This is a genomic window from Oribacterium sp. oral taxon 102 (assembly GCF_013394775.1).
Classification (GTDB): domain Bacteria; phylum Bacillota; class Clostridia; order Lachnospirales; family Lachnospiraceae; genus Oribacterium.
This window is the reverse complement of the sequence record NZ_JABXYT010000001.1, coordinates 2,235,344-2,293,014: the sequence shown is the minus strand read 5'-3', so window position 1 is coordinate 2,293,014 and position 57,671 is coordinate 2,235,344. Positions and strand designations below refer to the sequence as shown.

Here is a 57,671-nt window from a genome sequence, read left to right as displayed (position 1 = left end):
AGGGACGCTCCGTGAGATCTCGCGGGAAAATGCAGACTTCAGTTCTTTATATACCAAGGAGAATGCGGAGAACCGCTGGTGCTTCGTCGTCATATCCGGAGACCGCGGCATGGCAGGCGGCTACAATGCGAACCTGTTCCGCTATCTGGAGGAGCAGGCATCAGGCAAGGAGATCCGCATTCTCCCGATCGGCAAGAAGAGCGTCGAATATGGGAGGCACAGAGGGATCGATTTCGTGACGGAATGCTATGCCGTGGCTGCCGAGGTGTCAATATCCGACTGCTATGAGATCGCAGAGCTGCTCTGCCAATTGTACCGGGAGAAGCAGTTCGGGCATATCGCACTCTGCTATACCGAGTTCCTGTCTATGATGAATCAGAAGCCGGAGGTATCCTCGCTGCTGCCGCTCTCGGATTTCAGCACAGAGAAGCGAAGCGGAGAGTTCCGGAACCTGATTCTCTACGAGCCAAGTGCAGAGGAGGTCTTCGACGCCATCGTCCCGGAGTATCTGACAGGGCTTCTGTACAGCGCTGTCTGCGAGTCGGTGGCGAGCGAGCTCGCCGCCCGCCGGACTGCGATGGAGGCGGCGACGGACAATGCCGGAGAAATGATAGATAAATTAAGTCTTAACTACAACAGGGCGCGTCAGGCGAGCATTACGCAGGAGATCACGGAGATCGTTGCCGGCGCGGAGGAGCTGTAGTGGGAGCATAGGAGAACGATAAATGAGCAAACATATGGGAAAGGTAATACAGGTCATGGGCGCCGTTCTGGATATCCGCTTCCAGGAGGGAGAGCTGCCCGCCCTGCTGAGTGCCGTCGAGATCGAGCTGAACGGCTCGACGCTGGTCGCGGAGGTGGCGCAGCAGATCGGTGATGAGGTGGTTCGCTGTATTGCCATGAGCTCCACGGACGGGCTCGTCAGAGGCATGGACGCCGTGGACACCGGTTCGCCGATTACCGTTCCGGTCGGAGAGGACTGCCTCGGCAGGATCTTCAACGTGCTGGGACAGCCGGTGGACGAGAAGGAAGCGCCGAAGGACGCGGAGAGATGGGCGATTCACAGACCGGCACCGTCCTTTGAGGAGCAGACGCCGGCGACAGAGATCCTCGAGACCGGCATCAAGGTCGTCGATCTGATCTGTCCCTATGCGAAGGGCGGCAAGATCGGACTCTTCGGCGGCGCAGGCGTCGGCAAGACAGTGCTGATTCAGGAGCTGATTCACAATGTCGCGACCGAGCACGGCGGCTATTCTATCTTCACCGGTGTGGGAGAGCGGACGCGTGAGGGAAATGATCTCTACGGCGAGATGGCGGAGAGCGGCGTGCTGGACAAGACGGCGCTGGTCTATGGGCAGATGAACGAGCCGCCCGGGGCGAGGATGAGAGTCGGCCTCGCCGGGCTTACGATGGCGGAGTATTTCCGGGATGTGAAGAAGCAGGACGTGCTGCTCTTTATTGACAATATCTTCCGTTTCACGCAGGCAGGCTCCGAGGTTTCTGCCCTGCTGGGACGTATGCCGTCTGCTGTGGGCTATCAGCCGACGCTGGCGACCGATATGGGCGCGCTGCAGGAGCGGATCACCTCGACGAAGAAGGGCTCTATCACCTCTGTCCAGGCAGTCTATGTGCCGGCAGATGACCTGACGGATCCTGCTCCGGCGACGACCTTCACGCACCTCGACGCGACGACGGTGCTTTCCCGTGATATCGCGAGCAAGGGCATCTACCCGGCGGTGGATCCGCTGGATTCCACCAGCCGTATCCTGACCCCGGAGATCGTCGGGGAGGAGCATTATGAGATCGCGCGCCGCGTACAGCAGGTGCTGCAGCGCTACAAGGAGCTGCAGGATATCATTGCGATCATGGGAATGGACGAGCTCTCCGACGAGGACAAGATCACTGTCTTTCGGGCACGGAAGATCCAGAACTTCCTCTCACAGAGCTTCTCTGTGGCAGAGCAGTTCACGGGACTCGAGGGCAAGTACGTCCCGCTCAAGGAAACGCTCCGCGGCTTCCGCATGATTCTGGACGGGGACTGCGACGAGCTTCCGGAGAGTGTGTTCCTCCTGATCGGCTCCATCGACGAAGCGTTTGCGAAGGCGAAGGCATAAGAGAAAGGCAGGAAAAGCATGACCTTTCAATTAGAGATCGTATCCATAGACGGGCAGAAATTTTCGGGGGAAGCGGAGAAGCTGAGTCTCCGGAGCCAGAGCGGAGAGCTCGCGATCATGGCGCGGCATACCAACTATTGCAGCGGCGTGGGAATGGGAACCGCGAGCGTCACGCTTCCGGACGGCACCGTCCGGCGCGCCTCCTGCATCGGCGGCATGCTCAGCATGCTTCATAACCGCTGCCGTCTGCTCCCGACGAGCTGGGAATGGAGCGGGGACATTGACCGCGCGCGCGCAGAGGCATCGAAGCGGAGAGCGGAGGAGGCGCTCCGGAATCCGGAGCTCTCCAAGGCGGACAGAGCGCGGGAGGAATCCCGTCTCTACAGAGCCATGGTGCGGCTGCAGACCGCGGAAGCAGGGGAATAAGGGAGGAGCAGAAAGGCAGGGCGGGACGCTCTGCCTTTTTCAGTGAGGATGCGCCTTGGCGGTGCACAGCGCTAGGCGGTAAGTCCGGAATCCGCCTGGCAGCGGGAAGGATATCGCCGAAGGCAAGGGTGTCCGTCGTGAGGTGGGATTTGAAGGAAAGACGGATACGCTGGGGCTTTTATGATTTGCCCGCAGCATACCGGTCAATGCATGCATGGCAATCGCTTTTGTTTCTGCAAACGGTGGATGGCTTAGCTGAACGGTCAGGGATATGACGCGGAATTCATTACGATTTCCGAAAGGGGCTGGGATTCCGCACCGCAGTCTGCTATACTCGGCTGTGTCTGTGGATCGGCTGAGCCTTATGAAACAGGCAGATCACATACATCAATAAAAGGATAGGGAAAGCAGCAGAATGAGCGTAGAGAACAGAAGCAGACGCCTTGCGCGGACAGAGTCCCGTCTGGTACGGCGCACCAGACCGTCTGAGCGGCGGATGGAGAGCTACAGGAGAGAGCGGGAGGAGATGGGAGCGGCATACGAGCCGGACTATGATGAGGAGGAATATGCGCTTCGCGCCACCAGAAACCCGATACGAAGCAATGGCGGGCAGGCGGAGGAGCGCCGCGTGCGGGAGGATATGCGGGGGAGAGCGCGTACGCGGCAGAATGGGCAAAGCTCCCGTGCAGCAGGAGGAGGAAGGAGACGGGGGCGCTTCGGCAGGAGAGTTCTGCGTCTCTGCCTGCTCCTCCTGCTCGGCTTCGGGCTCTGGAGCTTCGCGAGTCCCTATCTCGGCGCGAAATACTGGACGGTAGCGGTCTTCGGCGTAGATTCCCGCGACGGCAATCTCGAGGCGGGGGCGCTCTCCGATGTCATCATGCTTGCCAGCATTAACCGGCGGGACGGCTCGGTGAAGCTTACCTCGGTTTATCGCGATACCTACAGCAGGGTAGACAGCGAGGGGAAGTACCACAAGCTGAACGAGGCATATTTCCTCGGCGGTCATAAACAGGCAGTTGCGGCGCTGGAGAGCAATTTCGATCTGAAAATTGACGACTATGTGAGCTTCAACTGGGCGGCAGTTGCGAAGGGGATCACGGCGCTGGGCGGCGTCGATCTCGAGATTTCGGACAGTGAGTTCAAATACATCAATGCCTTCATTACCGAAACGGTAAACTCTACGGGGCTTGGCTCGGTGCAGCTTGCGCACGCCGGGATGAATCATCTGGACGGGGTGCAGGCGGTGGCGTACGGTCGTCTCCGGCTGATGGATACCGATTTCAACCGTACCGCCCGGCAGCGGAAGGTGCTGGGGCTCGCCATGGAAAAGGCGAAGCAGGCGAATGCGAGAACGCTCGCGGAGGTAGCGCGTTATGTCTTCCCGGAGATTTCTACCAGCATGGGGATAGACGATGCGGTTTCGCTCGCCCGGAATGTGAAAAAATATGAGATCGTGGATTCGCAGGGCTTTCCGTTTTCCAGAACGACGAAGAAGATTCGCAAGATGGATTGCGTGATTCCCGCGACGCTCGCCTCCAATGTCGTGCAGCTGCATCAGTACCTCTATGGGACGGAGGACTACAAGGTCTCCGGGACGGTGCAGAAGATCAGCGAGCATATCGCGGAGGTCTCCGGCGTGGGCGTCATGGAGAACGCGGAGCCGGTTCACGTCGGCACGGGCGGCGCTTCCGCGGGCGGCGGTGCGCCGAAGGAGAAGCCTGCACCGGAGAAGGCGGCTAAGGAATCGGAATCTGAGGCGCAGCCGGAGACGAAGGAGACAGAGAGCACGATGTCTTCGGAAGGCAGAGAGGAAGCAGAGAGCCTTGTGGAGCGGCTGCCCTCAGACAGCACGGAGGAGAGCCTGCGGCGGGCAGAAGCGCCCGGCGGAGAGACAAAAGCCGAGGCAGCGCCTACGGAGCAGGAGAGCAGGGAGAGACCGACGGCGCCCGGTGGAGAAACCGTCCTGCCCGGGGAAGAGGACAGTGCCCATGGCCCGGGCATGGCAGAGCATAGCTTATAGAACGCATGAACTTGAACTCTGCCTTGCCATACAGCTTTTCGTGCCAGTTTTGCTCCTGTTACTTTCCGGAACATTCGCAGTGGACTATTTCCTGTGGAGAAAAGAGAAGAAGAGTAGCTGAACCATTCGAAATTTGGCTACAGTTCAGGTAAATCATTTGCGATTCTCTGAAGCAGAAATGCAAGCTTTCCATTGTCATAGCAGTTCTGAAGACCTGCTTGCCTGACGTTACGAAGATTGACAAGGCGGGGCATTTAGAGTAGAATGTTTCCGTTGCAGAGATGCAGCGGTTTGCCGGCATGGCGGAACAGGCAGACGCACAGGACTTAAAATCCTGCGGGACTTAAATCCCATACCGGTTCGATCCCGGTTGCCGGCAGAGAGGAAGAGGAGTTCGCGGTGGCGGGCTCCTCTTCCTTTATCAGAGCGAGTCTCGTCCCTTCACTGCGCGTAATGGCAAGGAAGCTCTGCATCCGATTCAGGAAGCTATGTGTCAGCGGCATGCCCCTGCACGGCGCACGGGAGACTTGCCATTTCGCGGGCTTTGCGTTATGAAGGGGAAGATATAGGAAAAGGGAAGATAAACGGAATGACAGGAGGAGAGATGGAATACAGAATTTCAGAGAATAAAATCGAATTGCTGGCGGAGGACGGCAGCACTCTGGCGGAGCTGGACTTCCCGGACTATGACCGTACAGGGAAGACCGTGGAGGTCGTCCATACTTATGTGGATGAGCGTCTGCGAGGACAGGGCGTCGCCGGTATGCTGATGGAGAAGCTGGTAAGGGAGCTCCGACGCACAGACCGCAGGGCGAAGCTCTCGTGCAGCTATGCAATGCAGTGGTTTGAGAGGCATAGAGAGGAAGGGGAGCTGCTTTCGGATGAGTAAGCTGGGGAAAAAGGCGCTTCCGGCACTGCTGCTCCCGCTTCTGCTGCTTCTCGCGGTGGTTTTTTTTCGGCAGCACGGCGCGGCGCAGAAGACGGGCGAGCGATATTCCGCGCAGTTTCTGGATGTGTTCGATACGGTATCCAATGTCATCGGCTATGATACGGATGAGGCGGCGTTCCGGCAGAAATCTGAGGCGGTGCATGCGCTGCTTTTGGAATATCATCGGCTCTTCGATATTTACAATGACTACGAGGGGCTGCATAATCTGAAAACGGTCAACGACAATGCGGGCAGACAGCCGGTGAGGGTGGATCGGAAGCTGATCGATCTGCTTCTCTTCGGAAAGGAGGCCTACCGTTTCACCGGCGGCAGGGTGAATATCGCCGAGGGCGCGGTGCTGCGGCTCTGGCATGATGAGCGGGAGGCAGGGATCATAGACCCGCAGCACGCGGCGCTTCCGGATACAGACGCGCTTGAGCGTGCGGCGGCGCATACCGATATCGAGAATATCGTCATTGACGAAGAGAACTCGACTGTCTACCTCAGCGATCCGGAGCTGCGTATAGATGTGGGCGGCATCGCGAAGGGCTATGCGGTGGAGCAGGCAGGGAAGGAGGTAGAGGCGCTCGGCGGCACGAGCTATCTCTTGAATATCGGCGGCAATCTGAAGGCAATCGGACGGCGCGCAGATGGGACGGACTGGGTCTGCCCGGTGGAGAATCCGGCGTATAGGGACGGGAAGAGCACGGAGGCATATGCGGTCGTGACCGGACTCTGTGACCGTTCTCTCGTGACGAGCGGAGATTATGAGCGCTATTATACTGTGGACAATGTGCGCTACCACCACATCATTGATCCGGAAACGTGTGAACCGGGGCGCTTCCACCGCAGTGTCACGATCCTGATGAAGGATTCGGGGGAGGCGGATGCGCTGTCGACGGGGCTTTTCCTGATGGATACGGAGACGGGAAGGAAGTGCATCGAGGAGCGGAACCGGGGACGCGGGGAGGCGGAGCGGATCGAAGCGATGTGGATCGACGCGGACGGGACACGGAGCTATACGGACGGCTTCCTCCGCTATGTGAAGGATACAAAGTGAGCGGGGCGCTTCGGAGAAGAGAATGACGGAGAAATCAAAAAACAGACGGAAATGTTACGGCGGCGCGCGGCGTAGAGGATACGGCGGCAGAGGCTTCCGGCTGACACCGAAGACCCTGCCGATTTACCTCCTGCTGCTCCTTCTTTTGTGGAGTGCCGATAAACTTGCTCCTGCGTATTTTTCGTCGGCACCTTCTGATGCAGGGGAGCCTGCCGCTATGCTGTCCGAGGCGGAGAGCGATGCAGCGGCGAAGGGCGGCGGAGAGGAGCAAGCGGCATCGGACAGAGGGACGGCGATTGATCCTGCGGCGCTTCCCGAATACAGCGGCAGCGCTTACATTATTCTGGAGAACAATGTCCCGCGTTTTCCGGAGGAGGATAAGGGCGCGCGGTACAGCTTCGAGGAATATGCGGAGCTGGATGCGCTCGGGCGCTGCGGACCCGCCTATGCCAATATCGGACGCGATCTCATGCCGACAGCGCGCCGGGGGGAGATCGGGGGAATTCGCCCGAGCGGCTGGAAAAATGTGAAGTACGAGGGACTGGTGGAGGGGAATTACCTCTATAACCGCTGTCATCTGATCGCCTACCAGCTCAGCGGAGAGAATGCGAACGCGGAGAATCTGATTACCGGGACGCGTGCGATGAACACGGAGATGATCCCTTTTGAAAATGAGGTCGCGGACTATGTGAGGACAACGGGAAATCATGTGCTGTACCGTGTCAGCCCGCTCTTTCAGGGGGACAATCTGCTGGCATCCGGCGTGACGATGGAGGCATGGTCCGTAGAGGATCAGGGAGAGGGGGTCTGCTACTTCGTCTATCTCTACAATGTACAGCCGGGAATCGAGATCGACTATGCGACAGGGGAGAGCCGGCGCGCGGCATAGTGCGCCGGCTCTTTTCTGTCCTTGGTCCTATATTGTGTATCGGGCCGAGCTTCAAACGTCCCTCATTGACCGCCTTACTCCATCCGTAAAGCGTATCTGCGTTGATGCCAGGTTTTTTAAAAAAATCCTTGAAGGAGAAGTGTTAAGTTTTATGATACAACACCATATAAAAACCCGCGTAAATCCTTGATCTACGCGGGATTGCTTCTGGCGGAGACGGTGGGATTCGAACCCACGAGCCCGTGAAGGCTAACGCATTTCGAGTGCGCCCCGTTATGACCGCTTCGATACGTCTCCATTTCCTGTATAAGTCCCCTGTCAGGTATGAGCACGAGGCGATGTGTAAACATCGCGAAAGTGCGGATAGCTGTTAGTGATGCGGGAGCTTCGAAGAAGCGGAGCAGCGCGCAGGACTTATGTGATTGGTGGTGCCGAAGTTTTCGGCATGCGCGTTTAATAAATGCAGTATTGGAACACAGCTGCATGGCTTCGAGTGCAACCTCTTCTGCCATTTGAGCAGCCTTCCCTGCAGCAGATTCCGAAGCAGGCTGTACTGCGTTCGGAGCCCTGTTCCAAAGAATAACAGAAAAAGGAATGAAAATCAAGTCCAATACTCCTTTACGAGGCGGATAAAATCCTTCGCCGCCTTGCTGAGGTAAGCGCCCTTCTGATAGCTGACGCAGACATTCCAGCTGGGACGGAAGGGCAGGCGGTAGAAGCGGATGCCCTCCGGCTTCTGCCGGACGTAGTGGTAGGGCAGCATCCCGCAGGCGAGCTTCGCCCGGATGATGGAAAGGATGGTCTGGTTGCTGGAGGTCTCGAAGAGGATCGTCGGGGAGAAGCCGGCCTCCCGGAAGATCTGATCCAGCGTCTGGCGGATCGTGGATTCCTTGTACATCAGGATGAAGGGCTCGTAGCGAAGCTCCGTGAGCGGGAGCGTAGGATAGGGATCTTCCGTATGCAGATATTTCTCATTAACGGGATACCTCTCCGGCAGCGCGATCAGGATCTCCTCCCGGAAGAGTGTGATATATTCGTCGATCGTCTTCTGGTTGTCCGTGAGCGTCACGAAGCCGATGTCCAGATCGCCCCGCCGGATCTGTGCCTGCTGCGCGCGGACACTCAGTTCCCGGGGCTCGACGGTCATCTCCGGGTAGAGCTCGTGGAAGCGGGGATAGACATAGGAGAACATATCCGAGCCTCGCCCCGGCGTCATCCCCACAGAGAGGTAGCCGCTGCGCCGGTTCGCCATATCCGCGATCAGTGTGTAGGTTTTCTGCTTGATGCGGAGCATCTCGCGGGCATTTTCGAGGTAGACCTGTCCCTCCGGCGTGGGGGTCCAGTCGGACTTGCTCCGGCGGAAAAGCGGCGCGCCGAGCTCGGCCTCCAGCTTCTGCAGCTGCTGCGAGAGTGCAGACTGAGAGATGAACAGGCGGGCGGCAGCGCGGGTAATCGAGCCCTCGTCCGCGATCTTAATCATATATTCCAGCTGTTTTGTTTCCATGCTTCCTCATTTACATTTCGTTCCGATTTCGTCCCTTAAGTATCAGCGTTCCTTCCGTACGGCTTTTGTAATATCACGCCCGTAGGCACATAAGCTTTCCCGATTTACTCCGCACTTCCGAATCATCTGATTTTCTTATGAATACTTCAATTTAATTAAATTTACTAATATATCATAACGGAATATAATGTTTTTGACAAGAAAAACAGACTGCCTGCCGGACAGCGGCACCGGAACGAGTGGAATGGAGGGACGGAGTTGGCTGAAAAAAAGTGTATCCGCATCACGGAGCGGGATAATGTCGCGATCGCGATTCATGATATTCCGCAGGGGACGGAGGTGATGCCGGGGATCTTAGCGGCAGAGGATATCCCGCAGGCACACAAGATCGCGCTGGAGCCGATGCCGAAGGGTACAGAGGTCATCCGCTACGGCGTTTGTCTGGGCTATGCCAACCGGGATATCCCGCAGGGCGGCTGGGTCAATGAGAAGAATCTGGAGATGGCAGCGGCGCCTGAGCTCGATCGGATGGAATTCGCGGTCAATATTCGTACAGACCTGCCGATGCCGAAGCGGCGAAGCTGGATGGGCTATCGCAATCCGGACGGCGGCTATGCCGGAACCCGGAACATTTTGGGCATCAATACGACCGTGCAGTGCGTGGCAGGCGTGCTCAATGTGGCGATCCACCGTATAAAGAGTGAGATCCTGCCGAAGTATCCGAATGTGGACGACGTGGTGGCGATCAATCATCCCTACGGCTGCGGTGTGGCGATCGACGCAAGGGATGCCTATATTCCGCAGAAGATCCTCCGGAATATTGCGATGCATCCGAACTTCGGCGGCGTGTTTATGCTGCTGTCTCTGGGCTGCGAGAAGTTCACGCCGGAGCGCTTCTGCGAATGGTGGCCGGAGCGGAATACGCCGGAGAATGTCATTATCCTGCAGGAGCACAGGGGCTATCAGCCGATGATGGACGCGATCTGTGAGATGGCGGAGCGGAAGCTCCGGATCCTGAATGAGCGGAGACGCGAGGAGCTCCCGCTCTCGGAGCTTCTGGTCGGGATGCAGTGCGGCGGTTCGGATGCCTTCTCCGGCATCACGGCGAACCCGACGGCAGGCTATGCGGCGGATCTTCTGGTGGCGGGCGGCGGCACCGCGATGTTCTCCGAGGTGACGGAGGTCAGGGACGGTGTACAGTTCATCGCGCAGCGTTGCATCGATGAAACGGTCGGGAAGCGGCTCGTGGAGGAGATGAAGTGGTATGATGACTATCTCCGGAAGGGCGGGGTAGACCGCGGCGCGAATACGACGCCGGGCAATAAGAAGGGCGGACTCTCCAATATCATCGAAAAGTCCATGGGTTCCATCGCGAAGTCCGGCAGCTCACCGATCGTGGAGGTACTCTCGCCGGGCGACCGTCCGACGAAGCATGGCGAAATCTTCGCTGCGACACCTGCCTCGGATCTGGTCTGCGGGCCCTCACAGCTCGCCTCCGGCATGGGGCTGGAGGTCTTCATGACCGGCAGAGGGACGCCGTACGGGCTGGCAGCGGCGCCGGTGATCAAGCTCTGCTCCCGGAATGAGATGAAGGAACAGTGGCCGGATATCATTGATTTCAATGCAGGTCCTGCGGCTGTGGGGGAGAAGACGATCGCCGAGCAGGGGGAGGAGCTCTTCGAGTTCATCCTGGATGTCGCCTCCGGCATCCGGAAGCCCTTCACCGAGCAGTACGGCTTCGCGAATGACCTCTGTATCTTCAACCCGGCGCCGATCACCTGATGTAACGCGGGAGAGCAGTACTGTGAAGGCGCGGGACAGCGCGGCAGTCCGCGGGGAGGACAGTACAGGACGCCGGTATTTCCGGTACGGGCTTCACAGAACGGATAAAGGGGGGATTCTATGTTCCTGAAAAAGTATGGAGATTTTATTATTGGTGTTTTTTACGCACTGCTGGGGATCGCGCTGATCGCAGCCTCCCGGGCGCTGCCGAAGTCGAAGGTCATGGAAATCGGCCCGGATTTCATGCCGACGCTGATCGGGATCATCATCCTGATCCTTGCCGTCATTCTGCTGATACAGACGAGCCTCAAGCAGAAAAAGAAGCTTGCGGAGCTGGCGGCATCCGACGAGAAGGATGAGGCGGACTACAAGCGAGTGCTGGGGAGCCTCGCGGCGGCGCTGCTCTATGTGAATCTGCTGAAGCCGGTCGGCTTCCTCGTGACGACGCTGGTTTATCTCTTCGTGCAGATCTTCATTCTTGCACCGGATCAGAACCGGACGAAGAAGGATCTGCTCCGCTACCTGATCATCGACGTGATCTTCACCTTCGTGGTTTATATGCTGTTCCGCTTTGGCTTCAAGATCGTATTGCCGGCGGGCATCTTCGCAATCTAAGAGGGAGGGCTGAAATATGAATGCACTTGTACAGCTGGGCTCCGCGTTTGCCGCGGTATGCCGGCCCCTTTCACTGCTTCTGATGGTGGCAGGCGTGGCGATCGGCATCGTCTTCGGTTCAATCCCGGGGCTCTCTGCTTCCATGGCGGTGGCGCTGATGCTCCCGCTGACCTTCAGCATGGAGTCCTCCCTCGGCATGAATGTGCTGGTGGCGGTTTACATCGGCGGCATCTCCGGCGGCTTGATCTCCGCGATCCTGCTGAATATGCCGGGAACGGCCTCCTCGATCGCGACCTGCTTCGACGGGCATCCGATGGCGAAGAACGGAGAGGCAATGAAGGCGCTGGGTGTCGGCATCGTCTTTTCCTTCCTCGGCTCGCTGTTCTCCTTTTTCATTCTGTCCTTCTTTGCGCCGCGGCTTGCGGACATCGCGCTGAAGTTCACGCCGGTGGAGAACTTCGGCATCTGCTTCTTTGCGTTGACGATGGTGGCGATCCTCTCTTCCGGCAACATGGTGAAGGGGCTGCTCGCAGGTCTCTTCGGCTTGGTCTTCTGCTTCATCGGCATGGCACCGATCGACGGCACGCCGCGATTCACCTTCGGGAATCCGGATCTGATGGCAGGCTTTAATCAGCTCACGACGCTGATCGGTATTTTCGCAGTAGCGGATATCCTCGTCTCCGCGGAGGAAATGAACGCAAAGGGCGCGCAGACAATCCCTGTTTCCAAGGTGAAGGGCTTCGGCTTCACGATGAAGGAGTTTGTCTCGTGGCTCCCGGGTGCACTGCGTGCCGCACTGATTGGCACCAGCATCGGCATTCTGCCGGGGATCGGCGGCTCGACCTCCGGGATGCTCGCCTATGTCACGGCGAAGAATATGAGTAAGCATCCGGAGACCTTCGGAACCGGAAATCCGGAGGGGATCGTCGCGACAGAGACGGCGAACAATGCGACGATCGGCGGCGCGCTGATCCCGCTCCTCGTGCTGGGCATCCCCGGAGACGGCGTGACGGCGATGATGCTGGGCGGCTTCCTGATCCACGGGCTTTCCGCCGGACCGCTGCTTTTCATCAAGAATGCGGACGTGGTCTACGGCATCTTCGCAGCCTGTATGGTCTGCGATCTGATTATGCTGATCGTGGAGTGGACCTGTATCAAGGCGTTCGTGCAGGTTCTGAAGGTTCCGAAGCACATCCTGATGCCGCTGATCCTCGTGCTTTGCGCAGTCGGAGCCTATGCGACCAACAACCGTGTCTTCGACGTACAATCCATCATTGTCTTCGGTATCGTCGGCTACCTCTATCACAAGCTGAAGCTGCCGACTACGCCGTTTGTGCTCTGTTTTCTCGTCGGCTCCATGACGGAGACCTATCTCCGGCGCGGCATTATGAGCTACAAGAGCTTCGGCGCGTTCTTCACGCATCCGATCTTCGACTTCTTTTTCTTCGTGGCATGCGCAGTGCTGCTCTGGTCTTTGGTGAAAGAGCTGCGCGGACAGAGGAAGGATGAGGCTGCCGGCTAGGGAAGCAGGGATGAAATCGGAAACAATACGTGCCGGCGGGCGCACTTAAGGAACACGGAAGTGAAGTATTTCCAACAAATAAAATCTACAAAACAGGCTGACCCTCCCGGGAAAGCGGGAGAAGCATATATACGACGGAAATCGTCAGAGGTGGGGCAGATCCCCAAAGGAGGAATCATGAAAAAGAGAGTATTATCAACAATGCTTGCCGGTGCGATGGCGCTGGGACTGATGGCGTGCGGCTCCGGCGCGGCACCTGCGGGGACGGCAGCCGATACGAGTGCAGCGGATACGAGTGCGGCAGATGATGCTTCCGCTCCGGCAGAGACTGCCGTGACGGACTGGAAGCCGAGCGGCGCAGTCTCTCTGGTGCTCCCGGCAGGTGCGGGCGGAGATACGGATCTCTCCGCGAGAATCTTCGCGCAGTATGCCAAGGAGGCGACCGGTGTGGATTTCGTCGTTGTGAACGCAAATGGCGCATCCGGCTCGGTAGCAGCGAATCAGGTGCTTTCCGCGGCAAATGACGGCATGACCGTGCTCTACGGGCATAACCTCGTCAATGTGGCAAGGGTTGCCGGAATCACGGACTATGACTATACGGCATTTACTCTCGGACCGACCTTCGCGAAGAATGATGCGCAGGGACTCTATGTCAGCCCGGAGAAGTACAAGAGCCTCGACGATTTCATCAAGGCGGCGAAGGAGAACCCGGGCAAGCTGAAGGCCTGCACCGAGGTGGGTGCGTATACCTACTATGAGCTTCTGAAGTTCGAGAAGGTGGCGGACATCGATCTCGATCTCGTGGATGTCGGCTCCAATTCGGACAAGGTGACTGCGATGCTCTCCGGACAGGTAGACATGATGCCGGGCGCATTTGTCAACACCAAGGATTATATCGATGCCGGACAGTTCCTCTGCGTAGGGATTCCGACGGCGGAGAGGTCTGCGCTGATGCCGGACATCCCGACGCTGAAGGAGCAGGGAATCGACCTCGTATTCCCGGATCTGGACTATTCCTTCTACTTCCCGAAGGACACCGATGCGTCTGTCATCACATGGTACGAGAATACGGTACAGGCTGTGCTTGCAAACAAGAAGTGCGTAGAGGATCTCGAGAATATGGAGATCAAGCCGTATTATCTTTCTGCGGCGGATTCCGAGGCAAATGACAAGGCGTACCTCGCGACCTTTGAGGAGGTTGCCGCTTCTGTAGAGAAATAAGCGTTGAGGAGCAGAAATCGGGAGCGGGCGCAGCGCCCGTTCCCGTAATATTTAAGGGGGAAAATGTGGGCGGAGAGAGAAAAACGGCGGACAGCTATGTGACGGAGCTGCAGGCCGCATATCGAAGAGTGCGATATGCGGCGTACGGGATGATCGGACTACTGGGACTGTCCCTCGTGCTCAGCTTCCTTCGGAGCTATATGCTGATGCTGCTTTCTCTCGTACTGGTACTGCTCTTCCGCTTCCTCCTCTTCCGAAAAGTGCAGAAGCGGTACATCCGGCGCTGTGAGGAGGCAAATCTCGATCTGACGCTGTATCGGGAGCTCTCCGACCTTGGGGAGGCTATGCATGGGGGGCTCAGCGCGGCAGAGCTCGAAGCGGTCTCGCTGCTCCCGTCGATCGAAGGGGCGGGGACTCTCTATCGCGGCTTCTCCGGCAGGAAGGGAAGTCTATATGTGCAGCTCAGCGACTGCTCCTTCGCGGAACGGAAGGCGGAGGAGGGGATTGCGGCGGAGATCAATACCGGCTGCTGGGTCAGAGTGGAGGGCTTCGGCGCGACAGGGCTGTCGCTCCGTGCGGCAGAGGAGGGACTGTTTCCGGAGGCGCTTCGGGAACGTTTTTTCCGGGAGCAGGGCTTCCGGGAGCTCTCTCTCCCGCCGGGCTATCCGAAGCGGCTTCCTGTCTATGGGAGGGACGGGACGGAGGGGGACAGACTTCCGGCAGCCTTTCTGTCGGCGCTCAGCGCACTCTCCGCCTATACGCCGGGAAAGCTGGGGCTCAGTCTCCGGGACAGCGTGCTGGATGTCTATATCCGCGATCGCTTCCTGTCCGCGCCGTTTTCGGCGAAGCAGTGCGTGAGCCGGGAGCAGCTTCTCCGGAACCCGTTTCCGGAGCTCCTGCATATTATAGCGCTTGCGGAAACGCTTCAGAGCGCGTCACCAACAGGTATTTGCAATTCACTGAAATAGAAACGATTGCTATGAATTTGAAATAGAATTTCAGCGAAAGAGATGAGTAGTATAGAAGAAAGAAGAGGAGAAAAGGATGATTCCGGTAATTACGAAGATGGAGGTTTTCCCGGTAGCGGGACATGACTGCATGGAGCTGAATCTTTCCGGCGCGCATGCGCCGTACTTCACGAGGAATATCGTGATTCTGACGGATTCCAATGGGGTCGAGGGCGTCGGAGAGGTGCCGGGCGGACAGAAGATCACCGCAGCGCTCGAGGCAGTGAAGGAGCTGGTGCTCGGTACGAGGCTCTCCGACTATAAAAATACGCTGAACCGTGTCCGGGAATGGCTGGAGAAGAACATCAAGGATGATGTGCGGGGCTTACAGACCTTCGACCTCCGCACCGGCGTGCATGTCGTGACGGCGATCGAGGCACCGCTTCTGGATCTTCTGGGGAAGTTTCTGGAGGTTCCGGCGGCATCTCTTATGGGGGACGGATTGCAGAGGAGCTCGGTGCGCTTCCTCTCCTACCTCTTCTATGTGGGAGACCGTAAGAAGACCGACCTCCCGTATGAAGAGGAGCCGGATGCGGACTGCGACTGGTACCGTCTCCGTCACGAGGAGGCGATGGATCCGGAGCATATCGTCGCGCTGGCAAGGGCGACGGCAGAGAAGTATGGCTTTGAGGACTTCAAGCTGAAGGGCGGCGTGCTGACACCGGACGAGGAGGTCAGAGCCGTGACAGCGATCAAGGAGGCATTTCCGAACGCCCGCGTGGATCTGGATCCGAACGGCTGCTGGAGCCTCGCGGAGGCGATTCGTGTCGCGCCGGCGCTGAAGAAGGTGCTCGCTTATGTCGAGGATCCCTGCGGTGCGGAGAACGGCTTCTCCGGCAGAGAGATCATGGCGGAGTTCAAGCAGGAGACGGGGATGCCGACCGCGACCAATATGATCGACACCGACTGGCGGCAGATGCGGCACTGCATTACGCTGAAGAGTGTGGATATCCCGCTCGCCGACCCGCATTTCTGGACGATGGAGGGCTCTGTCCGGGTAGGACAGCTCTGCAGCGATTTCGGGCTCATGTGGGGCTGTCACTCCAATAACCATTTCGACATTTCCCTCGCCATGGTCGCACAGTGCGCGGCAGCCGTGCCGGGGAAGCTGAACGGTATCGATACCCACTGGATCTGGCAGGAGGGTAGGGAACGTCTGACGAAGAAGCCGATGGAGATCGTCGGCGGCTGCATTCATGATCTGGACAGGACGGTCGGGCTCGGTGTCGAGGCAGACCGCGCACAGGTGGAGAAGGCGCACAAGCTGTATATCGAGAACTGCCTCGGCGCGAGAGACGATGCGAAGGGGATGCAGTACCTGATCCCGGGCTGGACGTTCGACAACAAGCGTCCCTGCATGGTGCGCTGATGCCCGGTATGCCGGGAGAAAGGATAGTATGACGGAATCTCCGATTATCAAAACAATGCAGGTCATCCCGGTGGCAGGCTATGACAGTATGCTGATGACCCTCTCCGGCTGTCATGCGCCTGCCTTCACCAGAAATCTGGTGGTGCTGACCGACAGCGCCGGACATCAGGGGATCGGCGAGATCCACGGCGGGGACTATACCTGCGACTGTCTGAATGCCGTGCGCCCGCTGGTGGAGGGACAGCCGGTCTCCAGGTATCGGCATATCCTGCAGACGATTCATCGGCTCTCCGCCCCCGATGCGGGAAATGACGGCGAGGGCATACAGACGCTGGACATCTCGAAGCTGAAATTCGTCGTGAAGAGCGAGTGGGCGATCGAGTGTGCGATGCTGGACCTCCTGGGGCAATTCCTCGGTGTGCCGATGTGCGAGTTGCTGGGCGAGGGACAGCAGCGCACAGAGGTCGAGATGCTCGGCTATCTCTTCTATGTCTCGGACAAGAGCCGGGTACCGGCGGGAGAGATGCCTTATCTCGACGAGCGGGACAGCGACGACCCGTGGTTCCGGCTGCGGCGGGAGGAGATCCTGAGCCCGGAACGGATTACGGAGGAGGCGGAGGCGCTGCACGAGAAGTACGGCTTCCGGAGCTTCAAGCTGAAGGGCGGCGTGCTTCGCGGCAGCGAGGAAATGGAGGCGCTCCGTGCCCTGAAGAAGCGTTTCCCGCAGGCACGGATCAACATTGACCCAAACGGGGCGTGGAGCCTCGCAGAGGCGATCGAGCTCTGCCGGGATATGCATGATGTCATCACCTATATGGAGGATCCCTGCGGTCCGGAGGCGGGCTATTCCGGCAGAGAAATCATGCGGGAGTTCAAGAATGCGACCCAATTCCAGGTGGCGACCAATATGATCGCGACCGACTGGCGGCAGTTCTATCACACCGTAAGCCTGAACGCCTGCGACATCATCCTCGCGGATCCGCACTTCTGGGGCTTTGAGGGAGCGATCCGGATGTCCCAGCTCCTGCATTCCTGGGGGCTGACATGGGGGGTACATTCCAATAACCACTTCGATATCACGCTTGCCGCCTTCGCACAGGTCGGCGCAGCCGCGGTGGGAGAGCCTGCGCCGCTGGATACCCATTGGATCTGGCAGGACGGGCAGAACCTGCTTCTGGATACGCCGGAGATCAGGGACGGAAAACTGCGGGTGCCGGAGGGCTCCGGGCTGGGGGTGCATCTCGACATGGCGCGGGTAGAGGAGGCGAACCGTCTCTACCGCCGGCTTCCGAGCCACGATCGGGACGATGCGAAGGCGATGCAGTACCTGATCCCGGGCTGGAAATACGACCACAGGAAGCCCTGTCTGGTACGCTGAACGATGGAAAGCCTGCTGAGCATGCTGCATTCGCAGCTCGTCCTCTTCGTCTATATGGCGGCGGGGGTCTATGCGGAGCGGAAGGGGCTTCTGGATGAACAGAGCAGGAAGAAGCTGACGGCGCTGATTCTGCAGCTTACGCTGCCCTGCATGATCTTCGGCTCCTTCAATAAGCCGCTGACAGCGGAGGTGCTGCGGCGGACGGGGCTTGCTTTTCTGGTAGCGCTCTGCATTGCCCTTTTGTCCTTCCTCCTCGGGAAGCTTCTCTACAATTTCTGCCCGCGGGAGAAGCGCAGTATCCTCGAATACTGTACGCTGGTCAACAACTCCGGCTTTCTGGGAATGCCGCTGGTTTCCTCTGTATTCGGGGAGGAGGGACTGCTGATCGCCTCGATCTTCATTATCCCGAATCGAATTCTGATGTGGACGGCGGGACTCTCACTGTTTACGCAGTCGGACTTCCGGACGCGGCTCCGCAATATTCTGCTGAACCCCTGCATCGTCACCGTCTATCTGGGGCTTTTTCGGCGGCTGCTGAATCTGCCGTTTCCGTCCTTTCTGGATACGGCGGTGAGCAGGATCGGCGCATTGACCTCGCCGCTTTCCATGATGCTCATCGGGACGATGCTGCTCGGCGTGCGCTGGAGGGAGCTGCTGGAGCCGGCGATCTTCTATCAGTCCTTCGTGCGGCTGCTCGCGCTGCCCTTTACAGCGCTGGGCATCCTGCGTCTTCTGCACTGTGATCCGCTGGTGAGCGGGGTTTCGCTTGCACTGACGGGAATGCCGGCAGGTTCTACGGCGGTGCTGCTTGCGACGCAGTATGGGGCGGACGAGCGCTTCGCCTCGCGGCTGGTGGTCTCGTCCACGGTGCTTTCGCTCTTCACCGCACCGCTTCTGATGCTGCTGCTCTGAGGTCTGAGGAAGCATGGATGAAATCCGGGAAAGCACGCCCATGGCACGTGCGTCAGGAATCAATCGGCGTTTCCTTAAATGGAATTAAATGGAATGAATTGAAATAAATCATTCAAAATCCCTGCCATTTGACGGATCCGGCAGAATAAAGATATTTTTTGGCGATATTCAGCGTAGTCATGGCGGGAAATATCGCATACCATAGTGCCGTGACAGGAAAAACGAGCTGCGGCACAGACACCGCGGCGGGGAAATACAGGCGGTCTTTGTCGCCGAGAGGAAAGAAAGAGAGGAAACAAAATGAGAGTAGGATTCGTAGGACTGGGAATCATGGGACGCCCGATGGCGAAGAATCTCCTGAAGGCGGGCTATGAGCTGACTGTCTTTGACTTCAATGCGGACTCCGTTGCGGACGTAGTGGCGGCAGGCGCGAAGGCGGCAGGCTGCAACAGAGAGGTCGCAGCCACTTCTGACGTGGTTATCACGATGGTGCCGAATTCTCCGCATGTGCGTGCAGCGGTATTCGGCGAGAATGGTCTCGCGGAGGGCTTCCGTGCCGGCGAGTCCGTGCTGATTGATATGTCCTCCATTGACCCGGTTGAGTCCAAGAAGATCGCGGCTGAGCTTGAGAAGATCGGTGTGGATATGCTGGACTGCCCGGTATCCGGCGGAGAGCCAAAGGCGATCGACGGCACCCTGTCCGTCATGTGCGGCGGCAGGAAGGAGACCTGGGACAGGTTCTATGATATGCTCATGGTGATGGCAGGCTCCGTAGTCTACGTCGGACCGATCGGCTCCGGCAATGTCGCGAAGCTCGCCAATCAGATGGTGGTTGCCGCCAACATCGGCATCGTGGCAGAGGCGCTCACCTTCGCAAAGAAGGCAGGCACGGATCCGGAGCTCGTATATCAGGCGATCCGAGGCGGTCTCGCAGGCTCTACAGTAATGGATGCCAAGGCACCGATGATGCTCTCCGGAAACTACAAGCCGGGCTTCCGTATCGACCTTCATATCAAGGATCTGACCAATGCGCTCAATGCTTCTCATGCCATCAATATGCCGGTGCCGATGACCGCACACATGATGGAGGTTATGCAGGAGCTGAAGAACCACGATGAGGGCGGCTGCGACCATGACGACATCGTGCGCTACTATGAGAGAATGACCGGGGTTTCCATCGCGAAGTAAGCGGCGAAAGGCGGCAGGATGAATACAGATTTTATCAAGGGCGTTGTCGTACCGATTATCACCGTGATCGACGGAGAGGAGCGGATTGACGAGGCGGGGATGCGGAAGCAGGTAGATTATGTCATCGAGAACGGGATGCACGGCATCCTCGCCTTCGGCTCCAACGGCGAGTTCTATGAGCTCGAGGAGGATGAGATGGAGCGCGGGCTCCGGATCATGGCAGAGCAGGCGGCGGGGAGGGTTCCGGTCTACTTCGGGATCGGGGCGATCAATACGAGGAAGTGCGTCCGTCTCGCACAGATGGCGGTACGGAACGGTGCCGCGTGCGTGTCTGTCCTTCAGCCGATGTTCCTGAAGCCGACGTATGAGGAGCTGTACCGGCATTTCAGGACGATCGCGGAGGCGGTTCCGGAGACACCGGTGCTTCTGTACAATAATCCGGGCAGGGTCGGCTACGGATTGAGTATCGAGCTCGTGACGGCGCTTGCCCATGATGTGCCGAATATCGTCGGAATGAAGGATACCTCAGGGGATATCACGCTGACCGAGGAATGCGTGCGCCGGAACCGGGACGTTTCGTTCAAGGTCTTCGGCGGGAAGGATACACTGCTCTATGCCTCCCTCTGTGTGGGCGCGGTAGGCGGCGTATGTACCGCCGGGAACTTTATGCCCGAGCTGATCGGCGCGGTCTATGAGAGGTTCATACAGGGTGATCTCAAGGGCTCTCTGGAGGCGCAGTTTAGGCTGAACCCGGTGCGGCTTGCGATGGACAAGGCGTCATTCCCTGTTGCCGCGAAGGATATGGCGGCGCTCCGCGGCATTCCGGCGGGATCGCCGTACCTTCCGTCACTTCCGACTGTAAAAGCGGAGACGCTCGAGCTCTTCCGGAGCGTGATGCGTGATGCGGGACTGCTCTGAGACTGTTCGCAAGTTAAGAGGGGTAAGGTGCAAAAGCGGCAGGAGGTCTTTTTAGATCTCCTGCCGTTTTTCTTTTCAGCTGTTAAATGCGTTTTATCGATATCAGAGGTGCTGCCGTTCTGTTTCGATCGGCGGCACATTTTCTGTATTGCGGGCAGGATATGCTGCACGCAGATTGTAGGAACGGATCATATCAATCAGTACATTTTCCGGGATCGTGAGGTAGGTGCGTTTCCGGTAGGCGACTGCGGTGGTCCAGCATGGGTGCGGCTTTACCGAGAAATAGACCATGGGTGCGCGCTTGTCAATATAGGACTGCGGAAAGAAGGCGGCACAGAGGTTTTCTGAGATCATATTGAGCTTGGTACGGCTGCTGCCGGTACAAAAGAGCACATGCGGCTGCATTCCGGCATAGGCAAAGGCAGCATTTTCCATATCATGGCTGAGCGTCTCTGGACCGCTGGTGACAAAGGGCGTATCCGACAGGCAGGAGAGCTCGAGTTCAGGCAGCGTTCGCCAGCTCTCCTCTCCGGCGAGAGGGGCGAGGGGATGCTCCCGTGGGAGCCCCAGCACCATTTCCTCCCGAACGCCGGCAACATAGGTGAAGTCCGGATTCAGAGAGCTGTCTGTATAGGAGGTGCAGGCGAGGGTGACCTCCTTCCGGGCGAGCGCCTGTTCCATTCCCTTGTTTCTTGCTTCCTTGATCCGAAACGTGATTTGCGGATAGAGCGTATGGAAGGCGGGGTAAATCTTCGAGAACATCTCTGAGCCGCGCTCCGGAGTGAAGGCAATGGAGATCTCGCCGGTTTTTTCCTCTGTGATATCATGGAGAAGCTTATATGTGCTGTCGCGGATGTCGACCAGCCTGCGGGCGTTTTCCAGATACACGCTTCCTGCGAAGGTGGGGAGCATCATATGGCTCCGGCGCTCGAAAAGTGCCGTCCCGATTTCTTTTTCCAGCTTCAAAAGCTGTTGGTTCAGCGCGGATTGCGTGATAAATAGTTTTTGAGCTGCCTTGGAAATGCTCTTTTCCTTTTCGATAGCAAGGATATATTCAACCTGATGCAGATCCACTTTCATTCCCCCCTTTTTATATGACTTAATTATAATAAGAGAAAATATAAATATCAATAAGTTGAACTGATAAAGTGTGTGGATATATAGTAAAAACAGAGACTTAAAAAGAAGCTGTCAGACCGGAGGAAGATACAATTCCCTTCGGGGATCAGGAGAGAGGGAGAAAAGGAGGAGGAAAATGCCATTTCGATGTACAAAACCGACGCCGGATCCGGTCGCCACACTGGCGTACCGTCCATGGGAGCTCGCCATCGAGCCGTTTCAGCTTTCACCGCAGACTTGGTATGTTTCCGGACAGACATGGGTCGGCGCATATCTGATCGATACCGGAGACGGCTGCATTCTTATCGATACGGCGATACCGGAAAGCCTGGCAATGCTGGTAGAGTCGATTATGAAGCTGGGCTACAGGCTGACGGATATCAGGAAGATTCTTCTTAGCCATGCACATTTCGATCACTGCGGTGCAGCGGAGCAGCTCCGGAGGATGTGCGGCGCAGAGCTTTGGATGTCGAGAGAGGACTGGGAATTTTATCGGAATGTGCCGGAGGAGACACTGGTACTGGATAAGGACTCTCATCCACAGGACTTTGCAGCGGATCATTTCTATCAGGATGATCGGCCGATCGAGCTTGGAAATATCCGGATTCGTACGATGCTGACGCCCGGACATACGATCGGCTGCACCTCCTTCTTCTGGGAGGAGAAAAATCCGGCGGATGGGAAGACCTATACGCTGGGCATGCATGGCGGAGTCGGAGCCAATACGATGAATGACCGATACTACAGCACCAGCAAATGGCTGACACCGGCGCTTCGGGATCGCTTCTTGGCAGACGAGGAGAAGCTCACGGCGCTCCATGTGGATATCGCGCTGCCGAGTCACCCGAACCAGATTGAGATTGTGGATCGTGCCGGAACCTATACGAATGAGAATAACATTTACTGCGACGAAACGGTATGGGCGGATTTCATCCGGGAACGGGTACGGCAGGTAAGAGCACTTATGTAAGCTTCGCCTTTTCAGGAGAAAGCGGAGCCGGTTTAAAAAGGAGATTGCTATGTCACAGTTAACGATCGTGCTGCTGGTCACCTTGTTTATGATGATCATGTTCATCTGGCACAAGGTGCCGTTTGGCGTTACGACAATGCTTTGCTGTCTGATTCTCGCTGCTGCCGGAGTTGTCGAACTGAATAAGGCGTTCACCGGATTTGGAAACAAAACGGTGGTTCTGATTGCGCCGACGCTCGCACTCTCTGCGGCATTGACGAAGACGGAGCTGGTTGGGAAGATTTCAGGCTGGTTAAACGGGCTGAAGGGGAAAAATGGAATGCTGCTGATTCTCGCCTTTTTCGGGATTGCCGCCATTTTCTCGCAGTTTGTGCCATCTACGGCGGCACTGGCGATTCTCGTGGTATTTCTGACGACGCTGGACGATGCCGGAGAGATTACGGCAAAGAGACTGATTCTGCCGCTTTTGGGAGTCATGGTTGCATGGAAGTTCCGGCTGCCGGTCGGACTCGGCGCATCCACCTTTGCGACGCTGAACGGCTTCTATGAGGGAATCCTGTCCGACCCTGCATTTCAGATTCGGCTGCTGGACCCGTTCCGTTTTGCGGTCATTCCGATCGTGGTGCTGACTCTTTACTGCGTATTCTGCTGGAGGCTGATGCCGAAGGAGGCGGACAGCACAGTGGATACCTCTAAGCTGAAGCACAGAGAGGCAGAGCTGCTGCCGAAGAATAAGCAAAATCTGGTTTATATCATATTCTGTCTTGTTATGCTGGCTATGATCTTTAACAAATATACAGGACAGTGGCTGTATCTTGCACCGGCACTGGGGGTGCTTCTCCTTATCATGACAGGCTGTCTTACAGCGCAGCAGGCATCGAAGGAAATGAGCTGCGATATGATCTGGATGCTGGCAGGCGTGCTGGTTGTAGCGGATGCGATCGGGCAGTCCGGCGCAGCCGATGTGATCGGAAATTTCATTCTGCGGCTGATCGGCGAGAACCCGAGCTCCTTCAGGGTTATGCTGATCTTCTCTGCTGCAACCGTTATTATGACGACCTTCATTTCCAATATGGGGACGCAGTCCGTACTGATTCCGATTGCAGCATCGGTGGCGCTGGCAGCAGGCTGGGACCCGAGGGGGCTCGTGCTCATCATCGGTACGGCGAACTACTTCGCTGTGGGATTTCCGTCCGGTTCGGGCGAGTGTGCGGTGGCATTTGCTGCCGGAGGCTATAATCCCGCCAAGGTTCTCCGATTCACGCTTCCCTATATGCTGCTGGCGATGCTGTCCTGCGCCGTATCCGCGCAGCTGCTTTATCCGCTCGCCTGAATTTGTGGAGTATTCGTAGCCGCTGAGAAAACCGGCAGATATATCAGGGAACCGTCGGGAGCCGGATGCGATGGGGAAAGCCATACGCGGGTAAGAAGTAGGGGCAATCATCCTGCAGGGCTTGACGGCAGCTCCGGAGCGGTATACAATGAAATTCAATCGAATAGAGTGAACGGGAGCTTGCGGGACGAGCTGAGAGTCGGGTGTTGCCTGAGACCGTCAACCTGATTTGGGTAATGCCAACGTAGGGATACACGAGGAAATGTGTTTATGTTTATGGGAGTTGTCCGGATTTGGGCAGCTCCCATTTTATTTGAAAGGAGAATGTATCATGCTGAAGGAAATGCTGGACCATGTGCGGGAGAGGAAGCCTCTGATCCATAATATCACAAACTATGTAACGGTCAATGACTGCGCGAACATCCTTCTTGCCTGCGGCGCTTCACCGATTATGTCGGATGAGATCGCGGAGGTGGAGGAGATCACCGCTCTCTGCGCCGGTCTGAACCTTAATATCGGCACACTGAACGCCCGGACGATCCCGTCCATGATAGCAGCAGGAAAAAAGGCGAATGCGCTGGGGCACCCTGTGGTGCTGGATCCGGTGGGCGCAGGGGCCTCTTCGCTTCGCACCGAAACTGCGCAGCGGCTTTTGGAGGAGCTGCGCTTCGCCGCGATTCGCGGAAATATCTCGGAGATCAAAACGCTGGCTTTCGGCAGCGGCAGCACGCAGGGAGTAGACGCCGATGCGCTGGATGCCGTTACGGAGGAGACCCTGCCGCAGACGGTGCGCTTCGCGAAGGATTTCGCGGCGAGAACCGGCGCGGTGATTGCCATTACCGGCGTGATCGATGTCGTTGCCGACGCAGAGAAGGCATACTGCATTTACAACGGTCATCCGATGATGAGCAGGATCACCGGCACCGGCTGTCAGCTTTCGGCGCTGACGGCCGCTTATCTCGCGGCGAATCCCCGGCAGGCGCTTTCTGCTACTGCTGCTGCCGTTTCTGTGATGGGCGTCTGCGGTCAGCTTGCGCATGACAGGCTCGGCGCACTGGACGGCAATGTGAGCTACCGCGGCTACATCATTGATGCAGTCTTCAACCTGGATGGCGATACGCTGGAAAAGAGCGCGAAGCTCCGGGAGATGTGAGCAGGAAGGAGGGAAAAGGATGCGCTGTCAGAGAGAGAATATGCTGCTCTATGCGGTGACGGATCGGGCGTGGGTCGGGAAACAGAGTCTGCCGGAGCAGGTGGAATGCGCGCTCAGGGGCGGCGTGACCTGTGTCCAGCTTCGGGAAAAGCAGCTGGACGAGCAGGCATTTTTTCAGGAGGCGCTGGAAATGAAGCGGCTGTGCCGGAAATATCACGTCCCCTTCCTTATTGATGATAATGTGGAGCTTGCCATACGGTGCGGTGCGGACGGCGTGCATGTGGGGCAGTCCGATATGAATGCAGGGAAGGTGCGCAGTCTGATAGGAGACGGCATGCTCCTCGGCGTTTCCGTACAGACGGTGGAGCAGGCGCTCGCCGCGCAGGATGCCGGCGCAGATTATCTGGGTGTCGGCGCGGTATTTGCCACCTCCACCAAGCAGGACGCGGAGGCGGTTTCCCATGAGGCGCTTCGGCGGATCTGCGCGGCCGTACAGATCCCGGTGGTGGCGATCGGCGGCATCGGACAGGGGAATATTCTGGAGCTCTCGGGAACCGGGGTGGATGGTGTCGCCGTCGTATCCGCCATTTTCGGTGCGGAGGATATCGAGTCCTCCTGCAGGGCGCTTTCGGCGCTTTCACGGAAAATGGTGGGGAAATGATCCGGGGCGCCATTTTCGATGCGGATGGGACGCTGCTTGATTCCATGCCGGTTTGGGATACCCTCGCGGAGGACTACCTTCGTTCTCTCGGGATCGAGCCGGCGGAGAAGCTGAGCGAGAGATTCAGATCCTTCAGTCTGGAGCAATCCGCAGCGTATTACCGCACGGTATATAGGGTGAGCTTACGTACAGAGGAGATCGTGGACGGTGTGAAGCGAATGCTCGCGGCGTTCTATCGGGAGAGGGCGCCGTTGAAGCCCGGTGCCGCCGAATTTCTGCGGGAGCTCAGAGAAAACGGGATCGGGCTGTGCATCGCGACTGCGACGGATCGGAAGCTGATAGAGGCGGCGCTTTCCCGTCTCGGGCTAAGCGAATTGTTTTCTGGTATTTTCACCTGTGCCTCCGTCGGGAAAAGCAAGGAAGAGCCGGATATTTACCGCGCGGCACAGGAGCGGCTCGGGACGGATAAAAAGGATACTTGGGTTTTCGAAGACGCATATCACGCGGCAGAGACTGCAAAGAGGGACGGCTTTTCCGTCGCGGCGGTCTTCGATCCCTCGGAGAAGCGGCAGGAGCAGCTATGCCGCATTTCGGACGTTTATATTCGAGCCTTCCGGGAATGGCTTCCGTTTCGCGCGGAAAGCTTTTGCTGAGCGCGCAGAGAGGAAGGCGCGGCATCCGGGGCATTTCGCGCGCTGCATTTCCATGCCCCAAGACAAGGAGAAAAAATGAAAACAGCATTATCCATCGCCGGCAGCGATTGCAGCGGAGGGGCAGGGATCCAGGCGGATCTGAAGACAATGACCATGAACGGCGTTTTCGCCATGAGCGCAATCACGGCGCTGACGGCGCAGAACACGACCGGCGTGCGCGCGATCCACGAAGTCAGCCCGGAATTCCTGCGGCAGCAGCTCGACGCGGTATTCGAGGATATCCGTCCGGACGCGGTGAAGCTCGGGATGCTTTCCTCTTCTGTGCTGATTGAGGTCGTCGCGGAGCGGCTCCGCTTCTATCGGGCGGAGAATATCGTAGTGGATCCGGTGATGGTCGCGACCAGCGGCGCACAGCTCATTTCCGCTGCTGCGGTGGAAACGATGAAGAAGGAGCTGCTGCCGCTGGCGACGGTGCTGACGCCGAACATCCCGGAGGCGGAGATTCTCTCGGGACAGAAAATTTCGGAGGAAGCAGATATGACGGACGCGGCGCGTCACATCAGCGAGCGCTACGGCTGTGCGGTGCTGTGCAAGGGCGGGCACAGCGTGAACGACGCGAATGACCTGCTCTATACCGGGGGACGCGCAAAGTGGTTCTATGGCAGGCGGATCGAGAACCCCAATACCCACGGCACGGGCTGTACGCTGTCCAGCGCCATCGCCGCAAATCTCGCGAAGGGCTGCACGCTGGAGGAGGCTGTCAGGAAGGCGAAGGACTATATTTCCGCTGCGCTTTCGGACATGCTGGATCTGGGCAGGGGAAGCGGACCGATGAATCACGCGTTTTCGCTGTGCGGTGAATTCAGGGACTGAAGGCAATGGAAAATGAAGGGAATTTTATGACGAAGCAGAAGTTTGATGGCTATGCAGCGCAGTATGATGCCTGGTTTATGGAGAATGAAAACCTGTTCCGGAGTGAGCTCAGGCTCCTCAGGAGGGCACTGGGTGAGATCGAGGGGCGGCGGGTGCTCTCGGTCGGCTGCGGGAGCGGTCTGTTCGAGAGCATGATTGATTGCAGCGGCATCGAGGGCATCGAGCCGTCCCGGGATATGGGCACTATCGCGGAGAAGCGCGGCGTGCATCTCCTTGGCTATCTTGCGATTGAGGAAGCGCAGCTGGAGCGGAATGCCTACGATGTGATCTATCTGAACGGCAGCTCCAGTTATATGGAGGATCTCCCGCGTGCCTTCTCGATCTGCAGGAGGGCGCTGAAAAAGGGCGGACGGTTCATCTCACTGGATGTCCCCAAGGAGAGCGCCTTCGGCTTCATGTATCTGCTGGCGAAGAATGTCGGAAGCTTCCGTCATCCGGATCTCATAGATGTGATGCCGGGTCTTCCGTATCCGCTGGAGCTGTGCAGCGCGGGCGTATGGCATTCCACCGAGGAGAAGATCGGCGTGCTGAGGGCGCTCGGCTTCCATGATTTCACATTTTATCAGACGCTCCTCAGGAATCCCATGTATACCAACGAAGAGGCGGAGGAGGTAGTCGAGGGCTACCGGAGCGGAGGCTATGTCGCGATCATCGCAGAGAAGTAAGGAGATACCATGAAGCTTTCGAAGAGACTCTATGCGTGCGCGCAGACACTCTGGCCGCGTTATTTACAGCACCCCTTTGTCAGGGAGATGGCGGAGGGAACGCTGCCGGTCGAGAAGTTCCGCTTCTATATGCTGCAGGACTCCATTTATCTGAGAGACTACATGAAGATCCTCGCGGCGATCCTCCTTAAATCCGATGATTTTGAGGAGATGCGCTTCCTGTGCGGGGAAATGTCGAATACGATCGAGGAGACCTTTCGGACGCATATCCCGTATATGAAGCAGCTCGGCATTCCGGAAGCAGAGCTTCGGGAAACGGCTGCGCATATCGATAACAGCGCCTATACGCAGTATATGCTCTGTACGGCGCAGGCGGGCGACGTGCTGACCGGGCTGGTTCTTCTTTTGAACTGTTCCTGGAGCTATGCCTATATCGCGGAAAAAATGGCGGAGCGCTATGCCGGGGCAGTCGGGAGGGAGAGCTACAGCGCGTGGTTTTCGGCTTACCTTTCCGTATCGTACCGGCAGGCAAACCAGGCGCTCATTGACAGGATCGACGGAATGGCGGGGGACATCCGTGAGGAGAGGGTGCGGCAGCTCTGTGAAATCTTCGAGAAATGCTGCCTTTTCGAACTGCGCTTCTGGGACGCGGTATATGCAGGGAAGAATGATACTGAACGATTTTGAAAGAAAAAGGATCATGGAAATGCAATTTATCGGATCTGTGGATTTATGCTCGGGTATTTCGGCAGTTTGCGTCTATGGAAAGCCGCGGAAATCGGATAAGATGATTCTGTTGTCAGGAGCGATCCTTTGACAGCGGAATCTTTTATTGTTGGCTCAAAAGTGAGACTGCTCAAGTAGAGCTTCTTGAACATGAAAGATAAATTATAATTCTATCAGAATGCGGAGATATCTGCAGAATACAGAGGAGGTCAGTATGCTGCACAGGGTGAAGCTGCGGAATGGGACAGAGGCTCCGGCGATCGGGCAGGGGACATGGTATCTGGGAGAGAACCGCGCTGTACGGGAGCGGGAGCTCGCGGGGATACGGCAGGGGATCGGCGCAGGGATGACGCTGCTCGATACCGCGGAGATGTATGGAAACGGCGCGGCGGAGTCGCTGCTCGGAGAAGCGCTGCGGGGTATGAACCGCGAGAAGCTTTACCTCGTCTCCAAGGTGCTGCCCGGAAATGCCGGAGGGACGCGGATGCGCCGCGCACTGGCCGGCAGCCTCTCCCGCATGGGGGTATCGGAGCTGGATCTCTACCTCTACCACTGGCGAGGGCAGTATCCGCTTTCGGAGACGGTGGGAAGGCTGGAGGAGCTGAGGCGGGAGGGGCTGATCCGCGCCTGGGGCGTCTCCAACTTTGACATCGAAGATATGGAGGAGCTGTGGGCGCTTCCGGAGGGACGGCACTGCCTCGTAAATCAGGTGCTGTATCACACCGGCTCCCGGGGCATCGAGTATTCGCTTCTGCCGTGGATGCGGGAGCACGAGGTGGCGCTGATGTCCTACTGTCCGCTGGCGCAGGCAGGGAATCTTCGCCGCGGGCTCTTCGAGAATGAGGTGCTGCGGGAAATCGCGGCGGCGCATCAGGCGAGCGTGCCGGAAATCCTCCTCGCGTGGAATATCCGGGATGGGCACACGATTGCGATTCCGCGCTCCTCTCGTCCGGAGCATACGCTGCAAAATGCTGCCGCCGACAGGATCACATTGTGCGAAGAGGAGCTTCGCGCCATCGACTGGGCGTACCCTGCGCCGACCCGAAAGCAGTATCTGGATATGCAGTGAGGAGCGCGGGGACAGGGAAGAGGGCAGGAGGATATAAAATGCGGGAGAGGCAATACGGGAGAGAAAGCGGTGCGGAAGGGCTGGAGAAGGGGAGCGGGGCTGTGCTATAATTTCAAGATGTGAATGATTTTGAAACGTTTCTGACAGGAGAGCTTTTCTATGGCAAATATCGCGCTGCTGGTTCCGAACGAGGAGATATTCCGACAGGCTCATGATGTGCTGCAGGAGCTGAAGAAGCGTATCGATTATATGAAGATTATAGAGACAGAGGCAGCGGTATCCGAGGCGCGGCGGGCGATCGCGCAGGGCGCGGAGATTATCATAGCCCGCGGGCTGCAGGCGACAATCATCAAGCAGTATACAGATGTTCCGGTGGTGGAAATCGTGCAGACCCGGCAGGGAATCGCGGATATGCTGGAGCGCGCCGGACGAATCGTCAGGAAGGAGGAGCCGCAGATCGCGCTGGTGATGTTCCGGAATATGAGCTGCGATACGGCAGGGCTCGGGGAGCAGTGCGGCGTCCGCCTCCGCGAATACTATGTACAGAATCCGGAGCTGCTTCGGGAGTCCGCAGTGCAGGCGGTTTCGGACAAGGCAGATCTCATCATCGGCGGTGCCACGGCGCTGCGTGCCGCGGAGGAAGCGGGACTCCCCTCACTCTACCTCGCGAATACGGAGGATGCCGTCGCGGAGGCGATTATGGAGGCATTCCGTCTGGCGGATGTCTTCGAGGGGAAAGGGACGAAGAGAGGCGAGGCAGGCGGCCGGCACGGAGTGCCGCGGCCTTCCGCACTGCGGGAGGAGCCCTTCGTGAATTTCCCCTATCGGAGCGAAAGGATGCGGGAGGCAGTGGAGACAGCCAGGCGTTTCGCGCAGACCGACTGTCCGAAGCTGCTTCTCGAGGAGCGGGGAACGCTGTACCATGCCTTCGCGTCTGCGATGCACAACCATTCGCGGTATGGCAGGGAACGTCTGCTGCAATACGACTGCGTCGAGGGAGAGTCGGCATACGGAGCATTATTCGGGAACGGCGGGCTCGCGCAGGAGGCTGCAAAGGGGACTCTGCAGCTTAATTTCATTGAGAATCTGGATCCGCGCTCGCAGAAAAAGCTCTTTCAGCTTCTGCTGCTGCGAAACATCATCGCAGTAGCGAAGCGCCCGGACTACGGGGATGCATTGCTTCCGGAGCTCTACGAGAGGCTGCGCGCCTTCTGTATCCGGATTCCCTCCCTTTCGGAGACGCCGGAGGACATTCTCTATCTGGCGGAGGTCTATCTCAGAGCAGGGATGGAGCGCTATGGGAAATATCTCGTGATGACGAAAAGCGCGGAGCGGGCGCTGGAGCGCCTGCCATGGCAGGGAGGCAGGCTGCAGCTCGAGAGCTTTCTGGAGCGTCTGCTACTTACGGCAGAACGCCGGAGCATACGGGATCGGGAGGTCGAGACGCTGTACTACGCGCTGTATGGGGAAGACAGCGAGGCAGGGCTTCATGCGGCGAGGGAGGCACGGGAGCGGGATACCGCCGCGGACAGAGAGCGGGAGCGTCTTCTCACAGTGCTTTCGGAGAATTTCGGGAATCGGGAAAAGACCGCCCGGCAGCTCGGGATCTCGAAGACGACGCTGTGGAGAAAGCTCAGGGAATATAAGATAGTATAGGCGCTTTCCGTCGGGAAGGCCGGAAGGGAGAGAGGATGGAATACAGAAGATTCGGGCAGCAGCTGGTCGTCAGGATTGATCGCGGTGAGGAGCTCATGACAGAGCTCCGCACGCTTTGCGGAAGGGAGCGGATCCGTCTTGCGGCTGTCAGCGGGCTGGGCGCCGCGGACTATGTGGATATGGGACTCTATGATGTGGAAAAGCAGGAATATCAGGGGATTACCCTGGAGCAGCCGCTGGAGATCACCTCGCTGACCGGCAGCGTAACGGAGGAGGACGGGAAGCCCTATCTGCATCTCCACATCAATGTGGCGGACGCCTCGGGCAGGGCATACGGCGGGCATCTCAGGGAATGCCGTATCGGCGGCACCTGCGAGCTCTTCCTGACAGAGGCGGCAGGCCATGTTTCCCGAAGAGCGGACTGGTTCTCCGGGACAGGACTGAAGCTCTATGATTTTTCGTGAGAATACGGGCGATCCGTCCGTGGAAAGGGGAAGACTATGAAGCTTTTATTTGCATCGGATTCGTTTAAGGGGAGTCTGCGCTCCGACAGAACCATCGAGCTCCTTGGCAGGGCGGCGAGGGAGGTCTTCGGAGACTGCGAGACCGACGGGGTACCGGTCGCTGACGGCGGAGAGGGGACGACGGAGGCGGTGGTCAAGGCAAGGAACGGAGAGATCATCCCGGTGACGGTGCACGGACCGCTGCTGGAGACGGAGCACGCCTTCTACGGCAGACTCTCGGAGACGGAGGCGATCCTCGAAATGGCGGCGGCATCGGGGCTTCCGATGGTGCCGGAGGAGAAGCGGAATCCGCTGTATACGAGTACCTATGGCACCGGAGAGCTGCTGAAGGCGGCGCTGGACGCCGGCTATACGGACATTTCCATCGCGATCGGCGGCTCTGCAACCAATGACGGCGGCATGGGCTTCGCCTCTGCGCTTGGTGTCCGCTTCTATGACGCGGCAGGAGAGCTGCTTTCCGGGAAGGGAGAGGAGCTGGAGAGAGTAGCGCACATTGACAGCAGCGGACTGGATCCGGCGGTGAGGCGTGCGCGCTTCACCGTGATGTGCGACGTGCGAAACCCGCTCTGCGGACCGGACGGCGCGACCTATACCTTCGGAAGGCAGAAGGGAGGGACGCCGGAGATCCTCGAGCGCCTGGAGAGGGGGATGCAGAACTATCGGGACGTCCTCATCCGGGAGTTCGGTGTGAATCCGGATGAATACCCGGGAACCGGCGCGGCAGGCGGACTCGGTGCTGCGCTGCAGGTCTTTCTCCATGCGGAGATGAAGTCCGGGATCGAGACGGTTCTGGATCTGATCGGCTTCGACGCGCGTCTTGCCGGCGTCGATCTGGTCATCACCGGCGAGGGCAGGACTGACTGGCAGAGCTGCTTCGGCAAGGTAATGCAGGGTGTGGGGGATCGCGCGAAGCGGCGGAATGTACCGGTGGCGGCGCTCTGCGGCTCCCTCGGCAGGGAGTATGAGAGGATCTACGCGCACGGCATCGGCTCTATCCTGACGACCGTAGACGGACCGATGCCTCTCTCGGCAGCGCTGGAAAATGCGGACGAGCTCTACTACAAGGGTGCGGTGCGGATGTTCCGTATGATCGCGCTGGGCAGGCAGATGAGGGCTTAAGCGCGCCGGCTTTTCCATTCCTTATAGATCTCGCGCTTCGAGACGCCGCGATCTTTTGCCGCCGCCTTCATGGCATCCATTTCAGACATACCCTGAGAGCGGTAGCGCTCGATATGCTCGCAAAGCGGCACATTTTCCCAGCTTCGGATCGCCTCCGCGCGGCGCTCCCGCAGGGATTTCCCCTCAAGCGCCAGCACATATTCTCCGCGCGGCTCCTCAATGCGGTATCTCTCGACGGCTTCGGTAAGCGTGGTGCGGAGCACCTCCTCATGACGCTTCGTGAGCTCGCGGCAGAGGGTAAGGCGGCGCGTTCCGCCGAGGACGTCGGAGAGCTCCCGGAGTGTTTGCCGGAGGTGGTGGGGCGCTTCATAGAGCAGTATCGTGCGGCTCTCCTCCCGAAGCTCCGCGAGGATGCGGGCGCGCTCCTTTTTATCCTGCGGCAGAAATGCCTCGAAGGCGAAGCGGCGTGTGCTGAGACCGGAAAGGGTCAGAGCGGTGACGACCGCTGCGGGACCGGGGAGGCTCGTGATCGGGACGCCTGCCTCCGCCGCCTGCCGGACCAGCTCCTCGCCGGGGTCGGAAATGCAGGGCGTGCCCGCGTCGGTGATGATCGCGATATTCTTTCCCCTCAGAAGCTCCTGTACGAGGGCGCGCGCCTTGTCGTATTTATTGAATTCGTGGTATGCCGTCATCGGCGTCCGGATCTCGAAGTGGTTCAGGAGCCGGAGCGAATTTCTGGTGTCCTCCGCCGCAATCAGATCCGCCTCCCGGAGACAGCGCAGTACCCGGAGAGTGATGTCCTCCAGATTTCCGATCGGAGTTGCGCAGATATACAGAGTTCCGGTTTCCATACCGCCTTCCTTTCCTTTTCCTTTTTTCCAGAAATGCTTCCTTAGGGCAGTGCCGATTCCATCGGGGAAGCCATGTGCCACGGCGCCCTTGGTACAGGACTTCCTTACTATAGCATCAAAGCGTGTATTTTGTGAAGATTTTGTGCATTGGCTTGCAATGTCAGGGGGCATTCGCTATACTAGCGTTTGCAAAAAAGGAGGCCGCCCTATGCGGAAAGAGGAGAATGGAATGAGACGGTTTGCGATCGTTTTGGCGATGATAATGATGACGGCGCTCTCTGTGAGCGCCTGCGGCGGGGAAAATGCGGCGGGGAATCCGCAGGGGAGTGCGGCAGGAGAGCCGATGGAGACGAGCGCGTCCGTGCCGGAGGAGACGAATCCGGAGAACGGACTGCCTCTGTCGAAGCAGCCGGATGCGACCGCGCCGGTGCTTGCCTCCATCATCGTATATGCACCGGAGAAAGACGGCAGCATCAAGGGACAGATGGAAGCGGCGGAGGAGCTGAACGGGGAAAATGTCGTGGCACTTCTGGTGGAGAAGGGGACGCTCGCAGAGGGTGCGCGCTTCGTCTCGTTGGAGGAAAAGGACAGCGACGAGACAGCTGCGGCGGGACCGGGTGCAGACAGTGCCGCTTCGATCAAAAACGGCACGGTAACGCTTTCCGGCTTCGCACCGGGCGCGGGGCTCGGTGAGGATACCGCGAAGCAGGCGGTTATCGATACCTTCCGGGAGAACTTCGAGCTGGGAGCGGTAGAGCTTCGCTTACAGTAGAAGTGCCGCGGCGCCGCTGCTGCGGGACGAAGCTGCCCGCAAAGGGACAGGGAGCCGCTGTTGTACAGCGGTTCCTTTTGTGTTAAAATAATAGCCATTGTTTTGCAGCTTATCGCCGCATTGCCGCGGCGGTGCAGAGGCGCGTTGCGCCCAGGTATCTTGAGAATCTGTCTTTCATTCGGGCGGAAGAAGGAAGTGAAGTATGGAAAAGAAGCCTTATTACATTACGACAGCGATTGCCTATGCCTCCGGCAAGCCGCACATTGGCAATACCTATGAGATTGTGCTGGCGGATGCCATCGCGCGCTTCAAGCGCTTCGAGGGCTATGACGTGCGTTTCCAGACAGGCACCGATGAGCATGGGCAGAAGATCGAGGAGAAGGCGGCGGCAGCCGGCGTGACGCCGAAGGAATATGTGGATAGGGTTGCCGCAGAGATCCGGACGATCTGGGATATGATGAATACCTCCTACGACCGCTTCATCCGGACGACCGACCCGGATCACGAGAAGCAGGTGCAGAAGATCTTCCGGAAGATGTATGACAGGGGGGACATCTACAAGGGCGCCTATGAGGGCTGGTACTGTACGCCCTGCGAGTCCTTCTGGACAGATTCGCAGCTGGCGGACGGCAGATGTCCGGACTGCGGGCGGCCGGTGCAGAAGGCGCAGGAGGAGGCGTATTTCTTCAGAATGTCGAAATATGCGGATCGTCTGATGCGGCACATTGAAGAGCATCCGGAGTTTATCCAGCCGGTTTCCCGCAAGAACGAGATGGTGAACAATTTCCTGAAGCCGGGGCTGCAGGATCTCTGTGTTTCGAGAACCTCCTTCAAATGGGGAATCCCCGTGGATTTCGATCCGAAGCACGTCGTATATGTCTGGCTGGATGCGCTCAGCAATTACGCGACCGGGCTGGGATTCGATGTAGACGGCAATTCCGACGCACTTTTCGAGAAATACTGGCCGGCAGACCTGCATCTGATCGGCAAGGACATTATCCGCTTCCATACGCTCTACTGGCCGATCTTCCTGATGAGCCTCGGGCTTCCGCTGCCGAAGCAGGTTTTCGGGCATCCATGGCTCCTGACCGCTGCAGGGAAGTCGGAGGAGGGCGTGAAGATGTCGAAGTCCCGGGGTAATGTCATTTATGCGGATGACCTTGTGCGTCTCTTCGGGGTGGATGCCGTGCGCTTCTTCGTGATCCATGAGATGCCCTTCGAGAATGACGGCGTGATTTCATGGGAGCTGATGGCAGAGCGCTACAATTCCATGCTCGCCAACATTCTCGGGAACCTCGTGAAGCGGACGATCTCCATGAGCAACAAGTATTTCGGCGGCGTTGTCACGAACGCCGGCATTTCCGAGCCGGTGGATGCGGAGCTTCGGGAGACGGTGCTCGCGGCAGTGCGGACCGCTGCAGCAAGGATGGAGGAGCTTCGGGTTGCCGATGCGCTGACTGCGGTATTCGAGATCTTCCGCCGTGCTAACAAGTACATCGATGAGACCGAGCCGTGGGTGCTTGCCCGTGAGGAGGAGAGGCTGCCGCGGCTTCAGACGGTGCTGTACCAGCTGACCGAGGCGATCACGATCGGTGCTTCGCTGCTTTCCAGCTTCATGCCGGAGACCAGTGAGGCGATCCTGTCGGAGCTCCATGCATCCGCGCGGAAGCTGTCGGAGCTTGACCGCTTCGGACTTTATCCCTCCGGCAATAAGGTTTCGGCAGAACCGGAGACGCTGTTCGAGCGGAAGCAGCTTTCCGAGGTGCTCGCAGCGGCAGAGAAGCTTTCAGAGCAGCAGAGCATCGGATCGCAGACGGAAGCGGCAGGGAGCAGGGAGACATCGGAGACGGAGATGCCGTCCGGGATCGGAGAGGATGGCGACGTGCTGCCGGATCGAAACGCGGTTGTGCTTCCGGCGAAGCCGGAGCTTGGCTATGAGGACTTCGAGAAGCTTCAGTTCCGCGTGGGTAAGATCCTGCATGCGGAGGAGGTGAAGAAGTCAAAGAAGCTGCTCCTCTTCAGAGTGCAGGTCGGCACGGAGATCCGGCAGATCCTCTCCGGGATCAAGTCCTCCTATCGGCCGGAGGAGCTGGTCGGCAGACGCGTGATGGTACTCTGCAATCTGAAGCCGCGTATGATCGCGGGCTTCGAGTCGCAGGGCATGATCCTCAGCGCGGAGGATGCGGAGGGCAGACTCAGCGTGATGACGCCGGAGCGGGCGATGCCGGCGGGAGCAGAGATCTGCTGAGCCTATGGCGAGCTACCAGAGCGTTCTGAGCAGCCGGAAGGGCATGGGGCTGTCAGGGACAGGACTGAAGGTTCTGGCCCTGCTTTTCATGACTGCGGATCATTTCGCTGTCATTATCATACAGAACGGCAAGCTCTACGGCTATGTGCCGGAGTATTATGAGATGGCGATTGCGACGCCTCTCGGACAGCGCTGGCTCCTTGTATACCGGATCTGCAGGCTGATCGGGAGACTCGCCTTCCCGCTCTTCGCCTTTCTGCTGGTCGAGGGCTTCCTGCGGACCTCCGATTTCTGGCGCTATTTCCGGCGGATGCTGCTGATGGCACTTGCTGCAGAGGTTCCCTATGACCTTGCCTTTTTCAATGAAACCTATCATTTCGCGGTGCAGAATGTTGGCTGGACCTTCACAGTGACCCTGCTTGGACTCTATGGGATGAAGCGCTTTCGCCGGCATACGCTGCTCAGCTGGGGCGCACTGCTTCTCGCGGCGCTTGCAGCGGAGCTCCTGCATTTCGAGTACGGCGCGGTCGCGGTGCTGTCCGCGGGGCTTCTTTACCTTTTCCGAAAGGAAAAGGGGCTTCGGATGCTGAGCGGGGCGCTGGGCGCGGCACTCAATTCCTATGAGAGCTGCTGTCTGGGGGCGCTGGCGTACATTCTGATTTTTTTCTATAACGGAGAGCGCGGACGCTTCCATAGCCGCTGGTTCTTCTACCTCTACTATCCGCTGCATCTCCTGATAATGTACCTGATGATTTATGTAGGAGCGATGATTACCACATGATTTTTGATACGCATACACATCTGAATGACGCGTGCTTCGATCCCGACAGGGAGGAGCTGCTCCGGCAGCTTCCGGCGCGCGGGGTCGGCGCCTTTACGGAGATCGGCTACGACCTCCCGAGCTCCGAACGGGCGCGCGCGCTCGCGGAAGCCCCCGCATGGGAGGGAACGCTCGAGATTTACGCGGCGATCGGCCTGCATCCGGACAGTGCTGAGACGGTGTCGGAGGAGACGCTCTCCGGGCTCTGCAGGCTCGCGGCATCGCCAAAGGTGGTGGCAATCGGCGAGATCGGGCTGGACTATCATTATACCGACAGCGCGGGACCGGAAGCGCAGCGGCGCTGCTATACAGAGATGCTTCATCTCGGGAGAGAGCTGGGGCTCCCGGTCGTGCTCCATTCCCGGGACGCGGCGAAGGACACCTATGAGCTTCTCGTCCGGAACAAGGGCTATGAGAACGGCGGTATCGTACACTGCTTTTCCTATTCTCCGGAGGTGGCGGAGCAGTATGTGAAGCTCGGGATGCATATCGGGGTGGGCGGTGTGCTGACCTTCCCGAACGGCAGGAGGCTGAAGGAGGTCGCAGCGCGAATTCCGCTCTCCTCTATCGTGCTGGAGACAGACTGCCCGTATATGGCGCCAACGCCGCTTCGGGGCAGTCGAAACGAGCCGGGCAATCTATGCTATGTCATAGAGGAGCTTGCCCGGATCAAGGGTGTCTCTTCGGAGGAGGTGCTGCGGATTACAGAGGAGAATGCACGGAGGGTGTACCGGATTTCGCGTTCGCCCGCTTGACAGGGGACTTATACAGTATCCCCATGAAAACCTCGGCAGCACAAATCCTATAAGTCCTGCGCGCTGCTCCGCTTCTTCGAAGCTCTCGCATCGCTGACAGGTATTCGCACTTTCGCGATGTTTGCACATCGCTTCGTGCTCATACCTGTTGTCCTGTCAAATGTCCGAACGCTCGCAAAAGCAAGCTTGCCTCGCGTTCGCCCGCTTGACAGGGGACTTATACAGTAAAGAGCGGCGCTGTCCGTGGACAGCGCCGCTGCATAAAAACCAAACAAGCCTCTGAGACGGCTCCACCCAGGAAATCTCACGGCACATGAGAGCATCCTCTTAGTGCTGCTATGTTCCCATCCTGACACGGTTCGCGGCGTCCCATTGCGTGGGGCCCAGACTTCACCGCCATCTCAAAGGCAAAATTGAGTATACCGTAAATCCGGGGAAAAGGGAAGCCTTTTTTCGGAAGGGAGAAGAAGCACGCCCGAGGAACCCGAAGGGTCGGGGCAAAGGGAGAATACGGGAGTATCCATGAGTTTTTCAAGCTTGATTTTTGTGGCGGCATTCCTGCCGCTGTTCCTCGTCAGCTATACGCTGGTTCCGGGGGGGGAGAGGAAGAATACGCTCCTTCTTCTGTTTTCTGTACTCTTTTATCTCTTCGCGGGCATCCCGTATCTTCTGCTTCTCCTTGCAGAGACTGCGCTGGTCTTCTGGATCGCGAAGAAAATGGAGCGGAACGCGGAGAGCTCCACAGCGAGGAAGGAAGTATCGGAAGTGGAGCGCTGCACAGAGGGGAAAGAGGCATCGGAAGCGGAGCGCTCCGGGGAGAAAATCGAGACAGCGGAAGCGGACAGCGCGAAGGAGGAGCGGCGAAGGAGCAGGCTTCTCTGGCTGGGGATTCTCCCGGTGCTGCTGCTTCTTGCCTTTTTCAAATATTTCAACCCGCTGACGGAGCTGCTCGGAGAGAGCCGTCTCCCGCGGCTTGCTCTGCCGCTCGGCATGTCCTTCTACAGCTTCAAGCTCCTGTCCTACCTCGCGGACTGCTGGCAGGGGCGCTGCGGGGCGAAGCGCTATCGGGAGTTGCTGCTCTATGTCCTGATGTTTCCAGAGGTCTCGCAGGGGCCGATCACGCGGCTTTCTGAGCTTTCGGAGGAGCTTTCGGAACGCAGCCAGAGCTGGGGAGATGCCGCGGAGGGGCTCTTCCGCTTCTCGGTCGGGCTGGGAAAGAAGACGCTGCTCGCCGATCATGCGGGAGCGCTGGCGGAGCAGCTGCTCCCGCTGGACTTCCTTTCGGCGGGAAGCACGGTTTCCGGCGGCGCGGCATGCCTCGCTGCGCTCTGTTATATGCTTCAGCTCTATCTGGATTTTTCGGCATATTCCGACATGGCGATCGGACTGGGACGGTTCTGCGGCTTCCATTTTCCTGAGAACTTCAATTATCCCTATGCGGCGCGTTCCGTGCGGGACTTCTGGCGGAGATGGCATATCTCGCTCTCCGGCTTCTTTCGGGACTATGTCTACATTCCGCTGGGCGGCAACCGGGCCGGCTTCGGGAGGATGCTCCGGAATTCACTTGCCGTCTGGCTGCTGACCGGCATCTGGCACGGAAGCAGTATGAATTTCGTACTCTGGGGTCTGTATTATTTTTTCTTTCTTACTATAGAGAGCCTGCTTCGGAGGTGGAGCCGATCTGCGCGGGGCGGCAGGCTTCGGGAGCTCGGCGCGCATCTTCCGAAACAGCTGCTGTCCCTTCTCGCGCATTGCTATACCCTGCTGGTGGTTTATTTCGGCTGGGTGCTGTTCCGCTTCTCGGATTTCAGAGCGCTCAGGGCGGCGCTTGGGCGGATGCTCGGCTTCGGGGGCGGTGAATTTCTGGATTCCTTCACGTGGCTTATGCTGCGGAACAATCTCTTCTTCCTCCTGCTCTGTCTCATCGCGGCGACACCGCTTATGAGGCTGCTGGGGAACCGGATGCGGAGCTCGATGAAGAGAGCGGAGGATCTCCGTCGGAAGTCGCTCCGCAGACAGCGGGAAACGCAGGAGACAGCGGACTTCGCGGATGACAGCCTGGAGGGGCTCCTGCCGCAGGAGCTTCCGGCAGAGACTGCGTTTTCCGCGGATACCCATTCGCAGGCGTATCAGAGGCTCAGGCGGAAGATCCGGCGGCGGCGCGGGGAAGCAGAGAGAGCGGAGGCGGTGTACTATCTGGAGCGAACCGTGATCGCACTCTGCCTGCTGGCGCTTTCCGTGCTGCAGATGGTGGGGAGCAGCTATGTGCCATTCCTCTATAATCAGTTTTGATTCCGAGGCTGAGGGTCTGCGATTCAGGGAAACATGGATGGAACCGAAGCAGCTGCGATGCCATGGCATGCGGGATCCGTGTTTCCTTAAAAATACTTACGCTTGTATGGAAGTGGAGGAGCGATGCAGGAGAGAGAAAAAACCGAAGAAGAGAAGAGAGAAAAGCTGCCGGAGTCTGTCTGGCAGAAGACGATGGCGGCAGCCCTTGTGGCGGCACTTCTGGGACTCTGTGCGCTGGGCTTCGCGCTGCCGCTCCGCCCGCATTACTCAGACGCGGAGAAACGGGCGCTTCGGACGCTTCCGGTGATGCGGATAGAGGGGCTCTGGTCGGGACAGTATTTTCGGGATCTCACGAGCTGGTTCTCGGACAGCTTTCCGTTTCGGGAGCGGCTGCTGGATTACGGCGCGAAGCTTATGGGGCTCTACGGGCTGAAGGGTGAGGCGGTCTATATCAGCGGAGAGCAGGAGCGGGAGGAGATTCCGAGCGCGGCGGCAGAGCTTGCGCCGACGATGGCGCTTTCGGGGAATGCGGATGCGGCGGAGAATGCAGCGGAAACGGCTGTGGAGAGCGAGGCGGAGCTCTTCGAGACGGATGCGGAGGGCAATCTGCTCCTCCCGAAGGCGGCGGATACGGATATCGCGGTCAGCGGGGAGAAGGCGGGGAACATCTATGTGGCGGACAGCCGCGCCTATGAGCTCTTCTATTTCAGCCAGAAGAATGTGACGGCATACGCCTCCATGCTGAATACCGTGAAGAGCCTGCTCCCGGAGGTGAAGGTCTATGACATGATTGTGCCGAATTCCTACGGGGTGCAGCTGGATCCGGCGGTGCAGGCGAAGCTTGCCTCCTCCGGCATGGATACGGCGATTGACTTCACCTACAGCCTGATGCATCCGGATATACACAGGATTTCGGTCTTTTCGGCGCTTTCTATGCACAGGGATGAATATATTTATTTCCATACGGATCATCATTGGACACAGCTTGGTGCATATTATGCATACGTAGAATTCTGCCGCGAAAAAGGGATTTCTCCGCATGCACTCTCCGAATTTCAGAAGGCAGAGTATGACGGATTCTACGGAACCTTCTATTTCTCGACCAACCGTGCAGAAGCGCTTCGGCAGAACCCGGATCGGATCGAAGCGTGGATCCCGATGGGCACCAACGATATGCGTTATCGGAACAAGGATGGTGCAGAGCTGCAGGGACATGTGGTGAATGACGGCTCTGCCATGCTGGCGGGAAACCGCTACAACACCTTCCTGCTGGGAGACAATCCCTATACGGAGATCGAGAACCCGAATATACAGGACGGCTCGTCCATCCTTCTCGTCAAGGAATCCTACGGCAATGCCTTCGCGCCCTTCCTCGTGGATCATTACCAGCACGTCTATGTCGTCGATTACCGCTATTACGGCGGGAAGCTCACAGACTTTATCCGGGAGCATCAGGTGGGCGAGGTGCTTTTCCTGAACAATATCATGGCGCTGGGGCAGAAGACCTCCGGGGAGATGCTGGCGCTCTTTGGCTAAGAGATGCATAGCGAGGGCCGGCTTGCTTTTTCAGAGGCGAAGTCTTATAATGCTAGGCGGTGCAGAGCAGGCATGGGATTTCCGGACAGACTCCGGCGTATCGTTATAGAAGGAAGAGAGATGGAACAACAGTTTATCATGAGAGGCGGCAGACCGCTGCATGGGGAGGTCACCATCGGCGGCGCGAAGAATGCGGCGCTGGGCATTATCGCGGGGGCACTTCTCACGGATGAGGAGGTCATCATTGAGAATCTGCCGGACGTCCGCGATGTCAACGTCATGCTGGAGGCGCTGCGGGAGATCGGCGCAAGGGTGAGCCGCACAGACCGGCACACTGTCTCGATTCTTGCCTCGGAGGTGAGCGGCGTCTCGGTTGACGACGAGTTCATCCGGAGAATCCGCGCCTCCTACTATTTCATCGGGGCGCTTCTCGGCAAGTATCAGCGTGCGAATGTCCCGCTTCCGGGAGGCTGTGCGATCGGTTCCCGGCCGATCGATCAGCATATCAAGGGCTTTCGGGCACTGGGAAGCGAGGTGCAGATCCGGAACGGCTGTGTCGCGGCAGAAGCGGAGGAGGGACTCCGGGGCGCGCACATCTATCTGGATGTGGTTTCCGTGGGGGCGACGATCAATATTATGCTGGCGGCGGTGCTCGCAGAGGGCAGAACCATCATTGAGAATGTGGCGAAGGAGCCGCATATCGTCGATGTTGCGAATTTCCTGAACAGTATGGGTGCGAATATCCGCGGTGCGGGAACGGATACGATCCGTATCCGCGGCGTGCGCAGGCTGCATGGGACGAGCTATGCCGTGATTCCGGATCAGATTGAGGCGGGCACCTTCATGTGTGCAGCGGCGGCGAGCCGAGGCGACGTCCTGATCAAAAACGTGATTCCGAAGCATCTCGAGTCTATCTCGGCGAAGCTGCTCGAGATGGGCAATACCATCATCGAATATGACGAGGCAGTTCGGGTCATCGGCAGTGTGATGCAGCGCCCGACGGATGTGAAGACGCTCCCTTATCCGGGCTTTCCGACAGATATGCAGCCGCAGATCACGGTGACGCTGGCGCTCGCGAGAGGCAGCTCTGTCGTGACAGAGTCCATCTTCGAGAATCGCTTCCGCTATGTAGACGAGCTCGCGCGGATGGGAAGCAGGATCAAGGTTGACGGGAATGTCGCCGTGGTCGAGGGCGTGAAGCGGCTGAGCGGCGCCAGCGTGAATGCGCTGGATCTCCGCGCAGGTGCGGCGCTCGTGATCGCGGGACTCTGCGCGGAGGGCGTCACGACCGTGAATGAAATCGGCTATATCCAGAGAGGCTATGAGCATTTCGAGGAGAAGCTGCGGGGGCTCGGTGCGGAGATCGAGCTCGCGGACAGCGAGCGGGACGCGCAGAGGTTCCGGCTGCGGGCGCTGTGAGATTTTCAGGGGGGACTGCTTCGGCAGTCCCCTTTATATAGAGCACACTGGCATTCCACAGGGGTAGTTCTCCCCTGCAGGGGATTTTCCGGAGCGGACAATTCCTGAAGAGATACGGACTATTCCTGTGAACCTAAAATGATTTTTGAAATATAAAAAAAAATCAGTGCATTTTATTGCCTTAAATAGTATAATATCTATAAAAAGTGGGATGATACTATAAATCCCCCTGTCGGAATTTTCAGCGGTGCGGCAGGTATGAGTCTTTGTCAGGAGAAATGAGGGAGAGTTTATGAAGCTGATGCGCACGGAGGATGCGGTAGGGCAGATGCTCTGTCACGACATTACCCAGATCATCAAGGATGTGAAGAAGGGGCCGGTATTCCGGAAGGGACACATCATTCGGGAGGAGGATGTGCCGGTTCTGCTCTCGGTCGGCAAGGATCACATCTATATCTGGGAGGTCAATGAGGATATGCTGCACGAGGACGAGGCGGCGGGGCTGCTCTATGCGCTCTGTGCAGGCGAAAATATGCACCCCTCGGAGATCAGGGAGGGGAAGGTCGAGCTGATCGCGGACTGCGACGGCGTACTGAAGATCGACCGCGCGCGTCTTCGCGCCGTAAATGCCCTCGGAGAGATGATGATCGCGACAAGACACGGAGATTTCCCGGTAAAAAAGGGAGACAAGCTCGCGGGGACGAGGGTGATCCCGCTTATCATTGAAAAGGAAAAAATGGAACGGGCGCGGGAGGCCGCGGCAGGCGCGCCGATCCTCCGGCTGCTGCCGTTTCAGCGTCGGAAGATCGGGATCGTGACAACAGGCAATGAGGTTTACTACCACAGAATCGAGGATACCTTCACACCGGTGATCCGGCAGAAGCTCTCAGAGTTTGACACGGAAATCATCGGGCATGAGCTTTGCTCCGACGATACGGAGATGGAGGCCGCGGCGATCCGGAAGCTTCTCTCTATGGGTGCGGATATGGTGATCTGTACCGGCGGGATGTCGGTGGACCCGGATGACAGGACGCCGCTCGCGATCCGAACCGCGGCGGATCGGGTCGTGAGCTACGGCGCGCCGGTGCTGCCGGGGGCGATGTTCATGCTCGCCTATTACGGGGAGAGCAGCATTCCGATTCTGGGGCTGCCCGGCTGCGTCATGTATGCGAAGCGGACGATCTTCGACCTGATCCTCCCCCGGCTTCTCGCAGGAGAACTGCTGGAGAAGGCGGATATCGACCGGCTCGGAGAGGGCGGGCTTTGCCTGAACTGCCCGGTCTGTACCTTTCCGAACTGTTCCTTCGGGAGATAAGGGGGACGTATGACGAGAGAATTTTGGAAGGAGCTCGACGAGCTGAATCCGAATACAGAGAACTATGTCCTGACCCTGCTGGACGGGCAGGAGGCGGGGGAAAAGGCGCTTTTGTCCAATCACAGACTGTTCTGGACGGAGAAGACGGGCGGCTTCTTCCAGGAGAGGCGGGAGGAGGTCGAGGCGATCTCGGAGAGCGGTATCCTTACGCTTTACGGCAGGCAGGTTTATGCGGAGCTGCTCGGCAGGGAGAAGCGTCTGATCATCTGCGGTGCGGGACACGTCTCCATCGCGATGATCCGGATCGGGAAGCTGATGGGCTGCGCGGTGACGGTGATCGAGGATCGGCCGGTTTTCGCAGAGAATGCGAGGCGGGCGGGCGCGGATACGGTGCTCTGCGAGGATTTCACGGAGGCGCTTAAGGCACTTCCGAGCGACAGGGACTGCTATTTTATCATTGTGACGAGGGGACATCGCTACGATCAGGACTGTCTCCGTGTGATCACATCGAAGCCGCATGCCTATATCGGCATGATGGGCTCGAAGCGGAGAGTCCGTTTCGTGAAGGAGGCGCTGGAAGCGGAGGGAATAGACAGAGCGCTGCTGGACAGTGTCTATACCCCGATCGGACTCGCCATCGGCGCGGAGACGCCGGAGGAAATCGCGGTTTCCGTGATGGCGGAGATCATTCAGGTGAAGAACCGGAGGAGGCGCGCCTTCGGCTATCCGAAGGAGATCGTCGAGGGCGTTGTGGGAGCCGGAGAAGAGGCGGAGGAGGGGCAGAAGCTGCTCTGTACGATCATCCGCCGGAAGGGCTCCGCACCGAGAGAGATCGGGACGAAGATGCTGCTGCTGCCGGATCGGCGCTGCATCGGCACCATCGGCGGCGGCTGCGCCGAGGCGGAGGTGGTGCAGAGAGGGCAGGAGCTCCTGCTGGGAGAAGAGCGGCTCGCGATTTTCCATGTAGATCTGCTGGATTCCGCGGCGGCAGAGGAGGGAATGGTCTGCGGCGGCGTGCTGGATGTCATGGCGGAGCGGGTCTGATTGGCGGCGTGCCGTCGGAGAGTTGGGAGAGCATGAGGGATCGATACAATCGAAGCATCAATTATATGCGCCTGTCGATCACGGATCGCTGTAATCTGCGCTGCCGCTACTGCATGCCGGAGGGACTTCGGGACAAGCTGCCGATGCCGGCGCTCCTTAGCTATGAGGAGCTGCTGGAGATTGCGGCGGCGGCGGTACGGGCGGGCATTACTCGTTTCAAGGTGACCGGCGGCGAGCCGCTGGTGCGTCTCCATGCGGAGGCGTTTATCGGCAGGCTGAAGGCGCTCCCGGGCGTGGAGCAGGTGACGCTCACCACGAACGGGCTGCTCCTCTCGGAGAAGCTGCCGGCGCTGAGAGCCGCCGGGATAGACGGGGTGAATATCAGCCTGGATACGCTGGATGCGGAGAAATACAGAGAGATCACCGGTTACGCGGAGCTTGCGCGGGTACTGAGGGGAATCGAGGAGAGTGTCGCTTCGGGCATTCCGGTGAAGCTCAATGCGGTGCTGCAAAGGGGTGTGAATGACGGGGAATGGAGGGCGCTCGCGGAGCTTGCACGCACGCGTCCGCTGGACGTTCGCTTCATTGAAATGATGCCGATCGGCTACGGCAGAAAATTTCCGGCGGTCTACAATGAGGAGCTTCTGCAGCGCTTCCGGGAGAGCTATAGCGGACTGGAATGGGACGAGCGGACGCATGGGAACGGGCCGGCGGTCTATATCCGGATTCCGGGCTTTCAGGGTACGATTGGCTTCATCAGTGCAATGCATGGGAAATTCTGCGGTGCCTGCAACCGCATCCGTCTGACCTCTGTCGGGAAGCTGAAGCCCTGCCTCTGCTACGGGGAGAGTGTGGATCTGATGCCGATTCTGCGGGACGGCGGGAGCAGCGGTGACATAGAACGGCAGCGCCGACTCGAAAGAGCGATCCGGGAGGCGGTCGCAGGCAAGCCGGAGGCGCATCATTTCGAGCATATTTCAGAGATCACGGAAGAGAAGGAAATGGTAAGGATAGGAGGCTGAAGTGGGGAAGGTACTGGCAGTCTGCGTCAGCGAACGGAAGGGGACGCAGAAGAAGGCGGCTGCAGAGATCCGGCTTCGGGAGAGCTGGGGCATAGAGGGGGACGCGCACGCCGGGAAATGGCATCGTCAGGTCAGCCTGCTTGCCTTTGAGCAGATCGACGCGTTCCGAAAGAGAGGGGCAGTGGTTGACTTCGGCGCTTTCGGGGAGAATATCGTCGTGGAGGGCTTCGATCTGAAGCGGATCCCGGTGGGAAGCGGCATTCGGATCGGGGACTGCCTTCTGGAGCTTAGCCAGATCGGGAAGGCGTGCCACAGTCATTGTGAGATCTTCAAGAAGATGGGAGACTGCATCATGCCGCGGGAGGGTGTCTTCGCCGAGGTCATAAGGGGCGGCATCGTCCGTCCCGGAGATCCCGTAGAGCTGATTCCGGCAGCACCGGATCGTCCGTTCACGGCGGCGGTTATCACGCTCTCCGATCGGGCATCCGCGGGAGAGTATGACGACCGGTCCGGACCGCTGATCGAGGCGCTTCTTCGGGAAAACGGATATCTGGTGCGGGAGAGGCTGGTGCTGCCGGACGGCAGGGCGAAGCTCACTGCGGAGCTCATCCGGCTGGCAGATCAGAGACAGCTGAGCCTGATCCTCACGACGGGCGGCACCGGATTTTCCCCGCGGGATCTCACGCCGGAGGCGACGAAGGAGGTCTGCGAGCGGGAGGTGCCGGGCATCGGAGAGGCGCTCCGCGCCTACAGCCTGCATATTACCGAGAGGGCGATGCTCAGCCGGCAGACAGCGGGCATCCGCGGCGGCACGCTCATCGTGAATCTGCCGGGGAGTCCGAAGGCATGCCGAGAGGAGCTTAGATACCTGCTCCCGGTGCTGCCGCACGGACTCGGGATACTGCGGGGGACAGAAACGGATTGAGGCGGCGCCGAAAGGATGCGGCTTGAATCATAAATTGCGCAAATGGCTTACAGGAGCCGCTGTTAGGGAATCACTGATTTATTCACGACGCATGTTCCTTGGCACGTAACTTTGCCGATTTAATCAGTGCTTCCCCGGATGACTCTTGCAGCAGAAAAGGAGAGGAAAGATGAAGAAGAACATCAGACAGGGTATGGCAGTATTTGCAGGACTTCTGCTGCTCGGGCTTACAGCCTGCGGCGGCGCGGCGAAGACCGCGGAGACGACGGCAGCACAGCAGAGTGCAGAGACGACGGCTGCGGAGACCACAGCTGTAGCGGAGACAACTGCGGAAAGCAAGGGAGAGAAGGCAGAGCTGCAGGTCTTTGCGGCAGCCTCTCTGAATGCAGCGATGACGGAGCTTGCGGAGAAGTATGAGGCGGCACATCCGGAGGTGAAGATCCTGATCAACGCAGATTCCTCCGGAAAGCTGCTGACCCAGATCGAAGAGGGCTATGCCTGCGACGTATTCTTCTCTGCCGCGCAGAAGCAGATGAATACGTTGGAGGAGAAGGATAATCTCCTCGTAGAGGGAACCCGGAGAAATGTAGTGAATAACCAGCTCGTTGTAGTCAGCCGGAAGGACAGCGGCACGAAGGTCAAGGGACTCGAGACGCTTAAGGACGCGAAGTCCATCGCGCTGGCAGACGGTTCCGTACCGGCAGGCAGATATACGAGAATCGCGCTCCAGAAGCTGGAGATCCTGCCGGAGGGCACAGAGGCGGCGGAGATCACGACGCAGCAGGTCTCCGAGGCGCTCGGCGGCGTGGAGATCTCCGAGCAGTCCAATGTTTCGAAGGTGCTTGCCGCTGTGACGGAGGGCTCCTGCGAGGTCGGCATGTGCTATTACTCTGATACCTATGGCCATGAGGCAGATCTGGATATCCTCGAGCATGTCAGCAACGAGCTGACCGGCGATGTGATCTATCCGATCGCACAGGTGAAGAATGACGAGGCGAGCGAGGCGGAGGCTGCCGCAGCGAAGGACTTCATCGATTTTGTATGCTCCGAGGATTCCAAGGCGGTATTCCGGCACTACAATTTCAGTACTGAGGTAAAGTAAATGGATTTTCTGCGATCGCTGGACTGGAGTCCGCTCTGGATCTCTGTGAAGACCGGAGCGGTCGCCGCTCTGCTGTCCTTCTTTCTGGGGATTTATGCGGCGCGTCGGATCATGCGGGTGCAGCGGGGTACGGTGCAGGCGGTGCTGGACGGGCTTCTGACGCTGCCTATGGTGCTCCCGCCTACCGCGGCAGGCTTCTTTCTTCTGCTGCTGTTCAGCCGGCGGCGGCCGCTCGGCATACTGCTCTATGAGCAGTTCGGCATCAAGGTGGTGCAGTCGTGGCTCGGCTGCATCATCGCGGCGACCGTCATTACGCTTCCGCTGATGTACCGGAGTGCCCGTGCTGCCTTCGAGCTGGTCGATGTCGACCTGATTCATGCGGCGCGGACGCTCGGGATGTCGGAGCGGAAGATTTTCTGGCGGATCATCCTGCCGGTCGCCTCACCCGGCCTTCGCGCCGGGACGATCCTGAGCTTCGCCCGCGCGATGGGCGAGTATGGCGCGACGAGCATGCTGGCGGGAAACATCCCCGGGAAAACGGCGACGATTTCCCAGCGTATCGCCATGGTTATTCAGGATCAGAACTACAAGACGGCGGGCATATGGGTGCTGATTATGCTGGGGATCGCGTTCGCGGCGATTTTTCTTCTGAATGTGCTGTCCGTGGGAGAGGGGGGGAAGCGATGCCGCTGGACGTAAAAATAGAAAAAAGGCTGAATTCCTTCCATCTGGATGTGCGCTTCCGTTCCGAGGCGCGCCGCATCGGCATCTTAGGGGCCTCCGGCTCCGGGAAGAGCATGAGTCTTCGCTGCATCGCAGGAATCGTGCAGCCGGATCGAGGCAGCATTCTGCTCGACGACCGGCTGCTTTTCGATGCGGAGCGGCGGATCAACCTTCCTGCGCAGAAGCGGCGGGTCGGCTATCTTTTTCAGAGCTATGCGCTCTTTCCGACCATGACGGTAGAGGAGAATATCGCCTGCGGGCTGGGACAGCTCGGGAGAGCGGAGCGAGAACGGAGGGTCTCGGCGCTTATGGAGCGGTGCAGGCTTTCCGGGCTCCGGAGGAGGTATCCGAGGGAGCTCTCCGGCGGGCAGCAGCAGAGAGTAGCGCTGGCGCGCATCCTGGCATACCGCCCAGGTGCGATCCTGCTGGACGAGCCCTTCTCTGCGCTGGATATCTACCTTCGAGACCGGATGCAGGAGGAGCTTCGGGAGCAGCTCTCGGACTATGAGGGCATCGTTATCATGGTTTCGCATTCGAGGGATGAGCTCTATCGCTTCAGCGAGGAGATTCTGACAATTTCCGACGGACGGGTAGACCGGCAGGGGGCGACGAAGGAGCTCTTCGCGGATCCGGGTACGAAAACGACGGCAATGCTGACCGGCTGTAAAAATATTTCCAGAGCGGAGCGAATCGACGCGCATATGCTCACTGCTTCCGATTGGGGCATCACGCTCTATACGGAGCGGGAGATTCCGGAGCGGCTTTCCCATGTCGGCTTCCGCGCGCACTGCTTCCTGCCGGTCTATGGGGAGCGGCGGAAAAACTGCATTCGCTTCCGGCTCAGCAGTATCGCGGAGCTTCCGTTCGAGAGAAACTATTATTTTGAACCGGAAACAGAGGATGAGGAGAGGGGGGCGGCCGCGGGCGGCGGGTCCGAATCGCACGAAGCCGCACAGCCTTCCCGATCGGAGGACAGCGGACAGAATGAGAATGCTCTGTGCTGGTTTGCGCAGCGGGAGCTGTGGGAGGAGCTGGATCATAGAGGGCTTCCGGATTTTCTGGAGCTTCCGGAGAGGGAGCTGCTTTTTTTGCAGGAGAGTGTGTAGCGGCGATCCTGTCAGGCGGCGGGCTTTGCAGTGAGAAAGAGGGAGAGCAGGCATGGAAAGCATTGGGAATGAGGCTGCGAGGCATCCGGCATCGCAGACAGAGGGGGAATTCACCCACTTCGATGCGCAGGGCAATGCGCGGATGGTGGATGTGTCGGGCAAGGCGGCGTCGTGCCGCCGCGCGCTCGCCATGGGACGGATCCGGGTCTCGGAGGAGGTATTCCGGGCGATCGAGGGACGGAAGGTAAGGAAGGGGGACGTGCTGACGGTGGCGCAGGTGGCGGGAATCATGGGCTGCAAGCGCACGGCGGAGCTGATCCCGATGTGTCATCTTCTGAATCTCTCCAACGCGCGGCTCTGGTTCGAGCCGGATGCAGCGCGTCGCTGCATTACTGCGTTCTGCGAGGTGAAAACGGAGGGACAGACCGGCGTCGAAATGGAGGCGCTGACCGGTGTCTCCACAGCGCTTCTGACGATCTATGATATGTGCAAGGCGATCGACAAGCGGATGACGCTGGAAGAGATCCGCCTCGTGGAGAAGCAGGGCGGGAAGAGCGGAGACTTTTTCTTCGACGGAGACAGACGATGATCTATATGGACAATGCGGCGACGACCGCGCTCTCCCGTGAGGCACTTCAGGAGATGCTGCCCTATCTGACGGAGTGCTACGGCAATGCCTCCTCGATTTATCGGTTCGGACAGCGTGCGAGGAAGGCGGTGGAGGACAGCCGGCGGCGGCTCGCCTCTCTGCTCGGCGTCCGCCCGATGGAGCTCTATTTCACCTCGGGCGGGACGGAGGCGGACAACTGGGCGCTGCTTGCCGCTGCGGAGAATGCGGGAGGGGGGCACATCATCACCTCCGCTATCGAGCATCACGCCGTATTGAACAGCTGCAAATATCTCGAGAGGCGGGGCTTTTCCGTCAGCTACCTCCCGGTGGACAGGCGGGGCTTCGTGCGTCCGGAGACATTGGAGCGGGAGATTCGGGAGGACACCTTCCTGATCAGCATCATGGCGGCAAACAATGAGATCGGGACAGTGCAGCCTATCGCAGAGCTGGGAACGATTGCACATCGGCACGGCATCCTCTTCCATACGGATGCGGTGCAGGCATTCGGACAGATTCCGATCGACATTGAGGGAATGCACATCGACCTTCTGTCCGCGAGTGCGCACAAGCTCTATGGGCCGAAGGGAGTGGGGCTCCTCTATCTGCGCCGCAGCGTGCGGCTGCCGGCACTGCTTCACGGCGGCGCGCAGGAGCGGGGAAAGCGTGCCGGGACAGAGAATGTCGCGGGGATCGCGGGCTTTGCAAGGGCGGCGGAGCTTGCCTTTTCGGATATGAGCGAGCGGGCGGCGCGGGAGAGCGTGCTCCGGGATCACCTCATTGCCCGTATCGAGCGGGAAATCCCGGACTGCTTCCTGAATGGGGACCGTCGGGAACGCCTCCCGAACAATGTGAACTTCTGCATCCGCGGCGTGGAGGGGGAATCTCTTTTGATCCGGCTGGATCAGCAGGGGATCTGCGCCGGCTCCGGTGCGGCGTGCTCCAGCGGTTCGCTGGAGCCGAGTCATGTGCTGCGTGCACTCGGGCTCAGTCACGCGGATGCCTACGGCAGTCTGCGTCTTAGTCTCGGGAGAGAGACAACGAGAGAGGAGACGGATCTCACAGCGGACAGTCTGCGGGAGATCGTACGGGAACTCCGCACGCAGCAGGAATCGTAGCTTCGCATTGCCCGGCCGTCGGATTTCGCATGGCTTGGGAAAGCGAATGGTCGTGAATCAGAAGCAATCGTCTGCGATTGCTTCTGATTTGCATTCCGGGGGCTGATATGATAGAGTTAAGAGCTGATAAATCCCCCTGCTGAGCGATGAAGCGAAGTATGGACGATACAGTGCGGTATATCGCATGAGAATCAGAAGCATGATAAGAGAGGTAGTATGAACAACGATTCGAAAAAGCGAAGCAGCTTTTCCTCAAAGCTCGGTTTTATCCTGTCCGCGGCAGGCTCTGCGGTCGGGCTCGGCAATATCTGGCGTTTCCCGTATCTTGCGGCGAAGTATGGCGGCGGGATCTTCCTGCTTGTGTATCTGCTGCTGGTGCTGACCTTTGGCTACACCATGATCGTCGCGGAGAGTGCGATCGGCAGAATGACGAAGAAGAGCCCGGTCGGTGCCTATCGGCATTTCGGAAAGGACTGGATGTTCAGGGCAGGAGGCTGGATGAACGCCGTGATCCCGCTTCTGATCGTCCCGTACTATTCGGTGATCGGCGGCTGGGTGCTGAAATACCTCGTGGCATACTGCCACGGAGAGGCACAGGCGCTGGCGGCGGACAGCTATTTTTCCGGCTTCATCAGCTCCGGACTTCCGGTGGAGCTCTGGTTTCTGCTCTTTGCGCTCACGACGATGGGGATCATCTATATGGGCGTGCAGAACGGGATCGAGAGAGTATCCTCCTTTATGATGCCGTTGCTCGTCGTACTGGCGGCAGTGATTGCCGTTTACTCGATGAGCCGTCCGGGCGCGCTCGCCGGGGTTCGCTATTTCCTCGTGCCGGATCTCTCCCGCTTCTCCTGGATGACAGTGGTGGCGGCTATGGGGCAGATGTTCTATTCCCTGTCGATCGCGATGGGGATACTGGTGACCTTCGGCTCTTATATGAAGGATGACTTCTCCATTGAGAGCGCGACGGAAAATGTGGAGACCTTCGATACCATGATCGCAATTCTTGCGGGGCTGATGATCATTCCGGCGGTATTTGCTTTTTCCGGCGGCGATCCGGGCGTCCTGAAGGCGGGCCCGTCCCTGATGTTCATCACCATGCCGAAGATTTTCGCCAGCATGGGCTTCGGAACCGGCGCGGGCATCATTTTCTTCCTGCTGGTTTTTTTCGCGGCACTGACCAGCTCGATCGCGCTTTCGGAAAGTGCGGTATCCACCTGCGAGGACGAGTTCGGCTGGAGCCGCAAAAAGGCGAGCATTATCGTGGCGGCAGTCATGCTGCTGCTCGGCACGCTCAGCGCTCTCGGCTACGGACCGCTCGCGATGGTGCGTGTGGTCGGGATGCAGTTTTTGGATTTCTTCGATTTCCTGACGAATTCAGTCATGATGCCGCTGGCAGCGATGGCAACCTGCCTTCTGGTGGTGCGTGTGATCGGCGTGGACCGGATCGCGGAAGAGCTCATGAAGAACGGGGCGAAGTTCCGCCGCCGCCGTGTCTTCAACTTCATGATCAAGTACCTATGCCCCTTCTTCGTCGCGATCATTCTCTTCAGCTCAGTGGCAAGCGTGTTGGGCTGGATCTCGATCTGAGAAAACAGAAAATCCCTTATATCCAGAGCTTAGGTGAAGAGACGTTCCCGAAAGATCGGGAGCGTCTTTTTGTTTGAAACATACCCTGCGGGCGGAAATCGGGGCTTTCCAATTTTCAGGGAATCCGCTATACTTAAAATGCGTTTGTTTGTGATTTGGAGGATAAGATGTTTTCATTGATTTCGAATGATATAGGGATCGATCTGGGCACATCCAGCATTCTGGTGTATATAAAGGGACGCGGCGTCGTACTCAAGGAGCCGTCCGTGGTAGCGGTCAACCGCGAGCAGAATAAGGTGCTCGCCTACGGTGAGGATGCCCGCCTCATGCTCGGCAGGACGCCGGAGAATATCGTGGCAGTGCGCCCGCTCCGGCAGGGCGTGATCTCGGACTACACATTGACCGAGAAAATGCTGAAATACTTCATCAATAAGGCTGTGGGCAGGAGGACGCTTCGGAAGCCGCGCATCTCTGTCTGCATCCCGTCCGGCGCGACGGAGGTGGAAAAAAAGGCGGTGGAGGACGCGGCATATCACGCGGGGGCGCGAGAGGTGACCATCATTGAGGAGCCGGTTGCTGCAGCGATCGGCGCCGGCATCGACATTTCGAAGCCGCAGGGCAATATGATTATCGACATCGGCGGCGGCACCTCCGACATTGCCGTCATTGCCCTCGACGGGCCGGTGGTCTCCGAGTCGATCAAGGTGGCGGGGGATGACTTCGATGAGGCGATCCTGCGGTATATGCGGAAGAAGCACAACCTCCTGATCGGAGAGCGTACCGCGGAGGACATCAAGATCAATATCGGCTGCGCGAGCAAGCGTCCGGAGAATGTGACGATGGATGTTCGAGGCAGAAACCTCGTGACAGCGCTGCCGAAGACGGTGACCGTCAGCGCGGACGAGATTCTGGACGCGCTGCTGGAGCCGGCGATGATGATCGTGAACGCCGTGCACAATGTGCTGGAGCGTACGCCGCCGGAGCTCGCGGCAGATATCTATGAGAGGGGCATCGTGATGACCGGCGGCGGGTCTCTTCTCTACGGGCTGGATCGTCTGATGCAGGAGAAGACCGGGATCAATACCGTGATCTCAGAGGATCCGCTGACCGCGGTCGCGATCGGAACCGGCAGGTTTATCGATTATACCGCGGGGGAGGATGAGGATCTGTAGGCCCTCGGCGCGCTGTGCGGCAGATTGCACAGCCGGAGGGAGGAGTAGGATTGGAGCAGTTCGAGGGCTATATTGACCATATTATCTTCCGGAGCGAGGAGAGCGGCTATACTGTGATGATGGGCGTTGCGGACGGGAAGGAGCGCACGCTCGTGGGGACGCTTCCGGAGATTTCCGCGGGAGAGACGATCCGCGCCTCCGGGCATGAGACGCAGCATCCGATCTACGGGAAGCAGTTCGTGATCGAGAGCTATCAGGCGGTGGAGCCGAAGACAGAGGAGGCGGTGAAGCGGTATTTGGGCTCGGGAGCCATCAAGGGTATCGGGCCTTCTTTTGCTGAGAAAATACTGAAGAAATTCGGGACGGATACGATGCGCATCATCGCGGAGGAGCCGGAGCGCCTCGCGGAGATCAAGGGCATCTCCATGAAAAAGGCGATGGACATCGCGGCGGCAGTCAACGCGAAGCGGGATATGCAGGACGCGGTGATGTTTCTGCAGAACTACGGCATCTCCGTCCGGCTGGCGGGAAAGATCTTCGCATCCTACGGCAGCCGGATGTATGAACAGATCCGGGAGAATCCCTACCGCCTTGCCGAGGACATTGAGGGGATCGGCTTCCAGAAATGCGATGAGATCGCACGGAGAGCGGGTATCGGGGCGGATTCCGATTTTCGTATTCAGGCGGGACTGCTCTATACGCTTTTGCAGGCGGAGCTCGCCGGACACTGTTATCTCCCGATGGAGAGCCTCTCACGCGCGGCGGAGGAGCTGCTGGGGATTCGGATCTCGGAGCTCGGCGGGCAGCTTTCCGCGCTGCAGCTTGGTGGGAAGCTGAAGGTCTCGGAGGACAGAGTCTATCGGGCAGGTGTTTACTACACGGAGCTGCAGACGGCAGCGCAGCTTCTCCGCCTGCAGGACTGTGAGGACGCGGCAGATCCGGCGCAGCTGGACGCGGAGATCGAGGAGATCACTGCGGAGGAAGGGATCACGCTGGACAGCCTGCAGCGGCAGGCTGTCCGTATCGCGGCGGAATCGGGGCTCCTGATCATGACCGGAGGCCCTGGAACCGGAAAAACCACAACGATCCGCACGATCCTCAGGCTCTTCGAGAGAGAGGGCAGGACGATACTGCTCGCGGCACCGACCGGACGGGCGGCGAAGCGAATGTCGGAGGCAACCGGCTGGGAGGCGAAGACCATTCACCGGATGCTCGAATATCAGGGGCGTCCGGAGGACGGCGAGGGAGAGAGAGGCGCGGCAAAGGGGCATTTCCAGCGAAATGCGGAGCAGCCGCTGGAGGCGGACGTCGTCATCATTGATGAAATGAGTATGGTCGATCTCTTCCTGATGCATTCGCTGCTCTCGGCAATCGTGCCGGGGACGCGGCTGATTCTCGTCGGGGACGCGGATCAGCTTCCCTCGGTCGGCTGCGGGAATGTGCTCCGCGACCTGATTCGCGCGGAGGTCTTCCCGACGGTAAGGCTCCGGCACATTTTCCGACAGGCGATGGAGTCGGATATCGTCGTGAATGCCCACCGGATCAATGAGGGACAGCCGGTGGATCTCGGCAAGCCATCCAGAGACTTCCTCTTCATCCGGAGCGCAGGGCCGGAGCAGATTTTTCGCGCTGTGACGGCGCTGCTCACCGATAAGCTCCCGCAATACCTCGGGGCAGAGCCGCTCTCCATGCAGGTGATGACTCCGCAGCGAAAGGGCGCGCTCGGCGTGGAGAACCTGAACCGGCTTCTGCAGGAGCAGCTGAACCCGAAGACCCCGGACAGGGCGGAGCGGGAGATCGGCGGCACGGTATTCCGTGTC

General features: G+C 58.6%; 50 protein-coding genes, 2 tRNA genes, 1 other RNA gene, 1 pseudogene and 1 riboswitch (2 of these 55 running past the window's edge). Of the genes and pseudogenes, 49 read left to right on the top strand and 5 right to left on the bottom strand.

Annotated elements, in window-relative coordinates:
* The 8 genes from atpG to HW273_RS10190 form a co-directional block, all read left to right on the top strand.
* Positions 1–703, top strand: partial view of an ATP synthase F1 subunit gamma gene (gene atpG / locus HW273_RS10225; protein ID WP_179012072.1) — the 3' portion only. Its footprint begins 152 nt before the window's first position; the window shows 703 of its 855 coding nt (coding positions 153–855); its start codon lies beyond the left edge, outside the window; the stop codon is at positions 701–703.
* 22 nt (positions 704–725) lie between these two features.
* Complete coding sequence (atpD, locus tag HW273_RS10220) at positions 726–2,114, top strand: F0F1 ATP synthase subunit beta (RefSeq protein WP_179012071.1); 1,389 nt, start codon at positions 726–728, stop codon at positions 2,112–2,114.
* An 18-nt stretch (positions 2,115–2,132) separates the two neighbouring features.
* On the top strand, positions 2,133–2,540 hold the full coding sequence (locus HW273_RS10215; protein WP_179012069.1) for a F0F1 ATP synthase subunit epsilon: 408 nt from the start codon (positions 2,133–2,135) through the stop codon (positions 2,538–2,540).
* A gap of 415 nt (positions 2,541–2,955) precedes the next feature.
* Positions 2,956–4,560 carry an LCP family protein gene (locus HW273_RS10210; RefSeq protein WP_243206792.1) on the top strand — a complete coding sequence of 535 codons (1,605 nt, stop codon included), beginning with the start codon at positions 2,956–2,958 and terminating at the stop codon, positions 4,558–4,560.
* Between the two features lie 293 nt (positions 4,561–4,853).
* A tRNA-Leu gene (locus HW273_RS10205) sits at positions 4,854–4,939 on the top strand.
* A gap of 225 nt (positions 4,940–5,164) precedes the next feature.
* A complete protein-coding gene (locus tag HW273_RS10200; protein ID WP_179012067.1) occupies positions 5,165–5,449 on the top strand; it encodes a GNAT family N-acetyltransferase in 285 nt (94 codons plus the stop codon).
* On the top strand, positions 5,442–6,548 hold the full coding sequence (locus HW273_RS10195) for an FAD:protein FMN transferase (RefSeq protein WP_179012065.1): 1,107 nt from the start codon (positions 5,442–5,444) through the stop codon (positions 6,546–6,548). The genes HW273_RS10200 and HW273_RS10195 overlap by 8 nt, the downstream gene beginning before the upstream one ends.
* A 22-nt stretch (positions 6,549–6,570) precedes the next feature.
* On the top strand, positions 6,571–7,437 hold the full coding sequence (locus tag HW273_RS10190; protein ID WP_330604008.1) for a DNA/RNA non-specific endonuclease: 867 nt from the start codon (positions 6,571–6,573) through the stop codon (positions 7,435–7,437).
* A gap of 208 nt (positions 7,438–7,645) precedes the next feature.
* On the opposite strand, the gene HW273_RS10185 is transcribed toward HW273_RS10190, so the two are convergent.
* Both HW273_RS10185 and HW273_RS10180 read right to left on the bottom strand, forming a co-directional pair.
* Positions 7,646–7,734, bottom strand: a tRNA-Ser gene (locus tag HW273_RS10185).
* A 304-nt stretch (positions 7,735–8,038) separates the two neighbouring features.
* Complete coding sequence (locus tag HW273_RS10180; protein ID WP_179012063.1) at positions 8,039–8,941, bottom strand: LysR family transcriptional regulator; 903 nt, start codon at positions 8,939–8,941, stop codon at positions 8,039–8,041.
* A 258-nt stretch (positions 8,942–9,199) separates the two neighbouring features.
* Between HW273_RS10180 and HW273_RS10175 the strand changes: the two genes are divergently transcribed.
* From HW273_RS10175 to HW273_RS10130, 10 genes and pseudogenes are all read left to right on the top strand, one after another.
* Positions 9,200–10,723, top strand: a complete 1,524-nt coding sequence (locus tag HW273_RS10175; RefSeq protein ID WP_179012061.1) for a UxaA family hydrolase — start codon at positions 9,200–9,202, stop codon at positions 10,721–10,723.
* A gap of 120 nt (positions 10,724–10,843) precedes the next feature.
* Positions 10,844–11,338 (top strand): tripartite tricarboxylate transporter TctB family protein, encoded by a 495-nt coding sequence (locus HW273_RS10170; RefSeq protein ID WP_179012060.1) that lies wholly within the window; start codon positions 10,844–10,846, stop codon positions 11,336–11,338.
* Between the two features lie 16 nt (positions 11,339–11,354).
* Positions 11,355–12,860, top strand: a complete 1,506-nt coding sequence (locus HW273_RS10165) for a tripartite tricarboxylate transporter permease (RefSeq protein WP_179012058.1) — start codon at positions 11,355–11,357, stop codon at positions 12,858–12,860.
* A 177-nt stretch (positions 12,861–13,037) separates the two neighbouring features.
* Positions 13,038–14,081, top strand: a complete 1,044-nt coding sequence (locus HW273_RS10160) for a tripartite tricarboxylate transporter substrate binding protein (RefSeq protein WP_179012056.1) — start codon at positions 13,038–13,040, stop codon at positions 14,079–14,081.
* 65 nt (positions 14,082–14,146) lie between these two features.
* Positions 14,147–15,049 (top strand): hypothetical protein, encoded by a 903-nt coding sequence (locus HW273_RS10155; protein ID WP_179012054.1) that lies wholly within the window; start codon positions 14,147–14,149, stop codon positions 15,047–15,049.
* Between the two features lie 76 nt (positions 15,050–15,125).
* Positions 15,126–16,457 (top strand): enolase C-terminal domain-like protein, encoded by a 1,332-nt coding sequence (locus HW273_RS10150; protein WP_179012053.1) that lies wholly within the window; start codon positions 15,126–15,128, stop codon positions 16,455–16,457.
* Positions 16,458–16,485: 28 nt separating this feature from the next.
* Positions 16,486–17,835, top strand: a complete 1,350-nt coding sequence (locus HW273_RS10145; protein ID WP_179012051.1) for an enolase C-terminal domain-like protein — start codon at positions 16,486–16,488, stop codon at positions 17,833–17,835.
* 21 nt (positions 17,836–17,856) lie between these two features.
* Positions 17,857–18,747, top strand: coding sequence for an AEC family transporter (locus HW273_RS10140; protein WP_243206791.1), 891 nt, complete (start codon positions 17,857–17,859; stop codon positions 18,745–18,747).
* A 294-nt stretch (positions 18,748–19,041) separates the two neighbouring features.
* Positions 19,042–19,935, top strand: a pseudogene (gene garR / locus HW273_RS10135) (2-hydroxy-3-oxopropionate reductase); the annotation flags it as partial.
* Between the two features lie 18 nt (positions 19,936–19,953).
* Positions 19,954–20,853 (top strand): dihydrodipicolinate synthase family protein, encoded by a 900-nt coding sequence (locus HW273_RS10130; RefSeq protein ID WP_179012046.1) that lies wholly within the window; start codon positions 19,954–19,956, stop codon positions 20,851–20,853.
* 102 nt (positions 20,854–20,955) lie between these two features.
* Here HW273_RS10130 and HW273_RS10125 read toward each other — a convergent pair whose 3' ends face one another.
* Positions 20,956–21,927, bottom strand: a complete 972-nt coding sequence (locus HW273_RS10125) for a LysR family transcriptional regulator (protein WP_179012044.1) — start codon at positions 21,925–21,927, stop codon at positions 20,956–20,958.
* A gap of 181 nt (positions 21,928–22,108) precedes the next feature.
* Here HW273_RS10125 and HW273_RS10120 point away from each other — a divergent pair, with 181 nt between their 5' ends.
* The 12 genes from HW273_RS10120 to HW273_RS10065 all read left to right on the top strand — a co-directional run bounded on the left by HW273_RS10120 (position 22,109) and on the right by HW273_RS10065 (position 33,434).
* Positions 22,109–22,942 (top strand): MBL fold metallo-hydrolase, encoded by an 834-nt coding sequence (locus HW273_RS10120; protein ID WP_179012042.1) that lies wholly within the window; start codon positions 22,109–22,111, stop codon positions 22,940–22,942.
* A gap of 49 nt (positions 22,943–22,991) precedes the next feature.
* Positions 22,992–24,275: an SLC13 family permease gene (locus tag HW273_RS10115; protein WP_179012041.1), complete on the top strand. Its 1,284-nt coding sequence runs from the start codon at positions 22,992–22,994 to the stop codon at positions 24,273–24,275.
* A 162-nt stretch (positions 24,276–24,437) separates the two neighbouring features.
* Positions 24,438–24,544: riboswitch (TPP riboswitch) on the top strand.
* A gap of 62 nt (positions 24,545–24,606) precedes the next feature.
* Positions 24,607–25,428: a hydroxyethylthiazole kinase gene (gene thiM, locus HW273_RS10110; protein ID WP_179012039.1), complete on the top strand. Its 822-nt coding sequence runs from the start codon at positions 24,607–24,609 to the stop codon at positions 25,426–25,428.
* Between the two features lie 19 nt (positions 25,429–25,447).
* Entirely contained in the window at positions 25,448–26,089 is a 642-nt protein-coding gene (gene thiE / locus HW273_RS10105) for a thiamine phosphate synthase (RefSeq protein ID WP_179012037.1), read from the top strand.
* Positions 26,086–26,742, top strand: a complete 657-nt coding sequence (locus HW273_RS10100) for an HAD family hydrolase (RefSeq protein ID WP_179012035.1) — start codon at positions 26,086–26,088, stop codon at positions 26,740–26,742. Before thiE ends, HW273_RS10100 begins: the two co-directional genes overlap by 4 nt.
* A gap of 75 nt (positions 26,743–26,817) precedes the next feature.
* Positions 26,818–27,615 (top strand): bifunctional hydroxymethylpyrimidine kinase/phosphomethylpyrimidine kinase, encoded by a 798-nt coding sequence (gene thiD / locus HW273_RS10095; protein ID WP_179012034.1) that lies wholly within the window; start codon positions 26,818–26,820, stop codon positions 27,613–27,615.
* A 26-nt stretch (positions 27,616–27,641) separates the two neighbouring features.
* Entirely contained in the window at positions 27,642–28,340 is a 699-nt protein-coding gene (locus HW273_RS10090) for a class I SAM-dependent DNA methyltransferase (RefSeq protein ID WP_179012032.1), read from the top strand.
* A 9-nt stretch (positions 28,341–28,349) separates the two neighbouring features.
* Positions 28,350–29,027: a thiaminase II gene (tenA, locus tag HW273_RS10085; protein ID WP_179012031.1), complete on the top strand. Its 678-nt coding sequence runs from the start codon at positions 28,350–28,352 to the stop codon at positions 29,025–29,027.
* 253 nt (positions 29,028–29,280) lie between these two features.
* Positions 29,281–30,135, top strand: a complete 855-nt coding sequence (locus HW273_RS10080) for an aldo/keto reductase (RefSeq protein WP_179012029.1) — start codon at positions 29,281–29,283, stop codon at positions 30,133–30,135.
* A 159-nt stretch (positions 30,136–30,294) separates the two neighbouring features.
* Complete coding sequence (locus HW273_RS10075; RefSeq protein ID WP_179012028.1) at positions 30,295–31,791, top strand: PrpR N-terminal domain-containing protein; 1,497 nt, start codon at positions 30,295–30,297, stop codon at positions 31,789–31,791.
* Between the two features lie 35 nt (positions 31,792–31,826).
* Positions 31,827–32,255, top strand: a complete 429-nt coding sequence (locus tag HW273_RS10070; RefSeq protein WP_179012027.1) for a PPC domain-containing DNA-binding protein — start codon at positions 31,827–31,829, stop codon at positions 32,253–32,255.
* A 36-nt stretch (positions 32,256–32,291) separates the two neighbouring features.
* On the top strand, positions 32,292–33,434 hold the full coding sequence (locus HW273_RS10065; protein WP_179012025.1) for a glycerate kinase family protein: 1,143 nt from the start codon (positions 32,292–32,294) through the stop codon (positions 33,432–33,434).
* Here the strand turns inward: HW273_RS10065 and rsmI are convergent.
* A complete protein-coding gene (gene rsmI / locus HW273_RS10060) occupies positions 33,431–34,285 on the bottom strand; it encodes a 16S rRNA (cytidine(1402)-2'-O)-methyltransferase (protein ID WP_179012024.1) in 855 nt (284 codons plus the stop codon). The genes HW273_RS10065 and rsmI overlap by 4 nt on opposite strands.
* A 229-nt stretch (positions 34,286–34,514) precedes the next feature.
* Between rsmI and HW273_RS10055 the strand changes: the two genes are divergently transcribed.
* The 4 genes from HW273_RS10055 (at position 34,515) to HW273_RS10040 (ending at position 38,880) form a co-directional block, all read left to right on the top strand.
* A complete protein-coding gene (locus HW273_RS10055; protein ID WP_179012022.1) occupies positions 34,515–35,057 on the top strand; it encodes a hypothetical protein in 543 nt (180 codons plus the stop codon).
* 202 nt (positions 35,058–35,259) lie between these two features.
* Positions 35,260–37,305 carry a methionine--tRNA ligase gene (gene metG, locus HW273_RS10050; RefSeq protein ID WP_179012021.1) on the top strand — a complete coding sequence of 682 codons (2,046 nt, stop codon included), beginning with the start codon at positions 35,260–35,262 and terminating at the stop codon, positions 37,303–37,305.
* 4 nt (positions 37,306–37,309) lie between these two features.
* Complete coding sequence (locus HW273_RS10045) at positions 37,310–38,086, top strand: TraX family protein (RefSeq protein ID WP_179012019.1); 777 nt, start codon at positions 37,310–37,312, stop codon at positions 38,084–38,086.
* Positions 38,083–38,880, top strand: a complete 798-nt coding sequence (locus tag HW273_RS10040) for a TatD family hydrolase (protein ID WP_179012018.1) — start codon at positions 38,083–38,085, stop codon at positions 38,878–38,880. Before HW273_RS10045 ends, HW273_RS10040 begins: the two co-directional genes overlap by 4 nt.
* Positions 38,881–39,147: 267 nt before the next feature.
* Here the strand turns inward: HW273_RS10040 and ffs are convergent.
* An RNA gene (gene ffs / locus HW273_RS10035) (signal recognition particle sRNA large type) lies at positions 39,148–39,314 on the bottom strand.
* A gap of 88 nt (positions 39,315–39,402) precedes the next feature.
* Here ffs and HW273_RS10030 point away from each other — a divergent pair.
* The 15 genes from HW273_RS10030 to recD2 form a co-directional block, all read left to right on the top strand.
* The gene (locus HW273_RS10030; RefSeq protein ID WP_179012016.1) at positions 39,403–41,172 is read left to right on the top strand and encodes an MBOAT family O-acyltransferase; all 1,770 of its coding nucleotides are present in this window, start codon (positions 39,403–39,405) and stop codon (positions 41,170–41,172) included.
* A gap of 123 nt (positions 41,173–41,295) precedes the next feature.
* A complete protein-coding gene (locus tag HW273_RS10025) occupies positions 41,296–42,708 on the top strand; it encodes a DHHW family protein (protein ID WP_179012015.1) in 1,413 nt (470 codons plus the stop codon).
* A gap of 120 nt (positions 42,709–42,828) precedes the next feature.
* Complete coding sequence (locus HW273_RS10020; protein ID WP_179012013.1) at positions 42,829–44,127, top strand: UDP-N-acetylglucosamine 1-carboxyvinyltransferase; 1,299 nt, start codon at positions 42,829–42,831, stop codon at positions 44,125–44,127.
* A gap of 292 nt (positions 44,128–44,419) precedes the next feature.
* Complete coding sequence (locus tag HW273_RS10015; RefSeq protein ID WP_179012012.1) at positions 44,420–45,442, top strand: molybdopterin-binding protein; 1,023 nt, start codon at positions 44,420–44,422, stop codon at positions 45,440–45,442.
* A gap of 9 nt (positions 45,443–45,451) precedes the next feature.
* Complete coding sequence (locus HW273_RS10010; protein WP_179012010.1) at positions 45,452–46,486, top strand: XdhC family protein; 1,035 nt, start codon at positions 45,452–45,454, stop codon at positions 46,484–46,486.
* A gap of 32 nt (positions 46,487–46,518) precedes the next feature.
* The gene (moaA, locus tag HW273_RS10005) at positions 46,519–47,508 is read left to right on the top strand and encodes a GTP 3',8-cyclase MoaA (protein WP_179012008.1); all 990 of its coding nucleotides are present in this window, start codon (positions 46,519–46,521) and stop codon (positions 47,506–47,508) included.
* A 1-nt stretch (position 47,509) separates the two neighbouring features.
* Positions 47,510–48,433, top strand: a complete 924-nt coding sequence (locus tag HW273_RS10000) for a molybdenum cofactor synthesis domain-containing protein (protein ID WP_179012007.1) — start codon at positions 47,510–47,512, stop codon at positions 48,431–48,433.
* 169 nt (positions 48,434–48,602) lie between these two features.
* Positions 48,603–49,535 (top strand): molybdate ABC transporter substrate-binding protein, encoded by a 933-nt coding sequence (modA, locus tag HW273_RS09995; RefSeq protein WP_179012005.1) that lies wholly within the window; start codon positions 48,603–48,605, stop codon positions 49,533–49,535.
* Positions 49,536–50,234 (top strand): molybdate ABC transporter permease subunit, encoded by a 699-nt coding sequence (modB, locus tag HW273_RS09990; RefSeq protein WP_179012003.1) that lies wholly within the window; start codon positions 49,536–49,538, stop codon positions 50,232–50,234.
* Complete coding sequence (locus HW273_RS09985; RefSeq protein ID WP_179012001.1) at positions 50,219–51,364, top strand: sulfate/molybdate ABC transporter ATP-binding protein; 1,146 nt, start codon at positions 50,219–50,221, stop codon at positions 51,362–51,364. Before modB ends, HW273_RS09985 begins: the two co-directional genes overlap by 16 nt.
* A 52-nt stretch (positions 51,365–51,416) precedes the next feature.
* Entirely contained in the window at positions 51,417–51,953 is a 537-nt protein-coding gene (gene moaC / locus HW273_RS09980; protein ID WP_179011999.1) for a cyclic pyranopterin monophosphate synthase MoaC, read from the top strand.
* The gene (locus tag HW273_RS09975; RefSeq protein ID WP_179011997.1) at positions 51,950–53,089 is read left to right on the top strand and encodes a cysteine desulfurase family protein; all 1,140 of its coding nucleotides are present in this window, start codon (positions 51,950–51,952) and stop codon (positions 53,087–53,089) included. Before moaC ends, HW273_RS09975 begins: the two co-directional genes overlap by 4 nt.
* 216 nt (positions 53,090–53,305) lie before the next feature.
* Positions 53,306–54,679 (top strand): sodium-dependent transporter, encoded by a 1,374-nt coding sequence (locus tag HW273_RS09970; RefSeq protein ID WP_179011995.1) that lies wholly within the window; start codon positions 53,306–53,308, stop codon positions 54,677–54,679.
* A gap of 167 nt (positions 54,680–54,846) precedes the next feature.
* On the top strand, positions 54,847–55,851 hold the full coding sequence (locus tag HW273_RS09965; protein WP_179011993.1) for a rod shape-determining protein: 1,005 nt from the start codon (positions 54,847–54,849) through the stop codon (positions 55,849–55,851).
* Positions 55,852–55,901: 50 nt separating this feature from the next.
* Positions 55,902–57,671, top strand: the 5' portion of a protein-coding gene (gene recD2 / locus HW273_RS09960) for an SF1B family DNA helicase RecD2 (protein ID WP_179011991.1). Its footprint extends 531 nt past the window's final position; only the first 1,770 of its 2,301 coding nucleotides appear in the window; it begins with the start codon at positions 55,902–55,904; its stop codon lies beyond the right edge, outside the window.

What these genes read in the sequence shown, in the direction of transcription:
- HW273_RS10080 (WP_179012029.1), top strand. Translation starts at nt 29,281, where the DNA reads ATGCTGCACAGGGTGAAGCTGCGGAATGGGACAGAGGCTCCGGCGATC.
- HW273_RS10010 (WP_179012010.1), top strand. Translation starts at nt 45,452, where the DNA reads ATGACGAGAGAATTTTGGAAGGAGCTCGACGAGCTGAATCCGAATACA.
- HW273_RS10100 (WP_179012035.1), top strand. Translation starts at nt 26,086, where the DNA reads ATGATCCGGGGCGCCATTTTCGATGCGGATGGGACGCTGCTTGATTCC.
- HW273_RS10090 (WP_179012032.1), top strand. Translation starts at nt 27,642, where the DNA reads ATGACGAAGCAGAAGTTTGATGGCTATGCAGCGCAGTATGATGCCTGG.
- atpD (WP_179012071.1), top strand. Translation starts at nt 726, where the DNA reads ATGAGCAAACATATGGGAAAGGTAATACAGGTCATGGGCGCCGTTCTG.
- HW273_RS10020 (WP_179012013.1), top strand. Translation starts at nt 42,829, where the DNA reads ATGGAACAACAGTTTATCATGAGAGGCGGCAGACCGCTGCATGGGGAG.
- HW273_RS10030 (WP_179012016.1), top strand. Translation starts at nt 39,403, where the DNA reads ATGAGTTTTTCAAGCTTGATTTTTGTGGCGGCATTCCTGCCGCTGTTC.
- HW273_RS09965 (WP_179011993.1), top strand. Translation starts at nt 54,847, where the DNA reads ATGTTTTCATTGATTTCGAATGATATAGGGATCGATCTGGGCACATCC.
- HW273_RS10040 (WP_179012018.1), top strand. Translation starts at nt 38,083, where the DNA reads ATGATTTTTGATACGCATACACATCTGAATGACGCGTGCTTCGATCCC.
- HW273_RS10210 (WP_243206792.1), top strand. Translation starts at nt 2,956, where the DNA reads ATGAGCGTAGAGAACAGAAGCAGACGCCTTGCGCGGACAGAGTCCCGT.
- modB (WP_179012003.1), top strand. Translation starts at nt 49,536, where the DNA reads ATGGATTTTCTGCGATCGCTGGACTGGAGTCCGCTCTGGATCTCTGTG.
- thiM (WP_179012039.1), top strand. Translation starts at nt 24,607, where the DNA reads ATGCTGAAGGAAATGCTGGACCATGTGCGGGAGAGGAAGCCTCTGATC.
- HW273_RS10120 (WP_179012042.1), top strand. Translation starts at nt 22,109, where the DNA reads ATGCCATTTCGATGTACAAAACCGACGCCGGATCCGGTCGCCACACTG.
- HW273_RS10200 (WP_179012067.1), top strand. Translation starts at nt 5,165, where the DNA reads ATGGAATACAGAATTTCAGAGAATAAAATCGAATTGCTGGCGGAGGAC.
- HW273_RS10145 (WP_179012051.1), top strand. Translation starts at nt 16,486, where the DNA reads ATGACGGAATCTCCGATTATCAAAACAATGCAGGTCATCCCGGTGGCA.
- HW273_RS10160 (WP_179012056.1), top strand. Translation starts at nt 13,038, where the DNA reads ATGAAAAAGAGAGTATTATCAACAATGCTTGCCGGTGCGATGGCGCTG.
- metG (WP_179012021.1), top strand. Translation starts at nt 35,260, where the DNA reads ATGGAAAAGAAGCCTTATTACATTACGACAGCGATTGCCTATGCCTCC.
- rsmI (WP_179012024.1), bottom strand. Translation starts at nt 34,285, where the DNA reads ATGGAAACCGGAACTCTGTATATCTGCGCAACTCCGATCGGAAATCTG.
- HW273_RS09970 (WP_179011995.1), top strand. Translation starts at nt 53,306, where the DNA reads ATGAACAACGATTCGAAAAAGCGAAGCAGCTTTTCCTCAAAGCTCGGT.
- HW273_RS10170 (WP_179012060.1), top strand. Translation starts at nt 10,844, where the DNA reads ATGTTCCTGAAAAAGTATGGAGATTTTATTATTGGTGTTTTTTACGCA.
- HW273_RS10165 (WP_179012058.1), top strand. Translation starts at nt 11,355, where the DNA reads ATGAATGCACTTGTACAGCTGGGCTCCGCGTTTGCCGCGGTATGCCGG.
- HW273_RS10140 (WP_243206791.1), top strand. Translation starts at nt 17,857, where the DNA reads ATGCTGCATTCGCAGCTCGTCCTCTTCGTCTATATGGCGGCGGGGGTC.
- moaC (WP_179011999.1), top strand. Translation starts at nt 51,417, where the DNA reads ATGGAAAGCATTGGGAATGAGGCTGCGAGGCATCCGGCATCGCAGACA.
- HW273_RS10115 (WP_179012041.1), top strand. Translation starts at nt 22,992, where the DNA reads ATGTCACAGTTAACGATCGTGCTGCTGGTCACCTTGTTTATGATGATC.
- HW273_RS10025 (WP_179012015.1), top strand. Translation starts at nt 41,296, where the DNA reads ATGCAGGAGAGAGAAAAAACCGAAGAAGAGAAGAGAGAAAAGCTGCCG.
- HW273_RS10130 (WP_179012046.1), top strand. Translation starts at nt 19,954, where the DNA reads ATGAATACAGATTTTATCAAGGGCGTTGTCGTACCGATTATCACCGTG.
- HW273_RS10190 (WP_330604008.1), top strand. Translation starts at nt 6,571, where the DNA reads ATGACGGAGAAATCAAAAAACAGACGGAAATGTTACGGCGGCGCGCGG.
- HW273_RS09975 (WP_179011997.1), top strand. Translation starts at nt 51,950, where the DNA reads ATGATCTATATGGACAATGCGGCGACGACCGCGCTCTCCCGTGAGGCA.
- HW273_RS10015 (WP_179012012.1), top strand. Translation starts at nt 44,420, where the DNA reads ATGAAGCTGATGCGCACGGAGGATGCGGTAGGGCAGATGCTCTGTCAC.
- thiE (WP_179012037.1), top strand. Translation starts at nt 25,448, where the DNA reads ATGCGCTGTCAGAGAGAGAATATGCTGCTCTATGCGGTGACGGATCGG.
- modA (WP_179012005.1), top strand. Translation starts at nt 48,603, where the DNA reads ATGAAGAAGAACATCAGACAGGGTATGGCAGTATTTGCAGGACTTCTG.
- HW273_RS10045 (WP_179012019.1), top strand. Translation starts at nt 37,310, where the DNA reads ATGGCGAGCTACCAGAGCGTTCTGAGCAGCCGGAAGGGCATGGGGCTG.
- HW273_RS10065 (WP_179012025.1), top strand. Translation starts at nt 32,292, where the DNA reads ATGAAGCTTTTATTTGCATCGGATTCGTTTAAGGGGAGTCTGCGCTCC.
- thiD (WP_179012034.1), top strand. Translation starts at nt 26,818, where the DNA reads ATGAAAACAGCATTATCCATCGCCGGCAGCGATTGCAGCGGAGGGGCA.
- HW273_RS10195 (WP_179012065.1), top strand. Translation starts at nt 5,442, where the DNA reads ATGAGTAAGCTGGGGAAAAAGGCGCTTCCGGCACTGCTGCTCCCGCTT.
- HW273_RS10055 (WP_179012022.1), top strand. Translation starts at nt 34,515, where the DNA reads ATGAGACGGTTTGCGATCGTTTTGGCGATGATAATGATGACGGCGCTC.
- HW273_RS09985 (WP_179012001.1), top strand. Translation starts at nt 50,219, where the DNA reads ATGCCGCTGGACGTAAAAATAGAAAAAAGGCTGAATTCCTTCCATCTG.
- HW273_RS10215 (WP_179012069.1), top strand. Translation starts at nt 2,133, where the DNA reads ATGACCTTTCAATTAGAGATCGTATCCATAGACGGGCAGAAATTTTCG.
- HW273_RS10075 (WP_179012028.1), top strand. Translation starts at nt 30,295, where the DNA reads ATGGCAAATATCGCGCTGCTGGTTCCGAACGAGGAGATATTCCGACAG.
- HW273_RS10150 (WP_179012053.1), top strand. Translation starts at nt 15,126, where the DNA reads ATGATTCCGGTAATTACGAAGATGGAGGTTTTCCCGGTAGCGGGACAT.
- HW273_RS10070 (WP_179012027.1), top strand. Translation starts at nt 31,827, where the DNA reads ATGGAATACAGAAGATTCGGGCAGCAGCTGGTCGTCAGGATTGATCGC.
- moaA (WP_179012008.1), top strand. Translation starts at nt 46,519, where the DNA reads ATGAGGGATCGATACAATCGAAGCATCAATTATATGCGCCTGTCGATC.
- tenA (WP_179012031.1), top strand. Translation starts at nt 28,350, where the DNA reads ATGAAGCTTTCGAAGAGACTCTATGCGTGCGCGCAGACACTCTGGCCG.
- HW273_RS10180 (WP_179012063.1), bottom strand. Translation starts at nt 8,941, where the DNA reads ATGGAAACAAAACAGCTGGAATATATGATTAAGATCGCGGACGAGGGC.